50 protein-coding genes and 11 pseudogenes (1 of these 61 cut by a window edge) are annotated in these 57,671 nt (G+C 56.8%); 32 read left to right on the top strand and 29 right to left on the bottom strand.

Annotated elements, in window-relative coordinates; all coding sequences use genetic code 11:
- The 3 genes from mdeB to J5289_RS19035 all read right to left on the bottom strand — a co-directional run.
- Positions 1–1,662 carry the 5' portion of an alpha-ketoglutarate dehydrogenase gene (gene mdeB, locus J5289_RS19045; protein ID WP_209207678.1) on the bottom strand. It extends 1,026 nt beyond the left edge of the window, so only the first 1,662 of its 2,688 coding nucleotides appear in the window; the start codon lies at positions 1,660–1,662; its stop codon lies off the left edge, out of view.
- A 128-nt stretch (positions 1,663–1,790) separates the two neighbouring features.
- Entirely contained in the window at positions 1,791–2,816 is a 1,026-nt protein-coding gene (dmpG, locus tag J5289_RS19040; RefSeq protein WP_209207677.1) for a 4-hydroxy-2-oxovalerate aldolase, read from the bottom strand.
- 5 nt (positions 2,817–2,821) lie between these two features.
- Entirely contained in the window at positions 2,822–3,757 is a 936-nt protein-coding gene (locus tag J5289_RS19035; RefSeq protein ID WP_209207676.1) for an acetaldehyde dehydrogenase (acetylating), read from the bottom strand.
- A 296-nt stretch (positions 3,758–4,053) separates the two neighbouring features.
- On the opposite strand from J5289_RS19035, the gene J5289_RS19030 reads away from it, so the two are divergent.
- From J5289_RS19030 to J5289_RS18970, 13 genes and pseudogenes are all read left to right on the top strand, one after another.
- Positions 4,054–5,106 (top strand): restriction endonuclease, encoded by a 1,053-nt coding sequence (locus J5289_RS19030; RefSeq protein ID WP_209207675.1) that lies wholly within the window; start codon positions 4,054–4,056, stop codon positions 5,104–5,106.
- 172 nt (positions 5,107–5,278) lie between these two features.
- On the top strand, positions 5,279–6,178 hold the full coding sequence (locus J5289_RS19025; RefSeq protein ID WP_209207674.1) for an AraC family transcriptional regulator: 900 nt from the start codon (positions 5,279–5,281) through the stop codon (positions 6,176–6,178).
- Positions 6,179–6,387: 209 nt separating this feature from the next.
- The gene (locus J5289_RS19020; RefSeq protein ID WP_209207673.1) at positions 6,388–6,549 is read left to right on the top strand and encodes a hypothetical protein; all 162 of its coding nucleotides are present in this window, start codon (positions 6,388–6,390) and stop codon (positions 6,547–6,549) included.
- Positions 6,550–6,569: 20 nt separating this feature from the next.
- Positions 6,570–7,340 (top strand): ABC transporter ATP-binding protein, encoded by a 771-nt coding sequence (locus J5289_RS19015; RefSeq protein WP_209207672.1) that lies wholly within the window; start codon positions 6,570–6,572, stop codon positions 7,338–7,340.
- A complete protein-coding gene (locus J5289_RS19010) occupies positions 7,337–8,044 on the top strand; it encodes an ABC transporter ATP-binding protein (RefSeq protein WP_219276599.1) in 708 nt (235 codons plus the stop codon). Before J5289_RS19015 ends, J5289_RS19010 begins: the two co-directional genes overlap by 4 nt.
- 12 nt (positions 8,045–8,056) lie before the next feature.
- Positions 8,057–8,929: a branched-chain amino acid ABC transporter permease gene (locus J5289_RS19005; RefSeq protein ID WP_209207671.1), complete on the top strand. Its 873-nt coding sequence runs from the start codon at positions 8,057–8,059 to the stop codon at positions 8,927–8,929.
- Positions 8,930–8,940: 11 nt separating this feature from the next.
- Positions 8,941–9,894 carry a branched-chain amino acid ABC transporter permease gene (locus J5289_RS19000; RefSeq protein WP_209207670.1) on the top strand — a complete coding sequence of 318 codons (954 nt, stop codon included), beginning with the start codon at positions 8,941–8,943 and terminating at the stop codon, positions 9,892–9,894.
- Between the two features lie 69 nt (positions 9,895–9,963).
- On the top strand, positions 9,964–11,160 hold the full coding sequence (locus J5289_RS18995; protein WP_209207669.1) for an ABC transporter substrate-binding protein: 1,197 nt from the start codon (positions 9,964–9,966) through the stop codon (positions 11,158–11,160).
- Positions 11,161–11,248: 88 nt separating this feature from the next.
- Positions 11,249–12,217 (top strand): alpha/beta hydrolase, encoded by a 969-nt coding sequence (locus tag J5289_RS18990; RefSeq protein ID WP_209207668.1) that lies wholly within the window; start codon positions 11,249–11,251, stop codon positions 12,215–12,217.
- A 145-nt stretch (positions 12,218–12,362) separates the two neighbouring features.
- Positions 12,363–13,568: a PLP-dependent aminotransferase family protein gene (locus J5289_RS18985; RefSeq protein WP_209207667.1), complete on the top strand. Its 1,206-nt coding sequence runs from the start codon at positions 12,363–12,365 to the stop codon at positions 13,566–13,568.
- A gap of 30 nt (positions 13,569–13,598) precedes the next feature.
- A pseudogene (locus tag J5289_RS18980) lies at positions 13,599–14,222 on the top strand (lipoyl synthase); the annotation flags it as partial.
- A 479-nt stretch (positions 14,223–14,701) separates the two neighbouring features.
- Positions 14,702–16,648 carry a HAMP domain-containing methyl-accepting chemotaxis protein gene (locus tag J5289_RS18975; protein ID WP_209207666.1) on the top strand — a complete coding sequence of 649 codons (1,947 nt, stop codon included), beginning with the start codon at positions 14,702–14,704 and terminating at the stop codon, positions 16,646–16,648.
- Positions 16,649–17,164: 516 nt separating this feature from the next.
- A complete protein-coding gene (locus J5289_RS18970) occupies positions 17,165–18,340 on the top strand; it encodes an IS3 family transposase (RefSeq protein ID WP_209207665.1) in 1,176 nt (391 codons plus the stop codon).
- Positions 18,341–18,674: 334 nt separating this feature from the next.
- On the opposite strand, the gene J5289_RS18965 is transcribed toward J5289_RS18970, so the two are convergent.
- From J5289_RS18965 to J5289_RS18940, 7 genes and pseudogenes are all read right to left on the bottom strand, one after another.
- Positions 18,675–19,799, bottom strand: coding sequence for an IS5 family transposase (locus J5289_RS18965; RefSeq protein ID WP_209207664.1), 1,125 nt, complete (start codon positions 19,797–19,799; stop codon positions 18,675–18,677).
- 91 nt (positions 19,800–19,890) lie between these two features.
- Positions 19,891–20,295, bottom strand: a pseudogene (locus J5289_RS18960) (transposase); the annotation flags it as partial.
- Between the two features lie 97 nt (positions 20,296–20,392).
- The gene (gene ltrA / locus J5289_RS18955; protein ID WP_209207663.1) at positions 20,393–21,715 is read right to left on the bottom strand and encodes a group II intron reverse transcriptase/maturase; all 1,323 of its coding nucleotides are present in this window, start codon (positions 21,713–21,715) and stop codon (positions 20,393–20,395) included.
- Between the two features lie 729 nt (positions 21,716–22,444).
- Positions 22,445–22,936 (bottom strand): annotated as a pseudogene (locus tag J5289_RS18950) (transposase); the annotation flags it as partial.
- 40 nt (positions 22,937–22,976) lie between these two features.
- Positions 22,977–23,030, bottom strand: a pseudogene (locus J5289_RS29325) (hypothetical protein); the annotation flags it as partial.
- Positions 23,031–23,437: 407 nt separating this feature from the next.
- On the bottom strand, positions 23,438–25,213 hold the full coding sequence (locus tag J5289_RS18945; RefSeq protein ID WP_209187835.1) for an ABC transporter ATP-binding protein: 1,776 nt from the start codon (positions 25,211–25,213) through the stop codon (positions 23,438–23,440).
- Between the two features lie 92 nt (positions 25,214–25,305).
- Positions 25,306–25,959, bottom strand: coding sequence for a TetR/AcrR family transcriptional regulator (locus J5289_RS18940; RefSeq protein WP_209186528.1), 654 nt, complete (start codon positions 25,957–25,959; stop codon positions 25,306–25,308).
- Positions 25,960–27,549: 1,590 nt separating this feature from the next.
- On the opposite strand from J5289_RS18940, the gene def reads away from it, so the two are divergent.
- The 5 genes and pseudogenes from def to J5289_RS18920 all read left to right on the top strand — a co-directional run bounded on the left by def (position 27,550) and on the right by J5289_RS18920 (position 30,409).
- On the top strand, positions 27,550–28,038 hold the full coding sequence (def, locus tag J5289_RS18935; RefSeq protein ID WP_209186529.1) for a peptide deformylase: 489 nt from the start codon (positions 27,550–27,552) through the stop codon (positions 28,036–28,038).
- Positions 28,039–28,187: 149 nt separating this feature from the next.
- A pseudogene (dnaE2, locus tag J5289_RS18930) lies at positions 28,188–28,600 on the top strand (error-prone DNA polymerase); the annotation flags it as partial.
- Positions 28,601–28,707: 107 nt separating this feature from the next.
- A pseudogene (locus J5289_RS29320) lies at positions 28,708–29,048 on the top strand (LysR substrate-binding domain-containing protein); the annotation flags it as partial.
- A 180-nt stretch (positions 29,049–29,228) separates the two neighbouring features.
- A complete protein-coding gene (locus J5289_RS18925; protein ID WP_209186530.1) occupies positions 29,229–29,441 on the top strand; it encodes a DUF982 domain-containing protein in 213 nt (70 codons plus the stop codon).
- Between the two features lie 737 nt (positions 29,442–30,178).
- Positions 30,179–30,409, top strand: coding sequence for a hypothetical protein (locus tag J5289_RS18920; protein ID WP_209186532.1), 231 nt, complete (start codon positions 30,179–30,181; stop codon positions 30,407–30,409).
- Between the two features lie 5 nt (positions 30,410–30,414).
- Here J5289_RS18920 and J5289_RS29315 read toward each other — a convergent pair whose 3' ends face one another.
- Positions 30,415–30,549 carry a hypothetical protein gene (locus J5289_RS29315; RefSeq protein ID WP_257623452.1) on the bottom strand — a complete coding sequence of 45 codons (135 nt, stop codon included), beginning with the start codon at positions 30,547–30,549 and terminating at the stop codon, positions 30,415–30,417.
- 306 nt (positions 30,550–30,855) lie between these two features.
- On the opposite strand from J5289_RS29315, the gene J5289_RS18915 reads away from it, so the two are divergent.
- The 3 genes and pseudogenes from J5289_RS18915 to J5289_RS18905 all read left to right on the top strand — a co-directional run.
- A complete protein-coding gene (locus J5289_RS18915) occupies positions 30,856–31,488 on the top strand; it encodes a TetR/AcrR family transcriptional regulator (RefSeq protein WP_209186533.1) in 633 nt (210 codons plus the stop codon).
- Between the two features lie 57 nt (positions 31,489–31,545).
- On the top strand, positions 31,546–32,160 hold the full coding sequence (locus tag J5289_RS18910; RefSeq protein WP_209186534.1) for an O-methyltransferase: 615 nt from the start codon (positions 31,546–31,548) through the stop codon (positions 32,158–32,160).
- A gap of 372 nt (positions 32,161–32,532) precedes the next feature.
- Positions 32,533–32,946 (top strand): annotated as a pseudogene (locus J5289_RS18905) (alpha/beta fold hydrolase); the annotation flags it as partial.
- A 71-nt stretch (positions 32,947–33,017) separates the two neighbouring features.
- Here the strand turns inward: J5289_RS18905 and J5289_RS18900 are convergent.
- Positions 33,018–33,233 (bottom strand): annotated as a pseudogene (locus J5289_RS18900) (transposase); the annotation flags it as partial.
- A 262-nt stretch (positions 33,234–33,495) separates the two neighbouring features.
- Here J5289_RS18900 and J5289_RS18895 point away from each other — a divergent pair.
- Entirely contained in the window at positions 33,496–34,716 is a 1,221-nt protein-coding gene (locus tag J5289_RS18895; protein ID WP_209207699.1) for an IS110 family transposase, read from the top strand.
- A 78-nt stretch (positions 34,717–34,794) separates the two neighbouring features.
- Here the strand turns inward: J5289_RS18895 and J5289_RS18890 are convergent.
- The 3 genes and pseudogenes from J5289_RS18890 to J5289_RS18880 form a co-directional block, all read right to left on the bottom strand.
- Positions 34,795–35,322, bottom strand: a pseudogene (locus J5289_RS18890) (transposase); the annotation flags it as partial.
- Positions 35,323–35,406: 84 nt separating this feature from the next.
- Positions 35,407–36,918, bottom strand: coding sequence for a group II intron reverse transcriptase/maturase (ltrA, locus tag J5289_RS18885; protein ID WP_247750787.1), 1,512 nt, complete (start codon positions 36,916–36,918; stop codon positions 35,407–35,409).
- A 620-nt stretch (positions 36,919–37,538) separates the two neighbouring features.
- Positions 37,539–38,021, bottom strand: a pseudogene (locus J5289_RS18880) (transposase); the annotation flags it as partial.
- A gap of 54 nt (positions 38,022–38,075) precedes the next feature.
- Between J5289_RS18880 and J5289_RS18875 the strand changes: the two are divergent.
- A complete protein-coding gene (locus J5289_RS18875) occupies positions 38,076–38,432 on the top strand; it encodes an alpha/beta fold hydrolase (RefSeq protein WP_209207660.1) in 357 nt (118 codons plus the stop codon).
- 126 nt (positions 38,433–38,558) lie between these two features.
- Here the strand turns inward: J5289_RS18875 and J5289_RS18870 are convergent, their stop codons facing one another.
- From J5289_RS18870 to J5289_RS18840, 7 genes are all read right to left on the bottom strand, one after another.
- On the bottom strand, positions 38,559–39,143 hold the full coding sequence (locus tag J5289_RS18870; RefSeq protein ID WP_219276597.1) for a plasmid pRiA4b ORF-3 family protein: 585 nt from the start codon (positions 39,141–39,143) through the stop codon (positions 38,559–38,561).
- Positions 39,143–40,801, bottom strand: coding sequence for an IS66 family transposase (locus J5289_RS18865; RefSeq protein ID WP_209207472.1), 1,659 nt, complete (start codon positions 40,799–40,801; stop codon positions 39,143–39,145). The genes J5289_RS18870 and J5289_RS18865 overlap by 1 nt, the downstream gene beginning before the upstream one ends.
- A gap of 77 nt (positions 40,802–40,878) precedes the next feature.
- Positions 40,879–41,226, bottom strand: coding sequence for an IS66 family insertion sequence element accessory protein TnpB (gene tnpB, locus J5289_RS18860; protein WP_209207471.1), 348 nt, complete (start codon positions 41,224–41,226; stop codon positions 40,879–40,881).
- Entirely contained in the window at positions 41,223–41,570 is a 348-nt protein-coding gene (locus tag J5289_RS18855) for a transposase (protein WP_209187428.1), read from the bottom strand. The genes tnpB and J5289_RS18855 overlap by 4 nt, the downstream gene beginning before the upstream one ends.
- A 640-nt stretch (positions 41,571–42,210) precedes the next feature.
- Positions 42,211–42,852, bottom strand: a complete 642-nt coding sequence (locus J5289_RS18850; RefSeq protein ID WP_247749522.1) for an NrsF family protein — start codon at positions 42,850–42,852, stop codon at positions 42,211–42,213.
- Entirely contained in the window at positions 42,849–43,433 is a 585-nt protein-coding gene (locus J5289_RS18845) for a sigma-70 family RNA polymerase sigma factor (RefSeq protein WP_209186535.1), read from the bottom strand. The genes J5289_RS18850 and J5289_RS18845 overlap by 4 nt, the downstream gene beginning before the upstream one ends.
- 293 nt (positions 43,434–43,726) lie before the next feature.
- Positions 43,727–43,990 (bottom strand): inositol monophosphatase family protein, encoded by a 264-nt coding sequence (locus J5289_RS18840; protein WP_257623454.1) that lies wholly within the window; start codon positions 43,988–43,990, stop codon positions 43,727–43,729.
- Positions 43,991–44,389: 399 nt separating this feature from the next.
- On the opposite strand from J5289_RS18840, the gene J5289_RS18835 reads away from it, so the two are divergent.
- A protein-coding gene (locus J5289_RS18835) for an IS5 family transposase (RefSeq protein WP_374108320.1) occupies positions 44,390–45,168 on the top strand; the annotation gives its coding sequence in 2 pieces (ribosomal slippage) (positions 44,390–44,732 and positions 44,732–45,168; 780 coding nt in all).
- Positions 45,169–45,299: 131 nt separating this feature from the next.
- On the opposite strand, the pseudogene J5289_RS18830 reads toward J5289_RS18835, so the two are convergent.
- The 6 genes and pseudogenes from J5289_RS18830 to J5289_RS18810 form a co-directional block, all read right to left on the bottom strand.
- Positions 45,300–45,548: pseudogene (locus J5289_RS18830) on the bottom strand (DUF1330 domain-containing protein); the annotation flags it as partial.
- 361 nt (positions 45,549–45,909) lie between these two features.
- Complete coding sequence (locus tag J5289_RS29310) at positions 45,910–46,032, bottom strand: hypothetical protein (protein ID WP_257625492.1); 123 nt, start codon at positions 46,030–46,032, stop codon at positions 45,910–45,912.
- 9 nt (positions 46,033–46,041) lie between these two features.
- Positions 46,042–46,920, bottom strand: a complete 879-nt coding sequence (locus J5289_RS18825; RefSeq protein ID WP_209208065.1) for a nucleotidyl transferase AbiEii/AbiGii toxin family protein — start codon at positions 46,918–46,920, stop codon at positions 46,042–46,044.
- Positions 46,913–47,533, bottom strand: a complete 621-nt coding sequence (locus J5289_RS18820; RefSeq protein WP_209186736.1) for an AbiEi antitoxin N-terminal domain-containing protein — start codon at positions 47,531–47,533, stop codon at positions 46,913–46,915. The genes J5289_RS18825 and J5289_RS18820 overlap by 8 nt, the downstream gene beginning before the upstream one ends.
- Positions 47,534–48,296: 763 nt before the next feature.
- Positions 48,297–49,178: an NAD(P)-dependent oxidoreductase gene (locus tag J5289_RS18815; protein WP_209185876.1), complete on the bottom strand. Its 882-nt coding sequence runs from the start codon at positions 49,176–49,178 to the stop codon at positions 48,297–48,299.
- Positions 49,179–50,111: a LysR substrate-binding domain-containing protein gene (locus J5289_RS18810; RefSeq protein WP_209185875.1), complete on the bottom strand. Its 933-nt coding sequence runs from the start codon at positions 50,109–50,111 to the stop codon at positions 49,179–49,181.
- A 115-nt stretch (positions 50,112–50,226) separates the two neighbouring features.
- Here J5289_RS18810 and J5289_RS18805 point away from each other — a divergent pair, with 115 nt between their 5' ends.
- The 4 genes from J5289_RS18805 to J5289_RS18790 are packed head-to-tail and all read left to right on the top strand — an operon-like array spanning position 50,227 to position 53,172.
- Positions 50,227–51,273: a Gfo/Idh/MocA family protein gene (locus tag J5289_RS18805; RefSeq protein ID WP_209185874.1), complete on the top strand. Its 1,047-nt coding sequence runs from the start codon at positions 50,227–50,229 to the stop codon at positions 51,271–51,273.
- Complete coding sequence (locus tag J5289_RS18800) at positions 51,258–52,331, top strand: inositol-3-phosphate synthase (RefSeq protein WP_209185873.1); 1,074 nt, start codon at positions 51,258–51,260, stop codon at positions 52,329–52,331. The genes J5289_RS18805 and J5289_RS18800 overlap by 16 nt, the downstream gene beginning before the upstream one ends.
- A gap of 2 nt (positions 52,332–52,333) precedes the next feature.
- Positions 52,334–52,942: a DJ-1/PfpI family protein gene (locus J5289_RS18795; RefSeq protein WP_209185872.1), complete on the top strand. Its 609-nt coding sequence runs from the start codon at positions 52,334–52,336 to the stop codon at positions 52,940–52,942.
- Entirely contained in the window at positions 52,942–53,172 is a 231-nt protein-coding gene (locus tag J5289_RS18790; protein ID WP_307877430.1) for an SDR family NAD(P)-dependent oxidoreductase, read from the top strand. The genes J5289_RS18795 and J5289_RS18790 overlap by 1 nt, the downstream gene beginning before the upstream one ends.
- Here J5289_RS18790 and J5289_RS18785 read toward each other — a convergent pair.
- The gene (locus J5289_RS18785) at positions 53,135–54,214 is read right to left on the bottom strand and encodes an IS630 family transposase (protein ID WP_111223089.1); all 1,080 of its coding nucleotides are present in this window, start codon (positions 54,212–54,214) and stop codon (positions 53,135–53,137) included. The two genes, J5289_RS18790 and J5289_RS18785, sit on opposite strands and share 38 nt — an antisense overlap.
- Between J5289_RS18785 and J5289_RS18780 the strand changes: the two genes are divergently transcribed.
- Genes J5289_RS18780 through J5289_RS18765 form a run of 4 tightly spaced genes read left to right on the top strand, consistent with a single transcriptional unit; the run spans position 54,192 to position 57,664 of the window.
- A complete protein-coding gene (locus tag J5289_RS18780; RefSeq protein ID WP_219276595.1) occupies positions 54,192–54,863 on the top strand; it encodes an SDR family oxidoreductase in 672 nt (223 codons plus the stop codon). The two genes, J5289_RS18785 and J5289_RS18780, sit on opposite strands and share 23 nt — an antisense overlap.
- A complete protein-coding gene (locus tag J5289_RS18775; protein ID WP_209186989.1) occupies positions 54,853–55,257 on the top strand; it encodes a RidA family protein in 405 nt (134 codons plus the stop codon). The genes J5289_RS18780 and J5289_RS18775 overlap by 11 nt, the downstream gene beginning before the upstream one ends.
- Positions 55,254–56,213, top strand: coding sequence for a carbohydrate kinase family protein (locus J5289_RS18770; RefSeq protein ID WP_209208086.1), 960 nt, complete (start codon positions 55,254–55,256; stop codon positions 56,211–56,213). The genes J5289_RS18775 and J5289_RS18770 overlap by 4 nt, the downstream gene beginning before the upstream one ends.
- Entirely contained in the window at positions 56,210–57,664 is a 1,455-nt protein-coding gene (locus tag J5289_RS18765) for a hypothetical protein (protein WP_209208087.1), read from the top strand. The genes J5289_RS18770 and J5289_RS18765 overlap by 4 nt, the downstream gene beginning before the upstream one ends.
- Positions 57,665–57,671 lie beyond the last annotated feature (7 nt).

The raw sequence follows: 57,671 nt of genomic DNA, 5'->3' as shown, positions 1-57,671 counted from the left end.
CTCGTAGAGCTGCCCGACCGGGGAATAGATGCCAACTTGCCGGAAAAGGTTCGCCATGCCGAAGGTGCGGGCCTCGTCGGCCACGATGGGAACGATACGCGGGCCGAGTTCCTTGTCCTTCAGCAGATTGCCGAACATGCGGACGACGGCCATAGTCGTGGACATCTCCTTGCCGTCGGAGTTGAGCGCGAAGTCCGCGTAGCTCGGTGTCGAAGGGACCTTGACCGTTTCCGCCTTTCGGCTTCGGGCGGGCAGGTAGCCGCCGAGTTCGGTGCGGCGATTGCGCAGATACGTCAGTTCAGCGCTGTCCTCGGCTGGCCTGAAGAACTCGAGCTTTTCGACCTGCTCGTTCGTCAGCGGCAGGGCGAAGCGGTCGCGGAAGGCCAGCAAGGCGTCGATATCGAGCTTCTTGGCCTGATGCGAGGTCATGCGGGATTCTCCCGCACCGCCCATGCCATAGCCCTTCTTCGTCTTCGTCAGGATGACGGTCGGACGTGCCTTGGTCGCCTTGGCCGCTTCGAAGGCTGCAAAGAGCTTGCGGAAATCGTGGCCGCCGCGCTTGAGCGAATCCACGTCATGATCCGACATGTGGGAGACCAGCGCCCTGACCTCCGGGTCTTCCTCGAAGAAGTTCTTCAGATTGTAGGCCCCGTCCTTGGCACCAAGGGTCTGGTACTTGCCGTCGACGGTGGCCGCGAACCGGCGCAGCAGCGCGTGGTTCGTGTCGCGGGCGAAGATGTTGTCCCACTCGGAGCCCCAGAGGACCTTGATGACGTTCCATCCGGCTCCCTTGAAGATCATCTCCAGTTCCTGGATGATCTGGCCATTGCCGCGGACGGGGCCGTCCAGGCGCTGCAGGTTGCAGTTGATGATGAAGGTCAGGTTGTCGAGGTTCTCGCGGGCCGCGATCGACAATCCGGCGATGGACTCCGGCTCGTCCATTTCGCCGTCGCCGAAGACGCCCCAGACATGGCGGCCGTCGGTGTCGGCGATCGAGCGATCACGCAGGTAACGCATGAACCTCGCCTGGTAGACGGCACTGATCGGACCGATGCCCATCGAACCGGTCGGGACCTGCCAGAAATCGGGCATGAGCCAAGGGTGCGGATAGGAGCACAGGCCCGGGCCTCCGAGTTCCTGACGGTAGTTCTTCAGGTTTTCCTCGGACAGGCGGCCTTCGAGGAACGCTCGTGCATAGACGCCGGGTGCCGAGTGCGGCTGGAAGAAGACGACGTCGCCACCGTTCGGGGCGTCGGCGGCCTGGAAGAAATGATTGAAACCGACTTCGAAGATTTCGGCCGCCGAGGCGTAGCTCGCGACGTGTCCGCCCAGTTCGCCGTAGGCCTTGTTGGCGCGCACAACCATCGCCAGGGCGTTCCACCTCATGATCGCGGTGATGCGTGTCTCCATGTCGATGTCGCCCGGGTAAGGCGTCTGCGCTTCCAGCGGGATCGTGTTGCGATATGGAGAGAACGGCAGCGAATCCGGCACAACGCCGAGCTCCTTGGCTTTCCGTTCGAGCGCGCTGAGAATGAACTGGGCCCGCGGATTGCCGCCCTGACGCAGCAGCGAGTCAAGCGCCGCCAGCCAGTCGGCTGTTTCCTGCGGATCGTCGTCGACCATGGATTTCTTAGAGCCGTTGTATTCGGAACTTCCGTGCATTTTCATCTCCCATGTCCACTTTCGAAGCAGAAATCCCAGCCCGCGTCGGACATCCGGATTCGAAGGTACGCCCCTCGCCCGTCACGACCGACGGGCGCTTCCCAGTGGCAAAGACTTCAGTTGTATGTTCAGTGCGCGTTCGCCGAGCCCGCCTTGCGGACGATATCGAGCGCCACGTCGACGATCATGTCCTCCTGTCCGCCGATAAGTCGCCGACGTCCGATCTCCACGAGGATTTGGCGGGAGTCGATCTTGTACTCGGCGGCGACCCGCTCGGCATGGCGCAGGAAGCTCGAGTAGACGCCAGCGTAGCCAAGCGTCAGGGTTTCGCGGTCCACGCGCACAGGGCGGTCCTGAATTGGTCGGACGAGATTGTCGGCGGCGTCCTGGAGCTTGAAAAGATCACAGCCGTGCTCCCAACCGTAGAGGTTCGCCACGGCGACAAAGGCTTCGATCGGAGTGTTTCCTGCACCCGCGCCCATTCCGGCCAGCGAGGCGTCGACACGTCGGGCACCGTTCTGCACGGCCGTCACCGTGTTCGCGACCGACAGGGAGAGATTCTCGTGGGCATGGATCGCCCGCTGCGTCCCGGCGTTCAGGCTGGCGTCCAGGGCCTTGAAGCGCTCCTCGATGGACTTCATTGTCAGATTTCCTGCCGAGTCGGCGACGTAGACACAGTCAGCGCCGTAGCTCTCCATCTTCTTGGCCTGCACGGCCAATTCCTCGGGCGTACAGGCTGACGACATCATCAGGAAGCCGGAGACGTCGAGGCCCATTTTCTTGGCCGCATCGATATGCTGCGCCGAAACGTCGGCTTCGGTGCTGTGCGTTGCGATCCGGATCGACTGGATGCCGGCGTCGGCCGCATGCTTGAGGTCCTCGATCGTTCCGATACCGGGCAGCAGGACCGTCGTCAGGCGGGCCTTCTTTACCACCTTCGCGGCTTCCCGGATGTATTCGACGTCGGTGTGCTTACTGAAGCCGTAGGAGAGGCTCGATCCGTGGAGACCATCGCCGTGGCCGACCTCGATACCGTCGACCCCCGCATCATCCAGCGCGGCGGCGATTTCGCGGACCTGGCCCAGATCGTATTTATGGCCGATGGCGTGCATGCCGTCGCGCAGGGTGACGTCAAGAATATAGAGCTTTGTCATGTGAACTATTCCGTCCAGTTGCGCAGTTCGGCCAAGCGTTCGGCGGTTCGCAACGCTGCTGATGTCATGATGTCGAGATTTCCGGCGTAGGCCGGAAGATAGTGGGCCGCACCCTCGACCTCGAGGAACACGGTGACGCGCAGCCCGGTGAACGGCTCATCGCCTCCGGGGATGACGATCGGGGCGTTGTCGCCGATCCTCTGAATCTGGATGTCCTGCTTGAGACGGTAGCCGGGAACGAAGGATTGAACCGACGCCACCATGTCGTTGATCGAATTCCTGATCGCGTCCTCGTCGGCGAAATCGCAGAGGCACTGGACCGTGTCGCGCATCATCAACGGCGGCTCGGCCGGATTCAGAATGATGATCGCCTTGCCCTTGGCAGCGCCGCCGACCGTCTCGAGGGCCCTGGACGTGGTTTCCGTGAACTCGTCCACGTTGGCGCGCGTGCCGGGACCTGCCGACTTGGATGCGATCGAAGCCACGATCTCGGCGTAGTGGACCTTCGCGACCTGGCTGACGGCGGCGACGATCGGAATTGTCGCCTGGCCGCCGCACGTCACCATGTTGACGTTCTGGGTCGACAGGTGGCTGTCCAGGTTGACCGTGGGGACAATGTAAGGCCCGATGGCGGCCGGGGTGAGGTCTACCACCTGCTTGCCGTGCTGCTGCAAAATCTCGTTGTGTCGCTTGTGCGCCCCTGCAGAGGTGGCGTCGAACACGATCTGGATGTCCTTGAATTCCGGCATCTTCACGAGGCCGTCGATGCCCTCGTGGGTCGTCGCGATCTTAAGTCGCGACGCGCGGGCCAGCCCCTCGGACGCGGGATCGACGCCCACGAGCGCCGCCATCTCCAATCTATCGGAGTTACGCATTATCTTGATCATCAGGTCGGTACCGATGTTGCCCGATCCGATGATTGCGGTTTTTACCTTAGGCATTGGGATTCTCTCAATCAGGATGCACCGCGGACCGCCCACGTTACGAGCGGTCCATTCGGCAAGATGTTCAGCCTGGTCGAATGCTACTCAGGTCGCCGCCTACCTGCTTCCTCAGGAAAGCCAAGAATACCAGCAAACAGCCATAGTGCATTTGCGGTTGCAAAAGCGTCCCTGGACGCGGACGAGGGACCTTTTCGAACTCGGGACGGGATCAACGAGCCGCCTGTGGAAGCGGCGCTTGACGGTGGCGCGCAAGGTCTGGAGGGTGGAAGCTTTCTATCGCAGAAGGGCGCTCCGTGACCGACATCTCTGAGCTGGTAAAGGATTGGGGTGGCTTCGAAAAGCTCGTGGCCAGCCTCCATGAGACAGGCGACGTGACCGTCGAGCACAACGTCATCCTTAAGGGCCGTTCGTGCGCGGAGAGACAGTTCGACGTCCTCGTCCGTCATAGAAAGGGCTTTTACGAGCATCTGATCGTCGTTGAGTGCAAATACTGGAACAAGAACGTCGCGCGGCTGCACGTCGATGCGCTGGCGACCACTATCCGGGAAGTCGGTGCCACCAAAGGTGTGATCTTCTCGACCAAAGGGTTCCAGTCCGGCGCGATCGAGCAGGCGGCGCACGAGCAAATCTCGCTGTTCCAGGTCCGTGACCTGACGGATGAGGAATGGGGCCTTCCGGGCCGGGATTTTCATCTTTTCCTGCAGGTGATCCAGCCAGGCATAAAAAGCCTGGCCGCGCGAGTGGCACAGGTAGCCATGCCGTCCGACGAGGACCCGTCAAAGCCGGTGCACATCAATATCGCTTTGGGAAACCCGGAAACGGACAGCAGGACGCCGACGCTCGCCGACGGCGTCCTGCGGGAAAAGACACTGGAAGATATCCTGTATAAGGCGATTGCCGATGGTCAGGCGAAGGCTCTCGGCCAAGGCTTCACGATTAACAGCGGCGCTAACTCGGAGATGTTCGTCCAATTCAACCTCAACATCAACTTCGAGCCTCAAGTCATCGCCATAATTGAGCGATCCTTGTTCTGGCTGGACGGAATCGACGTCGACATGAGGATGAAGATCAGCCAGTCTCGGATCGACATTGACCGCGCAGAACCCTACCTGTTCGCGGTCGAGGACAAAATCAGCAACACGATCCAGACCGCAGCCCGGACGAAGACGGACGGCGTAACAACGATCGCTCCGCTACCACCTAAAGACCATGAGCGCGCTGGAGAAGCGACAGTTAGCGGTTCCGTTCTGACGGTCTTCACGAAGGCGTTTTTCGATGTGGGCGAGATGGACGGTCGACCGACCGTGCCGATTGAGTCGGTGACGCGCCAGCGCACGACCCTGTAACGGGCCGGGATTGCTCTCCACAATCAAAAAGGCCCCATATTCTCGGCTAAAGATAGGTGTTGCGAAACCTTCACAATTCGAAGTACGATCCCCTCCCATCTACCTTTACGGCCGTAGTTACGCATGCGTTCGCTGTCATGAGCTTGAAAAAGCTTTATCGAAGGTTCCTTGGATGTTGGAAACGTGGAGAGACTATTCGGATTTCTACAAGGGGTCTGGCTACGCCAGCTTTCCCCAGGAGCATCGCCGATCGCTCGGCAAGCTCGGCTTCCGGATGATTCTCGTCGAACAGGGTCCCCATAATTTCTGCGATCCCATGTTTCCGGAAACGATCGTCGCTCTCCCGCTTGCCGTCGAAACGCAATGCAACTGGAGTTGGTCGATGGGTGACATGCGCCATCGTCAGAAAGCCGAGGTCGGCCAGATGCTCGTTGTTCCCTCGGACGTTGAAAGTCGATGGGAAGTTGACGGAAGGCGAAAGCTTCTGGCACTCATGATGCCAAACGACACGATACGCTCTATTCTGGGTCCCTCCTGTCCCCCGAACATCAGCAGCGCTTTCTTGCGCCTCACGCAGGAAACCTGGGCCGACGCCTTCATCGAAACGATGATGACACGCCTGTGGGACAGTGCGGCTGGAACGGAAGCGGCTGACAGCTTTCTGACGGACGGCATTTTAGTGTCGATCCTTTCCCAGCTCCTGATCCGGGCCGGGACCAACCTCGACACGAATACCTCGGTGGCCCTTCCGCAATGGCGGCTGAAACGGGTCAAGGCGTTTGTCGACTCGCATCTGGGCCGCGACCTCAACCTCGACGAACTCGCCGAGGCCGCTGGTCTTAGCAGACGGCATTTCGCGCGAAGCTTCCACGAGCAGATCGGCGAGACGCCGCACCGCTGGCTTATGCAACGTCGTCTTGACCGCGCGAAAGAACTGCTCGCCAGCACGGATGGATCGCTTTGCGAAATCGCCGACATCTGCGGCTTCTCCAGCCAGAGCCATCTGACCACGTCGCTCAAGCAGGCGACGGGGATGACACCACATAGATGGCGTCAGCACTTCCGCCAGTAGACGGGCCACACCGACACTCAGCGACGTTCTGCGGAAACGCCCGACGGGCGGGGCGAGCGCTCGTCTGCGTACCAGCGCCGAGCGACCACCGCCGCGGCCTTCAAATGATATTTTAGGCCTGCTCCCAAAAGCTCCCGGATTTCAATTCATCTAGGTTCACCGCCAACAAAGAGCGGTCGAGGGGCCGTCGGACAAAGGCCACGAATACAATGAGCACAGTCATGTTGCCATGTGGCGGCATGCGCTGGAATGCCAATCCAATCCCCTTCCTGTTCCAGTTCGCGCCGTTCAACGGCGCGCTGAATCGTGGCCTCGGCCACGCAAAGAACCGCGGACCGGCTTACCCTCCCAAGCAGCCGGTCCGCCTCTGATCAAGAGGATTGGCAACTAAATGCTTCAATGCGAAGAAGTAACGATGGATTTCGGTGGCTTCCGTGCCGTCGATAGATGTTCGTTCAACGTCGATCGCGGATCGATTACGGGCCTGATCGGGCCGAACGGCGCTGGCAAGTCCACCATGTTCAACATGATCGCTGGCGCGTTCCGCAACAAGTCCGGCAGGATAGTCTTCGAAGGCGAGGACGTGACGGCGCTGTCGACGGACAAGCGGTTCCACAAGGGATTGGTCCGCACCTTCCAAATCCCGCACGAGTTCCAGCACCTGACAGTCATCGAGAACCTGATGATGGTGCCGCCGAACCAGCCCGGGGAAGGTCTTTTCCGGAATTGGCTGTCTCCGCGCAAAGTACGGGACATCGAGGAACAGACTTACGAACGGGCTCGGGCCGCGCTGGAATTCCTCGAATTGACGCACATGGCCTATGAGCGTGCCGGACGCCTGTCCGGCGGGCAGAAGAAGCTGCTCGAACTCGGCCGCACGATCATGACGGACGCCAAGCTGGTGTTGCTCGACGAACCAGCAGCGGGTGTCAACAGGACGCTCCTCCGCAAGCTCGAGGAAAAAATCCAGTTCCTGAACCGGGAGCGTGGCTACACTTTCATCCTCATCGAGCACGACATGGAAATGATCGAGAAGCTATGCGGGCAGATCATCTGCATGGCCGAAGGCAAGGTCCTGATCCGCGGTGATTTTCATACGGTCAGATCGGACCCGCGCGTTCTTGAAGCCTACCTCGGCGAGACACAGGAGGCACGGCATTGACCGCCCTCCTCACTATGACAGGCGTTCGCGGTGGATACGGCGACGCGGACATCCTCACCAACGTCTCGATGGAAGTCTCCGCAAGGGAGATCGTCGCGATCGTCGGTCCGAACGGAGCCGGAAAGTCGACGTCGATGAAGGCCATTATCGGGCTTCTGAAAGTCAGGGCGGGTTCTATCGTCGTTGACGGCACGGACATCACGGGATGGAGCCCGAACCGTATCGTCCAGGCGGGCGTAAGCTACGTTCCCCAGGTCGACAACATCTTCGGGGAAATGACCGTTCACGAAAACCTCGAGATGGGCGCGTTTCTCCGCAAAGGAGATTACAGCGCCGCCTGTGACCGGGTCTACGCCCTGTTCCCAGACCTCCGCGGAAAGCGCCGTGCGCTCGCGGGAAGCCTCTCCGGAGGACAGCGCCAGATGGTAGCCATGGGTCGCGCCTTGATGCTCGACCCGAAGGTTCTCCTTCTCGACGAACCGACCGCTGGTCTGTCTCCGAAGTACATGGAGCAAATCTTCCAGATCAGCCGGAACGTGCGGGACTCGGGCGTGGCGATCATGCTCGTGGAACAGCATGCGAAACAAGCCCTGGCCTTCTCCGACCGTGGCTACGTCCTTGCCGCCGGTGCGAACCGACATCACGGGACCGGTCAAGAGCTGCTCGCGGACCGCGCGGTGGCTGAAATGTTTCTGGGCGGATAGGCAGCAAGAAAAATGGATATTACCAGCATAGTTAACTTCTACCTCATCCCAGGTATCGTCATCGGTTCCGTCTACGCCCTTGGAGCGATCGGCATCACGCTCGTCTTCGCGATCATGCGCCACGCGCATCTGGCTCACGGAGACATGGCTGCGCTCGGAGCCTACATCGCCTTTGCGGTAGTGGCGGCATTCGGAGTTTCTCCATACCTTGCCTTGCCAGTTGCCATAGTCGCGACCGGCATTCTGGCGGTCGCTGTCGACAAGCTCTTCTATGAGCATCTCCGCAATCGACCTAAGATACTAACCACCATATCCTCCCTGGGCATCGGCCTGATGCTCCGATCCGTCGTCCAGATCGTCTGGGGAGTCGGTACGACGACCTATGCGACGGGGATCACCCGACCGAACAACTGGTACGGGTTCCGCGTCAAGACAACCGAACTCATCACGCTCGGTTCGACGATCGCCATCGTCATCCTGCTGACGCTTTTCCTGACGCGGACGAAATGGGGCAAGGCCATGCGTGCGATGTCCGACAACCGGAACTTGGCACTTCTGTCCGGCATCGACAACGGCAAGGTGGTCGCGCTGACGTGGCTCATCGTCGGCGGGCTGTGCGCGGCGTCTGGCTTCTTCCTCGGGATCAACACCGAGCTGAAGTCGATGATGGGCTGGAACATCATCCTCCCTGTATTCGCGGCCGCCGTTGTCGGCGGCGTGGGACGGATCGAGGGCGCGATCGCCGGAGGCCTGATCATCGGCATCATCGAAGAGTTCTCCGTGATGGTCATCCCGACCGAATACAAGGCGGTCAGCTCCTTCGCCGTGCTCCTGCTCGTCCTGCTTGTCCGTCCCACCGGGATATTCCGCGGCAAAGTGCTGTAGGGGAAAGAAAAATGGATATTCTCGCCGCTCTGAACTACCCCATCTACCTCGCGATATTCGTCTGCATCTACGGGTGCCTCGCCATCGGCCTCAACGTCCAATGGGGCTACGCCGGACTTTTCAACGCGGGCATCGCTGGCTTCTTCGCAGTCGGGGCCTACACTACGGCGATCCTGACGTCGCCGTACCTGCCCGACCGCCTCGGCGGGTTCGACATGCCCATCCCTGTCGGCATTATTGGTGCGATGGTAATTTCTGCGGCCGTCGCTTGGCCCATCGGCAAAGTCTGCCTGCGCTTCCGCGGTGACTACTTGGCCATCGTGACCATCGGTGTCGCCGAAGTCATCCGCCTGGTCGCTCGGTCGAACTACTGGCTTACCGGGTCCACCACGGGCGTCAACGACGTCCCCAGGCCCTTCGGCAGCCTCCCCTACGCCCAGGCGCAGCTTGCCTATCTGGCTCTCGCGGCCGCCATCCTGCTGGCCGTGTACTTCCTCGTCGAGCGTCAGTCGAAGTCACCATGGGGCCGGATGATGCGCGCGATCCGAGACAACGAGAATGCCGCCGCCGCCATGGGCAAGGACGTACCCGCCCGTCGTTTGCAGGCCTTCATCCTCGGCGCGGCTCTCATGGGTCTCGGTGGCGCGCTCTACGCCCACCTGAACCGTGGCATCACCCCCGACGCCATCGACCCGATGGTCGCCTCCTTCCTTATCTGGATCATGGTCATCCTCGGAGGTTCCGGTAACAACCGCGGAGCTCTGCTGGGCGTGGTTGTTGTCTGGGTCATCTGGTCCGCTTCCGAGTTCGTTACCGACCTTCTGCCAACCGCAATGGCCCTCCAGGCCAAGTACGGCAGAATTTTCCTCATCGGACTGCTGCTGCAGCTCGTTCTCCGGTTCCGCCCCGAGGGCCTGCTTCCCGAGCCGCTTTCGAAGGTTCGCATCAAGAAGAAGGAGCCGTGAAGACAACGAACAAGCCCGCCTAAAACAGAGCATCGGCCATCCCCTGGGGAACATAAATTGGAGACTGGTATGAAAAAGTATCTCGCACTTGCAACTGCGCTTCTTAGCGCGACTGTCATGGCTTCTCCCGCGTTCGCGGACAAGACCATCGGCCTTCTCGGCGGCATCACGGGCGGCACCGCCGCCCTCGCCCCGGAAATCATCAAATCCTACGAATTCGCGGTCAAGCAGGTCAACGACCAGGGCGGCATACTCAAGGGAGAGAAGCTGGTCGGCGTGGTGAGCGACGACGGTTGCAACCCCCAGCTCGGCGCTGACGCCGCTGGCAAGGTCGTCAATGTCTCCGGCGCGATCGGCGTCGTCGGCCCCTGGTGCTCAGGAGCCGTCATCTCCGCGGCCAACTCGGTCACCATTCCCGCAGGCGTCGTTCTGATCACGCCGGCTGGCACGTCACCGGTGCTGACCACGCTGAAGGACAACGACACCGTCTTCCGCACCGTGCCCTCGGATGAGTACCAGGGCCAGGTTTTGGCGCGCACCCTTATCGAGCGCGGCACGAAGTCCATCGCCATCTCGTTCATCAACAACGACTACGGCAAGGGTCTCGCCCAGGCATTCAATAAGGAATTCGAAGCCAAGGGCGGCAAGGTCGCTGGCTACGCCGCCCACGAAGAAGGCAAGCCTTCCTATCGCTCAGACCTCGCCGAGCTCGCCAAGAGCGGAGCGGATACCCTCCTGATCCTCGATTACGGCGACACCTCCGGCCTGACGGTCATGCGCGAAGCGATCGAAAACGACTTCTTCAAGAACTTCGTCGGTGGCGAAGGGATGAAGTCGGCCGCCCTGATCAAGGGACTGGGTGCCGACAACCTGAAGACCTTCCTCGTGTCTTCTCCCGTTGGCCTGGAATCCGACTCTCTCAAGCTCTTCAACGAAGAGTTCAAGAAGTCGGGCGGCGACCCGAACGCGGTTTTCGCAACGACCGCTTATGACGCCGTGTTCATGATGGCGCTCGCCGTCGAGAAGGCCGGCGGCGACAAGGCCAAGCTTTCCGCTTCTCTGCGTGCCATCTCCAGCGGCAAGGGCGAGAAAATCCAGGTCGGCGAATGGCAGAAGGCCAAGGCGCTCATCGATGCGGGCAAGGACATCCACTATCAGGGTGCTTCCGGCGAGCTGAGCTTCGACGCCAACGGCGATGTGCCCGGCAGCTACTCGCTGTTCAAGGTATCGGGCAACGACTTCGAAGTCGTCACTCCGATGAAGTGATCCGATCGACGCGCTCCGACAGTCACGCTCGGAGCGCGTCGAGGCCGTCGTACCAGGCAATGTCACCCAGCGCCCCGATGAGACAACCATGCCACTACACCCAATGATCGCTTCGGCACTGGCCGTGGCCAAGCATGCTCCCGCCTACGAGACCCTTCCCCTTCCGGAGGTCCGACGCCGTGCGAAGCAGGGATATGTCTACGCGGAGAACACGAAGGTCTTGGACGTCGAAGAACTCGCGGTCCCAGGTCCCGACGGCGATATCAACGTGCGGATATACAGGCCCTTCGATCAAGGCGTCCTCCCCGCCCTTGTCTTCTTTCACGGCAGCGGCTTTTGCATTCTCGATCTCGACACCCACGATGAAATCTGTCGGTCGCTTTGTTTCAACGCCAACTGCGTCGTCCTTTCAGTCGACTACGCGCTCGCACCCGAAGCAAGATACCCGAGAGGCATCGACGACAGCTTCAATGCGACCGCATGGATCATGGAGAACGCGGCGTCTCTCGGGATAGACGAAGGCAAGGTCGTCCTGTCTGGTGACAGCGCCGGGGGCAACATGGCAACCGTGACTGCGATGAGGATGCGGGACGAAGGCCGCGTCCTCCCGGCGGGCCTGCTGCTCTTCTATCCAGTGACGGAGCATTATGACGCCCAGCATCGCAGCTATGAATCCTTCGGGACAGGGTTCGGCTTGTCGGCGAACACGATGCGGTGGTTCTGGGGCCTCTATCTGGGCGAATACCCCGATACCAACTGCTGGTCGATTTCCCCCGCCAGAGGCAGCCTGCGAAACCTTCCCCCCACCTATGTACAGACCGCGGAATTCGACGTCCTGCGCGACGAGGGCGAGCAGTTCGTTCGTAGGCTCCAGCAAGACCTCGTTCCGGTAAAATGGAAACGCGCCGACGGACTGAACCACGGGTACCTACGATGGATGGGGGCCATCGACGAAGCCACCATCAAGATGCTTGAGGCATGCGAGTGGCTTAGCCGCCTCTGGTCGAGAGATCAGGGAAACCCGACAGCCGAAACTACCGGGAAGGCCGCCTCCTGAAAGTTCGGGCCGACCTATCGAAGACCCCGCGACAGCCGATGATATTGTCAGAATGACGTTCGCGCGGCTGTCCATCTCGAAATACAGCCGTCGAAACGGCTCAGCCGCGAGGTTGTCCGATGACGCGAAACACAGGAAGAAAGTCATGACAGTTCGGTTTGCAGAACGGATGATCAACGTTAAGCCATCGGCCATCCGCGAGCTTCTGCAGCTCGGGGCGGACCCGTCGATCATCTCCTTCGGCGGGGGATACCCGGACGCTTCTCTTTTCCCGCTGCCGGAGCTCAACGAAGTCTTCAAGGTGGCCATCATCGACCAGGGTCGGGAATCCCTCCAGTACACGGTTTCAAACGGAACTCCGAAGCTCCGGGCCCAGGTCGCCGGACGGTTGGCGGCTGATGGGATCATCTGCGGCGCGGACAACGTACTCATTCTGCAGGGCGGCCAGCAGGGCCTCGATCTCGTTGCCAAGATGCTTATCAACAAAGGCGACCTCATCATCGTCGAAGACCCCACGTTCCTCGGAGCGCTGGCGGCTTTCAACCCGTACGAGCCCCGCTACGCGACCGTCCCGATGGATCAGGACGGCATGGACATGAACGCGCTTGAAGAGACGCTGAAGGCGAACCCCGACGCGAAGTTCATCTACACGATCCCGGAATTTCAGAATCCGACAGGCGTCACTATGAGCCTCGACCGGAGGAAGGTCCTCATCGAACTCGCGAACCGGTATGACGTCATCATCCTCGAAGACACGCCATATCGTGAAATCCGTTTCGAAGGCGAGCCGATCGCGGCGATCAAGAGCCTCGATACTGAAGACCGTGTCATCTACCTTGGCAGCTTCTCTAAAATCCTCGCCCCGGGCCTACGCCTCGGATGGGCGGTCGCCTCAGAGGACCTCGTCCAGCGTCTGACGTTGTTGAAGCTTGGTGCCGACACGCAGTGCAGCACCTTGAACATGGCCGCCGTGTCCCTCTTTCTGGAAAACTATGATATCGACCAACATATCGTCTCGATCCGGAAGACCTACCTGCGGAAGAAGAACCTCATCCTCGACACCATCAGGGCCACCTTCCCTCAGGAAGTCTCCTTTACGGAGCCAAGCGGCGGAATGTTCACCTGGCTGACGTTCGCAGAAGGCTTCGACGCCGGCCGTTTCATGAAAGAACGCGCACTGCCCGAGGCGAAGGTCGCCTATGTTCCCGGCGCGCCATTCTTCGCGGTGAGGCCCGAACCGAACCATGCCCGTGTCAGCTATTCCACCCAGACGGACGAAGCTATCGTCGAGGGCATGACCAGATTGGGCAAACTCCTCAAGGCCGCCGCTGCGAACACCCGTACGGCCTGAGCCTCTCTTTCTTCCAGCGGAGCAATCGACATGGTGACAATGTTCGACGCCATCCGGCCACAGTCGGGCCGACCGAGACATCCGGAAAAAGCGAATCGCCCCGACACCGAGGTGATGCGCAAACCCGACTGGATCAGAGTGAGAGCTTCGACCTCGAAGGGCTACGCTGAAACCCGCTCGATCGTCAAGGAACACAAGCTCGTCGCCGTCTGCGAGGAGCCAGGCTTCCCCAATATCGGCGAGTGCTGGGACAAGAAGCACGCGACCTTCATGATCATGGGGGAAATCTGCACCCGCGCCTGTGCCTTCTGCAACGTGACCACAGGCAAGCCGAACGCGCTTGATATGGCCGAGCCCGAAAACGTCGCCAAGGCGGTTCGCGAAATGGGCCTCAGCCATGTCGTCATAACCTCGGTCGACCGCGACGATCTGGCCGACGGGGGTGCCGAACACTTCGATAAGGCGATTTGGGCGATCCGCGCCGCCTCGCCGACCACGACCCGAAATCCTGACACACGACTTTCTGAAGAAGCCCGGTGCACTGGAACGCGTAGTCGCCGCTAAACCGGCGTCTTCAATCACAACATGGAAACGGTGCCTGGCAACTATCTTACCGTTCGCCCCGGTGCCCGCTATTTCCACTCCGTACGCTTGCAGAATCATTGATACGCTCCACAACATCTGGAGCGGGAATTTCTCCTCCGACGGTCAACATACCGTTAAGCGCAAAAATTTGCGACAGGGCCCGTTTTTCGCTAAATCCAATCCAATCGTGCTAACCTTCATTTTCGGACGCTCCTTTGTTGTAGTGGCTAAACACCCACCGCTATGGCACATCGATGCCGTCGAGGGCGTCCACCCTATCACGTATCCTGCTTCTACCCTTACAGCATCGGCTCGTAATCAAAGCGCATCCGGAATAATTAATAATCGCTTAGACAGTATGCGCTACTTTATTGAAAGCTGAAGTCCAGACGTAACGAGTCGCCGATCAGCTGTGATTGACGGCGGTGGAGAATGCAGCAAACCGGTGGGGTCGGTAGGCTGCTTCCAGCCGAGGCCATATGACCGTTCGCTGGGTAAATGATTTGCTAGCGGCACCCTTTGCAACCATTAATACGCCGGAGCTGCAAGTGAAACACATATCTATCATTGGAAAATTCCTAATCATCATGGCTGGCTTCGGGCTGTTTGCGCTCGGCGTGTCGCTCTATTCTGGCCGACAGCTCAGCATGATCGATGCCAGCTATAGCTCCCTGCTCGATCGCGAGTCTGCCGCTGCGCTTGCGACGGCGCGAGCCAACCGAAGCCTTCAGGCCGCACGAGCCTCGGTCGGCGACCTCCTGATGGCGAACACCGATGAGCTCAATGCCGCTGCGGAGAAAGCGATTAAGGAAAACCAGGACGGCTTTGTCAAAAACATCGACGAGGTCATCGCTGCCTTGCCTGACAGGGCCGAAGGACCTGCGTTGAAGGCAGAAGGCCTTCAACTTCTAACAACCACGTGCGCTCCGACGCTTGCGGCCGCTAGGGTTGCCACTAGCGCCGCAGCAATCACTGCGTCGCAACACATGTTCCTAAGCCAGTGTCAGCCGGGTTTTGCTGTAATTTCGCCAAAGGTCACTGCATTGGGGAGCAGTATTGCCGATGCAGCGTCAAAGGAAAGCGATAGGCTGACCAGCGTGACCAACACCACGATCGCTACGACGCTTACGATCGTGGCAGTTGGACTTGTCGCGGTCCTAGTGCTCGGCTTCCTCGCCATTCGCTCCTGGCTTGTTACGCCGATCCAGCAGTTGGCGAAAACGATGAACGTGCTTGCCAGTGGCGATCTGACGGCAGCGGTCGACGATGCTAACCGACGCGACGAGGTTGGCAACATGGCCAAGGCCGTCCAAGTATTCAAGGACAACGGACTTCGTGCGAAAGAACTCGAACGGGATGCCGAATCGACTCGTACCGCCAGTGAATCAGAACGCAGCCGCGTCGCCCAGGCGGACCGCCAGCGCGCCGAGGAGATGGCCCAGGCAACATCCGGCCTCGCAGACGGGCTCAAGCACCTTTCAAGCGGAGATCTGACGTTCCGCCTTGGGGAGGCATTCGCAAGCGACTTCGAGAGCCTGCGAGCCGATTTCAATGCTGCCGTCGACCAGTTGGCCTCGAGCATGCGTTCGGTTTCCGTGGCAACGGGATCCATCGACAGCGGTGCACGTGAAATCAGCCGCAGCGCCGACGACCTTTCCAAGCGTACGGAACAGCAGGCGGCCTCGCTGGAGGAAACCGCAGCGGCGCTTGACCAGATCACCATTAACGTCTCGAACTCTTCGAAGCGGACTGAAGAAGCCCGTCACGTCGCCATCGAAGCCAACAAGTCAGCGCGGCGCTCGGGGGAGGTCGTTTCCAATACGGTCATCGCTATGCAACGTATCGAGGAATCCTCCAACCAGATTTCCAGCATCATCGGCGTCATCGACGAGATTGCCTTCCAGACCAACCTGCTGGCGCTGAACGCCGGCGTGGAAGCAGCCCGTGCCGGCGAAGCTGGCAAGGGCTTTGCGGTCGTAGCGCAGGAAGTTCGCGAACTCGCCCAGCGGTCTGCGAAAGCCGCCAAGGAAATCAAGGATCTGATCCGCAACTCCGGCGAGGAGGTCAGCAATGGCGTCAAGCTGGTGCAGGAGACCGGACAGGCCCTGAAGGTCATCGAGGAGCAAGTCATTTCGATTAACACGCAGCTGGACTCGATCGCAACATCCGCCAAGGAGCAGTCGGTGGGTCTTGCCGAAGTCAACACCGCTGTCAACCAAATGGACCAGGTAACCCAGCAGAACGCTGCTATGGTCGAGGAATCGACTGCGGCGAGCGCCGCACTTGCCGGCGAGGTCGATCGCCTGCGGGAGATCATCGCTGAATTCAACGTTGGTGGTGCCCGTGAACCAACTGCGTCGCGCAGGCCGGAGGTTGCCCATAGTCACCATAAGACGGTGGCTTCTCCCGCACGACGCATGCTTGCAAAAGTGGCCGGTGCTGTCGGCATGGGGGGTGGCAGTGCCGCCGCAGCGGAAAGCTGGGAAGAGTTTTGATTGCAGCTAAGCGAAGGACGAGCGGTATGTTTTAAATAGGACTGTGTGCCAATGGCGGCGGCGCTTTCAATACCATCCGCGGCTTCGCGGATGGTAGACACAGAGGCTCCGACAGATGGCGCCCGGCTTTCTAACGTTATAGAAAGGGCATCAACATGGACAACAATGTTATACTCGAAATGAGGGTTTTTAGGGCGGCACATCCCGCCCATCCCCCGGAGTTAGATTTGACTAATCAGCTCAAGAAGCTGAGGAATTGTATGGAGAGAATGCATGGGGTCGTTCGTCATATGATCCATGATGTAGAATCTGTTGCCGAGAGCCAGACGACCCAAGAGGTTGGCGTGGCGCCGAACCCATCTGATGAGAACCATCGATCACTCTCAGTCCTCCAAGGAAGTGAACTGCCAGAAACACCACTGTTGCAATCGTAAGTTAGAAATTTTGCATATTTGACCTGCCACTGAGAATTTCCTCCATAATGGATTAGAGTCCGGCCTATTAAGGGACGGACGAATGAAGAAGCAGAGATTTACGGAAGAGCAGATTATCGGTGTGCTGAAGGAGCAGGAGGCTGGCGCGAAGGCTGCCGATCTCTGCCGCAAGCACGGGATTTCAGAAGCAACATTTGATAACTGGAAGGCCAAATACGGCGGCATGGAAGTCTCCGAGGCGAAGCGGCTGAAGGCGCTTGAGGACGAGAATGCCAGGCTAAAGAAGTTGCTGGCCGAGCAGATGCTGGATGCGGCCGCACTCCGCGAGCTTCTCGCAAAAATGGTAGGGCCCGCCGCCCAGCGTGACGCCGTTACGCATCTGAAGACCGTCATGGGTCTTTCGGAACGACGGGCCTGCCAGATCATATCCGCCGACCGCAAGACGATCCGCTATCAGTCGAACCGACCGCCGGAAACCGAGTTGCGAGCGAAGCTGCGCGACCTCGCCAATGAGCGTCGACGTTTCGGATACCGGCGACTGTTCGTCCTGCTTCGGCGGGAGGGAGAGTCCTCCGGGATCAACCGCATCTATCGCCTTTATCGCGAGGAAGGGCTTTCCGTTCGCAAGCGCAAAGCCCGGCGGCGTGCGGTCGGCACGCGTGCACCGATCCTGGTCGAAGCGAAAGCCAATGCCCGATGGTCGCTGGATTTCGTCCACGACCAGTTCGCCTGCGGAAGGAGGTTCCGCGTGCTCAGCATCTTCGATGACGTGACGCGCGAATGCCTGGCGGCGATCCCGGACACCTCGATCTCCGGTCGTCGCGTCGCTCGCGAACTGACGACCCTCATCGAACGACGAGGCAAGCCAGGAATGATCGTCTCCGACAACGGCACCGAACTCACCTCGAATGCCATCCTTGCCTGGTCGAAGGATCACAAGGTCGAATGGCACTACATCGCGCCGGGAAGGCAAATGCAGAATGGATATGTCGAGAGCTTCAACGGACGCATGCGCGACGAGAGCCTTTTCTTCGGCCTCGATCATGCCCGCAGCGCCATCGCCGAATGGGCGGAGGATTATAACCATTTCCGGCCGCACTCATCGCTCGGATATCAGACGCCGGCAGACTATGCCGGGCTCATCGCCGCAACCGGCTCCAACGCTACGCAATGTGGAAGCTTCGCGTTTCCGCCGGTTGCTCACACCGCGCCATTTGGCGTATTCAAAGCCGCCGAGGCTCTAACCGCCGCTGGATGAAAGTTCAGTGGCAGGTCAACCAATTATGTTAATCTTTTCCATGGAAGCTCTCCCTTCTAGTGGTTCCAACAGAACTATTCTGGCACAAAGATGCCGGTGAGTGGGAGCGTCCACCCCATCGCTCACGGGTAAACCGTCCAATATCAGTAAGCGGAAGGTGTATGAAGCTTATCTGCAGGTGCTATTATCTCCCTCTAACAGGTCGCGGAAATAGCGCCAATTTTTCACCGATCCTGTTTAGACGGCTGGAAGACGGGCCGTGATGAGGCGCTTTCAGCGACCTTGTCGGCCCATTTTGTTGTAATCCGCCTGGTTCGGCGGATTCCGGGCGCGATTATGCCGTCGTCAGCAGCTTCGGCAGCCTCAGCAGATTATAAGCGGTGGCTGTCAGGGTGAACATCCAGCCGACGCGATCCTTTCCACGATGGCGGGTCTTACGCATTCCGCCGCTGGTCTTTGCCCAGCCGAACACTTCTTCGATACGCTTGCGGATACGCTGACTGACACCGTAGCCGGGATGATGGGTGGTCCGACCATCAATTGCCGAGCGTCGGTTCGTCGTGTTCTGGGCGACGTGTGGCGTCACCTTTGCGTCCCGCAAGGCAGCAACGAAATCGGCAGTATCGTAGGCTTTGTCTGCAGCCAATGTGATGCGGTGACGACCATCCATGCGACCCGCCATATCCAGAGCTGCCTCGCGCTCTGCGGTTCCACTCGCATGGGTCAGCGTGGCGTCGACAACCAGGCCGTTGCGGTTTTCCATTATGACGTGACCCATGTGGCAAAGCTTGGCCGCCTGGCCACGGGCCTTCTTGTAAAGCCTGGCATCCGGGTCAGTGGTCGACGCATGGGTTGCGTTGCTGCGCTCCTCACCGTGGAAATCACGCTCAGAGTTGCGGCCTGCGGCCTTTGGCGGCTGGTTCCCTTCAGCGCCAGAGCCGCTGTCGTCAGTGTCGCTACCATCTGCGCCGTCCCTGGCTTTGAAGCTCTTCATGCTGGCCCAGGCTTCGATCAAGGTGCCGTCCACCGAGAAGTGGTCGTCTGACAGCAATGCCTTAACCCGCGGCTGGCTCAGCAAGGCAGCTAGAAACTTGGCGGCGATGTCGCCAGCCAAGAGCCGCTCATGGTTCTTGGTGAACACGGTGACGTCCCAGATCGGCGCGTCCATCGACAAGCCTACGAACCAGCGGAACAGCAGATTGTAGTCCATCTGCTCCATGAGCTGACGCTCAGAGCGGATCGTGTAGAAGGCCTGCAACAACAGAGCGCGCAGCAGCTTCTCCGGCGGGATCGACGGCCGGCCGATCGCTGAATACATCCCCTCGAAATCCGGGGACAGAACTTCCAGCGCCTCGTCTACGATGGCACGGATCGGCCGCAGCGGATGGTTTGCCGGAACGCGGGCTTCGCAGCTCACATAAGAAAACAAACCCGCCGTCTGGATATCATTACCGCGCATGTCCTGCTCCTGCCGACCAATCACTCAGGCATGGAATCATGGCAGTCCGTTCACAGCAAGGGCCTTTTTCCGCATCCTGCTAAGAGTCCATTCAAGAAAGCGGGTAGCGAGCGAGCCTTCTGGTCATGAGCTTTATCATTGCGGTTTGGATGAAGGCGAGGCTTGTCGCTGAGAGACGTTCAAAATCCTTTGCCATTCTGCGGTTTATGCCGAGCCACGCCAGCGTTCGCTCGACGATCCATCGCTTTGGGAGCACCTGGGAACCGACCTGGTTACGTTTGACGATTTCCATCGGGCGCGGACTTGCCTCTTCGACCTTGGGGCCCTGATAGCCGCCATCGCCGCAGATTTTCTCGATGAATGGAAAGCGGTTGGCGAGCTTGTCGAAAACAAGTGCCGCTCCATCACGATCCTGAATTCCTGCCGAGTGGACCTCGGCTTTCAGAAGCATGCCAAGAGTATCGACCAGAATGTGCCGCTTGCGGCCCTTGATCTGTAGAGTCGAGGACGGGCGCGGTGGCGAAGCCCCGTTTCCCGTCCCCGCTCATCAAACCGGACGTGCGGATTTCCCGCATCCGGCTTTCCGACTGGCTTCATCGTAAGGCCCACGGCGACGACCGCCCGCGCTCGCGTCGAAGGCTCAGAACGGCCAGTTCCCCGTAGACATGCTCACGGGAGAACCGGTCCGTCCCACGCCCTTGCACTTTGTGTCGCTGTCGGAGGAAGTGCCGCGTCCGATCATAGACATGCTGATCGACGGCCTCGTATGCGGACGCCAGAGCGCCGTAGGAAAAGTATGCCGACCATCCGCGCAAGACGCGGTTCAATCGTGCCCTGACCTCATCCCATGCACCCTTGTTACCCGGCACCAAAAGTTCGCCAACCTTCAGCTTGACCCTCTGCACACTCTTCTTGGACGGACTTGCTCCCAGATACCAGCGCCCTCCGTTGGGCAGGTGGCGCGGTCCCAGGGTGTACCCAAGGAAGTCAAAGCTTTCGCGCCGGGCATCCTTCACCGAGGTCTTTGCCTCGTTGAGCGTTAGCCCCAGCTTCGTCATCACCGCCTTCGTCCACGCCAGAGCCTCATCCGCGCGACCGCGGCTGAGGATGACGAAGTCGTCGGCATAAGAGACGATATGTGCGCGAAATGCCTCGCCCCGTCCCGTCTGGCGCCAATGCTTCAGGAACCGGTTCATGTAGATGTTGGCCAGCAATGGGCTGGCGACGCCACCTTGGGGCGTGCCGCACTTATGACCTTTGCTGCCACTCATCCGCCGGTTCCCGTCGCCATCCCGTTCCTCGACCGGAGCCCGTAACCACAGCTTGACCAGCCACAGCACGTGCCGATCGACGATGCGGCGAGCCACCGATAGAAGGAGGTCCGCATGCGGGATCGTGTCGATATACTTCGACAAGTCGGCGTCGACGATGTCGGTATGTCCCCGGCACAACAGCCGGTGCGCTTCCTTGACGGCATCGATCGCGCTGCGACGCGGCCGATAGCCGTAAGCACTGTCTTCGAAGTCCGCCTCGAACACCGGTTCCAGCACGATCTTCGCTGCGGTCTGAACCACCCGGTCCCGGATCGTCGGGATGCCGAGCGGCCGTTCACCGCCGCCGGGCTTTGGGATTATCACCCGCCGCACCGGATCAGGCCGGTAGGTCTTCGAGACGAGGTCCTCACGCAAGCCCGCCAACCAAGCTTCCACGCCCGACGCTTCGATCTGCTTGAATGTCACTCCATCCACGCCCGGCGCACCCGCATTGGCGCGGGCCAGCGCGTAGGCGTGGCGCAGGATATCCTCGCGACAGACCTTGTCGTAGAGAACGTAGAAGCGGAAGGCAGGCTCATCCTTCGCCTTACGATACAGCTTTCTCTGAAGGCTCCTGATCTTATCGGGCGTTTGAAGGCTCATCGCCAATCGCCCCACCTTGCCAACGTCGAAAGCACACCAGAAGTCAGGGTCCTTTCCTCAGCCGGCATTACCCGGCTTCGTTGGTCATACGACCCTGTCCGACACCCACCCGGTCCACCGCCTTGAAGCGGTGTTGAAGCCGCGACCTCCGACCCGGATGGGTCTCCCTCGATTACCCGCATCACCATTCCAACGTGCTGTGTCCAATACCCCGGCAGATCAGACAGGTGCACGTGTCGATTGCTTCCCTGTCCACGCGGCCTTCCCCGAGCAAAAGACGGGTCGGCATCTGCATCGACTCTTTCGAGGCCTGCTCGAACTTCACTCGCGTTACGGCCCGTTGGATCGCTCGGCCACCCAAGGTGGCCTTTGTCACGAGGCTTCGACCCGGTCGATTGCCCAACCAAGCCGCTCGTCAGCTTCCGGATCAAATCGACAACTTTCCGGATGGAACCTTCCTCCATAGATGATACGCGCCTTCGAGGCGCACTTTTGCCTGCGTCATAACCGATATCAAAACGGGCGTCCGGGCCAGTCTTCACCGAATGGATGTCGATGATCGCAAATGATGGTTGCTCGTCGCGCCCCTCAAGCTGCCGCGTTCGGCAATAAAGCGCATCATGGATACGACGCCAGGTTCCGTCCCGGCAGAACCGTTTGAAATAGTGATAGACCGTGCTCTTCGTAAGCGTCCGGCGAACGCATTTTCGACTGAAGTCGGCGCGTGGTTTAGGCTTGGTTGATGGCGACGCGCGGGATTTCTACCGGGGTCCAGTTCCATGGTAGCAGTTCCTCAAGGCGATCCTTGGCGTGATCTTGGATCCGGCTCAGAACGTCGGTCAGGTAGATCTCTGGATTGTGGCCATGGAGATTGACTGTTTCGATGATGGTGGGGATATTGGCGATACGCTCGCCGCCCTTATCCGAGCCAGCGAATAACCAATTTTTTCTGCCAATTCCAAGCGGACGCATGGCGCGCTCGGCTATATTGTTGTCTATCTCATCGCGACCGTCATCGATGTAGACGCTCAATGCAGCCCACCGCGACAGCGCGTATCGCATTGCTTCGGCGAGCTTCTGTTTCTGCGGTATCGTCGCAAGCTCAGCCTCGATCCAGACCTTCAGGTCGTTTAGGATGGGATTGGCATGTTCCTGGCGCAGTGCGCGTCGCTCGTCGGCTGGCATGCCGCGGATACGATCCTCGATATCGTAGCAATGCCCACTGGCAGCCTGACTGCAGCAGATAGAAGATAGCGTCCACTACCGAGCGGAGACAGGTTTTGCGCCTACGGCCAAGACGAGGCTGCCTTGGCATGAACGGCTCTAACACACTCCATTCGCGATCAGTCAGATCGCATAGCGCATGCGGCTTCTGTCATGGTGACGCCGGGTGAAGGGTGTCTAGGCCATTCGATCTCTCCGTATTTGTCGCAAAATACAAAGAATCTGATTGCCGCCCTTCACTTAACCCCGAGCACGCACGCCATTCTTGAACAGACACTAACAATTGGGAAGTGAAAGGGCCTCTTCGAAGAGGAGCTCTCCAATGCCTCCTTACGAGGTGCCAATACATTCGGCATGAACACGCTGGACAACCACGGCATGGAAATGCGAGGAAGAGTCCCAAGGATCCTGACGTCCTCCACTATTCGGACACAACAATCCTCCGCCATCAAGCCTCAATGCTGGGGCGGATTATCGCAAGCAGTGAGCACCGGCGACCTATATTGGATTCTTCTGTCGGTCAAATAACCGGTGATAAATTCCTTGATCGAGCCGCATGAGCTCATTGTGATCGCCTTCTTCGACAATACGGCCTTTGTCGAAAACTAATAGCCGGTCCAGCATCCGCACCGTAGATAATCGATGCGCGATCACCAATGTGGTGCGGCCGACCATCAGTCGCTCCATAGCCTGTTGGATTTGTATCTCACTCTCGCTGTCGAGGTTCGAGGTCGCCTCATCGAAGATGAGAACCGGCGCATTTGCAAGAAAGGCACGAGCGATTGCGATCCGCTGGCGCTCTCCGCCCGATAATTTTATTCCTCGTTCTCCCACTGTGGTTTCATATCTCTTGGGCAGCGTCATTATAAGGTCATGGATGCTAGCTTGCTGTGCTGCCCGCTCAACTTCGTGACGCGTGGCTCCAGGTCGACCATAGGCGATGTTCTCCGCTATGGTGCGGTGGAACAGGACCGTTTCCTGCTGCACAATGGCGATCTGACTCCTTAAACTGGCTTGCGTTACTAAGGCAATATCCTGACCGTCAATAAGTATTTTCCCTGAATTCACGTCGTAAAGGCGTTGGATAAGTTTGACAAAGGTTGTCTTCCCGGAACCGGACGGGCCCACCAGGCCCACTCGCTCACCGGGGCTGATAGCAACCGAAAGCTCTTTATAAAGCGGGTCGGGTTTGGCGCCATATCGGAAGGTGACGCGATCAAAAACGATTTTCCCAGAGCAAATTCTTGCAACCGAGGCGTTGGGTAGGTCTTCGACACCAAGGGGCATTTTTTCGAGGAGAACAAGCTCTTCCATGTCGTTTACAGCACGTTGCAAATTGCGAATATCCTGGCCGACATTTCGCAAGTATCCCTGGAGGACAAAATACATGGCCAGTACAAACGCAACGTCACCCGGTGTTGCGCTGCCGCGTCGCCACATAATAAGGCCAGTTCCCAAAATGCCTGCTTGCAAGCTGACCATCATGAAGCCCTGGGCTGCATTGCCCAAGACGCCGCGTTTCCAAGTCCGATGCGTGCGGTGTTTCCATCGGTCAAGGATTTGGCTCAGGCGCGCCTCTTCTCTGCGCTCGGCGCCGAATGCTTTAACGACCGCGTTGCAACCGATAGCATCTGCTAGCGCTCCGCCAAGCTTAGTATCCCAGACATTGGAAAGTCTCGCCGCCGGCGACACCAACCCAACTGAAAGCGCTACGGTGACGCCAATGTAGATAGCCGAGCCCGCGCCTGCGAGTATTCCCATGATCGGCCAATAGCTGGCAAGGACGATACTGGCGCCTATCAGCATCACCATGGAAGGCAGGAGGGCTATCAACAGCAGGTCGTTGAGTGCGTCAAGCGCCCACATTCCGCGAGTAACTTGGCGGACAGTCGAACCTGCGAAACTATTGGCATGCCATTCGGCGGAGAACCGCTGCACTTTATAGAAACCATCGTTGGTAAGTTTTACCATGGTGCGCAGGGTGAGCTTGACGATGCTGCTGGATATGAAATAGCGAAGTACTACGGTGGTCAGCCCTAACGCCACAACGATTACAAACGCGCGCAAGGGTCCCTCTCTCGATTTGCTCTCGGCGATGGCATCAATAATTTGACCGGAAAACACCGGAATCATTACTTCAGCAACGGTGCTCGAAATCACCAACGCTATAATCAGGAACACCAAACCAGGCAGATGGCTCCAGTGCTTAAAAACAAAACTTAACACGTTGCGGTAAGCATCGGCACGAAAATCGATTTTTTTCCAAGTCGTCAACAAAGATACCCTTTTTTGAACAGCCCGTTACGTTAAACTAGCGCTGCAAAGGCGGAGCGATAAGCAATCCCATCAGAGAAAGCCTTGCCGCACTACGTGCGCTTAGAGCCGTAGGCTGCAAGGAATGTCTTCACGGCGCCCGTGATGACTCGCTCGATCTCGACATCATTAGGCGGCGCATTCATGTTGCCGAACAAACGAAGTTTAAAGAAGCTCCCACTACAGAGATCAAGATACTGACCAGCAGCAAGATCTAGATCGTCGATTTCGAGACCACCCCCATTGGAATGCCGTAAGAGAAAATCCTGCAGAACGCTGCGTAGGTTCTCAGGTCCTTTAAATAAACGCGTGCAAAGAGATGGCATTCGATCTCGCACGCCAAGCACGGTTCGCAAAGCTGTTATCACTGTCTCATCCGTTATGTGTTTCACGAAGGTTACACCGAAATCATAGAGGCTGCTTTCCAATTGGCCATGTTCGGCGAGAGTCATCCTCATGGTCGCAATGAAGGTGGCTCGCTGCCTTTCAATAGTTGCAGAAAATAATTCTTCCTTGTTATCAAAATACACATACACCGTACCCTTGGAGACACCTGCTTGGCGCCTTACGTCGTCCATGCTCGCCGCGTCGAAGCCAAGGCGCATGAAGACTTGATCGGCTCCGTCCAGAATTTTCTTACGCTTAATAGGGTCTTCGCCTGCCGGCCAGCGCCCGGGGACTGGAACCGTAGTCTTTTCTTGTTTCAATTTATGTCGTCCGCTAAATTTTCTAATGTTTATGATTTAATTTCGCCCTTGAAACCGCGCCATTCGGCTCAGACGGGATCATTGTCATCCTAAACCTTTCATGTCAAAATACCGACAGACACATTGCCTAAACAAGCCAATTAAGGAGCGCTACGTTGGCCAGATAGACCGTAGTCATCACAGATATATGAAAACCCTCGCCCGTGAGATCGCTCTTCAACAATCCGAAAGAAAAATTCGCGTCGCTTCAATTTGAACTGGCAGAGCACGCTTCAGTTGAGAAGTCCGACTGATCGGAAGACTCGTTAGAAGATATTAAAAATTCCGCATTTACGAGGCGGCGTTCTTTCGTCCTGCGGAATGACAACACCCTTTGCTTTAGCGACTGTTGTTTGTGGAATGAATGATGTCATTAGACCCTAACTCCGAACGATGTGCACTGTCGCAGAATTCCAATTCGAGCATAAGTGGCGCGCGCTGACCGTAGCCACTCTTGGTTTCGGCAGGACCCCGTGCCCCATCCCGATAGTGGTTCAACCTGACGTAAGCCACACCATGACTCACTACATTCTCCTGGCACAAAGCGCCCTCTCGGCTTCAGTTCGCGGAAATATTCTAGTCTGCGATGGGTGCCCGCTGAATCCAGTGGCCAGATAAACATTTCGCAACAAAACAACACCCACCGCAACATGGAGATCAGGCATGTATCTTGTGCCCGACACGGCGTCTTTTCAGGTTGCAATGAAACGAAACTTGCGTGCTCATTAGAAGGAGTTGGCCAATGACACCTATGTTTCAAGTGCCGCTTGCGGCCAAGCTATCCACACTTCGGAAACGACGGATTGGCGCTCACAAACGCCAATGACACGCCGACAGTATGGGCTCGCTCGGACTGGCCAAAGGCCAGGTAGCTGACTGCGCGCAAAAAATTTGAGACAAGACATTGCAGTCTACCGTGAGGCAATTCATCCTCGTAAAAAATTATCCAAAGAAACCAATCATATAAAGCTTCATAAAATCTTCATTTGCCAATTCACGAATTCGTGATCACGGTTGAGAGGTTGCAGCGCAACATAATGGCGGATGAAATATGCGACAAAATTGGGGTTTATTAGCCAGTGGCGTAAGACGACTGATGACTGGCTCGGGGTTCCAAAAAAGTACGAAGATCAAGTGCAGCAAGTTGCATCCTGATCAGCTCACCAATGAACGAAAGCGAGATCTCGGCTTTCTTGATGGACAACCCTGTAAAGGCAGCGCTGAAGAAGGGCTAGCGAGCGGAAATAGATCATTCGATCATGAATGTGCCTTCCATCTCAAGTGGTGAGGTTATCCTCGTACTACATGGTCAAAAAATCATTTTGTAAAAGAGCCGAATCCCCGCCGCTTTGTCTAATACTTCCGGCGCTGGTTTGAACATTGTGACCTAAAATATGGCGCACGCAGTGCCTAAAACGAACGGATGCCGGGTCAGTCTGTCGTGTGACAACCAAACCGGGACAAGGAGCATATCTTAGACCCACAAGAAATTTACCCTCTCCATCTCCTAATTTTAACACACACTTTGATCGATGACGATTGGAGATTCAAATGACTTTAAGAACAATAATCACAATACCTGACCCAGCACTACGTCAGATTTCTGATGCGGTTGCCCCCCAGGCCGCAGAGACGGCCGTTTTAATCGATGACATGCTGGAAACCATGTACAACGCATTTGGTGTGGGGCTGGCGGCTGTGCAGATCGGCATTCTGAAACGCGTTGTAGTCGTCGACGTCGGGGTCGTCCAGGAGGCGCGTCGGGATGCCCGGGTTCTCATCAATCCAGTGATTGTCGATACGTCCACGGAATGTTCGACTTTCAGGGAAGGCTGCCTTTCGCTTCCTGGCACCATGGTCGACGTCGTCAGGCCAGCGAGGATCACCGTCGAATACGACACGCTGGGTGGCGGCAAGGAGACTCTCGAAGCCGAAGGCCTCCTTGCCACATGTCTTCAGCACGAGATCGATCATCTCAATGGGACCTTGATAACGGACCATGGTGAGCCAGTACCCCGCGAACCGCAGGAATCTGCGTGACGCAGAAGGCCTGCTTGCGCGTGTCAAGATCCGCCCCCTATCTCTGACGGTATGTTCGGCGCAGTCTCCCTATGGTCAGGAGAGGCGCCTGACATGTATCGTCGGCCGTGAGTGGACCCGCACAGAGCCAATTTTACAGCCTTGCACGCTCAGCGCTCTGCTCTACCGTCACCCGCTATCGCGCCAAGGGCGCGTTGCGTGATGTTGGCAAGGTGTTGGGGCTGCCTGAGATCTGATCACCCAGCTTTCCTCGGGAGCCTGGGGCTGGTCGGAAGGCATCGGTGAAAAACAGCTCAAAGAAAACAACATGAACGCCGCCGACCATCGCCTGAAGCGGGCATTGGATCTTAGCGCCCAGCTGATGGGCGCGCGCCGCCATCTTGGCCAGCATCCGGGCGGCTTCGTTCTGCCGCAGGACAGGCTGGATGATCTGGTGCCGATCGAGCCGGCATCGACGAAGGACCGTCATATGGTGGAATGGGACAAGAATGACATCGAGGCCCTCAAATTCATGAGGTTCGATGTTCTGGCGCTCGGGATGCTGACTTGCATGGCGAAATCGGAGACAGCAAAGCACTTCAGAAAAACTAAAGAGGAAGCCGTCCGCACCAGCCTTGTTGGCCGACTATACCGCCGGTACTCATGGTGACTGTGAGTGGAGGGCTGACGCCACCCGACCTGATCGGACACAACTGCATCAACCTACGCCTGCCGACCTGCGGCGGGCTCTATGCCTCGGAATTCGAGAAAGACGGCTAGGCGCTCAACGTGCGCCTCGACGGTCAGCTGACCTTCAATACCGGGAGTCAATCGCTGAAAGCCGCCATCTCAGGGCTTGGACTTGCCTTCGTCACTGCGGATATGGCGGTACCGGCGATTAGCGAAGGCAGTCTCATTCGCGTCCTTGAAGAGTGCCCCCCTTCCCCGGTTACCATCTCTACTACCCCAGCCGGCGCTTGCCCTCACCCGCCATTGCCGTCCCGCTGGAGGCGTTGCGTTACCGAGGGTGAGCTGCGTGCACCTTGCCCGCCTTGAATGGATCAGGACCGTCAACTCCGATCTCGTAGAGAGTCGGCAGGGGCGGTTGCGAACTAGATCACCACCAAAGCTTAGAATTTCAACCGATCCTTATGTCTGTATCGAACGCTTCTTTAGGTGGTGACGGAACAATATTCGCTTGGAATAGCTGTATGGGCATGGAAAATTCCAAATGGAACGTGCCTGTTGTTCTCTTACCCAGTGCTCAAATCGCAAAAGAGCGTATGATATTTGATGCACGTGATGCTGCTCAAGTTCTCATTTCCGAATGGCCATGGATGCGCGGCCGGCATTACGACAACGCGTTGCGAGCTTGCGCGCTGGTTTTGGGCGGCTTCATCGAGCCTGATGCGGCGAGAACCTGACTTGTGCGAGCGGCGCGTGAAGCATCAGTAGAAATTGCAAGAGTTGATGACGTTGTTCGCATTCACATCAGCCGCGAATAAAGTTGTCTTTCTCGCGTCGAGGATAGACGTTCCAGAAAGCTAGGTCATCCTACGCTCTTCCCGGCTAAAGGTGATGACAATAGGCCCGACAATCCGAGGATTCGCCGCGCATAACCATAGTCGCGCTTAAAGATATACGAAGGACACCCCCGGTCGTTACGCTACGCCAAGGTATTGAGTAAGAGCGACATCGGGCATCTCGACTGGGCTATCACACCGAATCTGCACCGGTCGCCGGGGATGTCGAAGGCGCGAACGGCTAGTTGCAGACTGGCGAAAGGCCAGATACCTCGAAGGTAGACAAGGTTCAAGTACTCCCTCAATTCGCTGGGGAACAGAAGGTGTGGGTGGTTGCACCACCAGCAAAAGTTGGCCAGGATCAAGGCTCTTTAATCGAGAGATATATAATGCGTTTCCCTGCCCCCGCAATTTCCCGAGCTCGCCTTGAGCAGTTGATTTCTCTCAACGCTCAATCCAAGCCGATTTCGCCAGAAGTCGAGCTGAGAAGCCCCGAGCCAGAACAGACAAGCCCCACATTCCAGATTTTTCCAACCCGCATCGCTTTTTATTTTTTTGGTACTTGAAGCGTATCATTATTGTTTGCTATCGTCCGGTGATCGTTTTCTAATTCCTTTGGCAGAAAAAGGACCGTACTCATGGCGAACGTATCCAGGCTAGAGTTTCTGGCTGTTGAGGCGGCAGTTGCGGGCGTTTTGAGTTCGGTGGTTCTGTATGCGGAGGAAATTAGTGCTGTGGAGACGAAAAATACGGCTTTGACAGCGTCCCCGGTCACGCTGGAAACCTGCATCGGCTCAGGTGGGCGGAAAGCAAAAGTGCGAGGAATTCAGGGCATCTTCGCGGTTTGCGAAGTCACCCGTGGTGGCTAGAAGGTTTATGGAATTGCTGCGGATACGACGCTGATATCGATGCCGGCAGCCTTGGCAAACGATATCTGCTCCACCAGCGTATTTCCCGCTGCCCGAGGTTTCTTCCCGGGAATGGCAAACGCGCCCGACAAAAACGTCACTACGGAACCCCCCGAACAAAAGGCCGTGGTGGCTATCTATACGAATGCCGAGCCGGAGCTCCGCTTCGACAGTACAGGCGTCCCCGGATCACATGGGGTCGGCGTGAAAGTTCTTTTACATCAAAGCAGCAAGGGATTGGCTGTTGACGCATGCGAAGGGCTAGGCATGCTTGCGCGATCAGCTTCATGCGATCGTCTCGGGAACAGCGATACCGAGCCGTCCGAATTGAAATAAATCGTCGTTCTTCAAAGGTCGAACGAAAAGTCGGGAACATCGGATTGTCAATCGAGGAAACAGACAATGGTATGGCCGGCCCGCCGCGTGGACGACGGGGGCGCCCCAGGGTATTTTCCGAAAACGAGCGGCGCAAAGCCATCCTGGGTGCAGCCCAGGAAGCTTTCGTTGAACTCGGCTTCTCCCGAACGACTACACAGGTGGTTGCGGCCAAAGCAAAGGTCTCGAAGCGATCGATCTATGAAGTCTTCACCGACAAGACGGCAATGTTTGCGGAGGTCATTCGGAACGAGGGCGCGATCTTTCTTGACCTGCCAAGACCCTCGCGGGAGCAGTTGCCCCTGCTCGACACCCTGGTGCGAATATTCCGGCTCGATATCGATGAAGCCGCAGAGCTTCGTCGAGAGGCGCTGCTGCACCTGATCATGCGTGAATCGCTGCAATTCCCCGAGCTTTCCGATTACCTGTACGACAACGGCATCATCCGCGCCCGCGAGGATCTGATCGAGTGGCTAAGGTCCCAGAATGAAGCCGACCGTTTGACAATCGAGGATCCAGCAGTCTGTTCGGGAATGCTGATGGACATCGTTTTCGGTGCATTGTTGCCACGCCGGCGCCTGAAAGCGGCGGCGGACCGGGAGCTTCGAAAACTGCATATCAAAAAGCGATTGGAAATTTTCCTGAATGGAGTGAGGCGAGCATGAAGATGTTCGAAGTGCTGCGGCGCTGCTTGAGGTACCGATATTTACGGAGAAAAAGATATGGATGACAAAGTCCGGGCTGTCCTCGACCACTATCACGAAGTGATCCGCAAACAGCAGAACGAGCCGCGCGAAATGCCTCCGGGCGGGCGCGATGGTGGGCTGGACCAGCGCATGCGCGCTGTCGGGCCTGCAACCGGTCAACTGCTGAACGTCCTTGCGAAAAGCATCAAGGCACCGACCATTCTCGAAATCGGCACGTCCTTTGGTTATTCCGGCATCTGGCTCGCAGAAGCAGCGAGGGCTTCCGGCGGCCGGCTTATCACCATGGAACTGCACGCGTACAAGACCGACTATGCGCGCAAGATGGCCGAAAGGGCAGGACTTGATAGCTTCATCGACTTCAAAGTCGGCGATGCCATCGAGATGATTTCGCAGCTGCCTGACGGGATCGATTTGATACTGCTGGATCTTTGGAAGGATCTTTATGTGCCCTGCCTGGAAGTGTTCTATCCAAAGCTGAATCGCGGCGCGATCATTGTCGCCGACAATATGGTACGCGGTGGCGACGGCAATGTGAAGGAATATGCAGCCCGCATCCGTGCCATGCCGGGCATCAGTAGCGTGATGCTGCCGGTCGGCAGCGGCCTCGAAGTCAGTCGCTACGACCCGTGAAGCACATGACGCTCTTTATCAAGTCGTGACGCGGTGCTGGTGCTGAAGCCAGCCATGCTGCTGCCGGCTCGTTGCGATGCGTTTTGGTCAATCCCATGTACAATCCTGCTTGCTGGTTAGTGATCGTTTGCCGGGCATCCAGGGTCCTCTGCTGGCGTTTTCTCGCCGGTACGACCAGTGCTTATGCCTGTCTCATGATTTGATATGCGGGTTACGGATATTATCACGTTCGCGTGACGGAGTAACGAACAGCAGGTGCGCCCCGAATACCATTATTGGAGTATCCCACTCCATGTGACTATAAGGATCAGTTCATTGAAATCTTGGATCAAAATAAACCGCTTCGTCGCTTCGACAGCCTTTGTCGCGCTCATGGCGGTCCCGGCCATGGCCGAAACAAAGGCTCCTATTAAGGCTCACAACGTCGTTCTTGTGCATGGACTCTATGCCGACGGCTCAAGCTGGTCCGAGGTGATCCCGCTTTTACAGAAAGCAGGCCTGCACGTTACTGCGGTGCAGAACCCCCTCACCTCGTTCAAGGACGACGTGGACGCAACTGATCGCATTCTAGCACAACAGGATGGCCCTACGGTACTCGTTGGACATTCCTATGGCGGTGCTGTGATCAGCGAAACTGGCGATGATCCGAAGGTCAGCGCGCTTGTCTATATCGCTGCTAGAGCACCGGAAGCTGGCGAGGACTTCGCTGCATTAGGTAAGACTTTTCCGGCCACTCCAGCGAGCCAGGGTACGATCCATGAAGGTGGGTTCGCGCAGTTGAGTGAAAAGATCGTGTCCCGTAGCGTGGTGTAGCTTTTGACATCCACGGCATATCCCGGTCTTGGCCGGAGGGAATATCAACGAGCCACTGCTGGCATGCTGATGAGGGGATCATCGCTCATTTGGGCGATTGTTTCCAGCGTCATATAGCGGGACCGCTGGACGGCCCATTCATCGTTCTGCTCGAGGAGCAGAGCGCCGACGAGCCGAATGATGGCATCCTCGTTTGGAAAGATGCCAACCACCTCGGTGCGGCGCTTGATCTCACCGTTTAGGCGTTCGATGGGATTTGTAACCGGTATAAGACCTTCGGTGCCGATGTCCTGCTGCAGTTTTGAGGATTGCGGCGTATGCTGCGAGCATCCGGGACAGAGGCACCGGGAGCACGAAGGTGCGGGCAGGCCGATGCATACGATGAGCTGCGAGCTCGTGTTAGTAGCTGGCCGCCTCTGCGACTCGCCCGGTTGCGCCGAGAGCGCGAATCCGTAGTTGTCGTGTCGCCCGCAGCTCCCGTTGTTCAATCGACAGGAGGCGCTTATGCGACGGGTTATCGGAATTGATATCCACCGAACGTTTGGCGAGGTGGTTTTCTGGGAAGACGGCCGGCTCCGCCATGGTGGCCGCGTCGACATGACACGAACAGCTCTTGAGGGGTTCGGCAAGACATTAACGTCAACAGACGAAGTTGTCATTGAAGCGACAGGAAACTGCATGGCTGTATCTCGCGTCCTTTCGCCATTCGTGCGACGGGTCGTGATAGCTAATCCCCTGCAGGTCAAAGCGATCGCACAGGCGCACGTAAAGACCGACAAGATCGATGCCGGCACACTGGCCAACCTTTATGCTGCTGGGTATCTGCCGGAAATCTGGACACCAGACGCCGCCACAGAACGCATGAGAAGGCTGGTGGCCCGTCGCTATCAGGTCGTGCGTCATCGGACGCGGATTAAGAACGAGGTTCATTCAATCTTGAATGCTCACCTGATCCCGAAGTGCCCACATGCCGACCTGTTTAACGGCCGCGGGCGTGAATGGCTTAAACGCCAGCCTCTACCTGATGATGAGCAACTTGCGATACAGCGGCATGTACGCGAACTCGACAGGCTCGGGGAAGATCTTGCGGTGCTCGATCGGCAAATTGCTGAAGGCACGATGGATGATCCCGCTGTCAAGCGGCTGCTCACAATCACAGGCGTCGATCTCACCGTGGCGACGGGCTTAATGGCCGCTATCGGTAATATCAGTCGCTTTGAAAGCCCGCAGAAGCTGGTCAGCTACTTCGGGCTCAATCCGCGGGTTCGCCAGTCTGGACTTGGCGCTGCTCATCACGGACGCATCAGCAAGATCGGCCGCAGCCATGCGCGGGCCATGCTGGTAGAGGCCGCATGGGCGGCAGCCAAAGCGCCGGGGCCGCTGCATGCATTCTTTGTCCGGATCAGAGCCAAACGCGGTCACCAGGTCGCTGCTGTTGCAGTAGCGCGCAAGCTTACGGTTCTGGTCTGGCACATGTTGACCAAGCAGGCCGACTATCTCTGGGCTCGTCCTAGTCTCGTCGCACACAAAATGCGGGCAATGGAATTGCAGGCTGGGAAACCACAGAAGAAGGGCAACAAACCTGGACCTGCCTATGCCTACAACGTCAAAAAGCTCCGCGATCAAGAGATGCGAGTCGCTGAGCAAGCACAAAAGGGCTACGAACGCTTTGTCGACACCTGGCGTCCGCGCCCGCCTGATGACAAGGCGCGCGAACGCCTCAATCCGGCAAGGCTTGAATGAGGTGGCCTTACGGTGCTTTCAGCCCATGCACCGCGCCTCGCCTCGAGGTCATCAGCGCACCAGAAAAGTACCATATTTTTGACCAAAGCGCTTGTCGATCTCATCCGTCGAGTGCAGCTTTGCCCGGTGCTGCTTGGGAAAGGTCATATAGGCCAGCACATCGTTCTCTGCCTCATCCATCAGATTGGCAAGTTTTGGCACCTTCGGCCTGATTTGGTCGGCGACATTGCGCCATTGCGTGCTGGCAGCCTCCGGCGTCTCCTGGGCAAACGCTGTGGCGACGAAGGCGGAGACGACGCGCCGCCCGCTCTTTCCTGCATGCGCCAGGGCATTGCGCATGAAGTGAACGCGGCAACGCTGCCAGGTCGCATTAAGCACCTTGCTGACGGCCGTTTTGATGCTCTCATGGGCGTCGGAGACGACGAGCTTCACACCCCTCAAGCCCCGGCGCGTCAGCTTGCGCAGGAATTCCGTCCAGATTGGCTCAGCCTCGGACGTCCCGATCTCCAGCCCAAGCACCTCCCGGCGTCCATCTGTGTTGGCACCGACGGCGATGATGGCCGCCACCGACACGATGCGTCCACCACGCCTCACCTTGAGATAGGTGGGATGAGTAGGCGATGCGCGCCTTACCGCATTACGACGGCAGGTTTCGCATCGCCTCTCGCCGAACCGGACGTGCGCCTTTCGTTACGCATCCAGCTCTCCAGAAGACATGGCAAAGTCAGGCATGTCCATCCACGCGAGACGGTATCGCTCGACAGGTGTCCAGCCGAGCACTTGTTGCTCAATGGACCCTTCTCGCCAAACCCGTCTCGTCGCCCGGCGCCTGCTTGGCTGTTTTGAGCCCCACAGTTCGCTGGGTGTTGCCTTTGGACGTTTCTTACGTAGCCAGCAGTAAAGACGCAGGCCAATATACCAGTCGAGATCGACAAATACGCGGCCAGCGCCGACACAGTAGCGATAATAATTCGCCCATCCGCTGGTGATGGAATTCACCTTCCGGAGCTTTTCGCCAAGACTGACGGATATGCTGTCACGCTGCGTCAGTTGCTTGACCTTGTGACGCAGGTTGGCGGCCTTCGCCTTGGGTATTTCAACGCGCGGGCCATAGCCGTAGCGTTTATCCCAATGCGCGCTGAAGCGGAATCCGAGAAACTCGAAGCCCTCTGTCATGGCCGTTACCTTTGTCTTTTCCGGCGACAACGTTAGCCCGGTCGTCTCGATCAGGTAGTCGGCCAGAGCGGATTTCTCTGCCATAGCCTCCTCCAGCGATCCAGACACCAAAACTACGAAGTCGTCGGCGTAGCGCACCGGCAGAAACACACAGCGTCCTGCTATGCGATCACTGTCGCGGGCGCTCGCCGCTGCCGCCACCCCGTTGCTTTTGCGACGGGCTTGGGTCTTTCGGCGGTGATAGGCCCACCTTTCATACCGCTCCTCGATCGCACTAAGGGCGATGTTCGCAAGCAATGGTGAGATGATCCCGCCTTGAGGGGTACCGGCGTCCGTCCGTAAGAACTGATCCTCCGTCAAAACACCGGCCTTCAGGAAGGATCCGACCAATCGCACCACTCGTCGATCGCCAATACGCTTGCGCATCCGCTCGAGCAGGTGATGATGATTGATATTGTCGAAGCACCCTTTGATGTCCCCCTCGATCACCCAAGGGTACGGCAGCCGGTTTCGCCGGGTGTCCTTGTCCCGTTTCTGGGGCAAGGCTGCCCGACGAATGTACTCCAAGGCACCGTGCGTGTTTCTACCGGGTCGGAACCCATAAGAGACATGCCAGAATTGCGCCTCGAAGATAGGCTCCAGAAGAATCTTGACCGCGCCTTGTACGACGCGATCTCTGATGGTGGGGATGCCCAAGGGCCGGAATTGCCCTGGTTTCCCAGCCTTTGGAATCAGTTTGCGTCTGGCCGGACTTGGCTGATATGCACCACTGCGCAGATCAGCTTGAAGATCGACAAGGAAGCGATACTCACTCCGGTTCCGGATGCGTCCCACCGTCATCCCGTCGACCCCGGCAGTGCGCCCTCCTTTGTTGGAGGCAACACGATGCCAGGCATAGCGGAGCACTCTGAGGTCGGTCAACCAACCCCACATGTCGCGCCACTGGTCGTCGGGATTTGCCTTACTCCACTGATAGAGTTTGCTTTGAATGCCGAGTACCCAGACTTTGTCTGCCCGATGATCCATGTCCACAGATCACTCCTCCGTCTTTGCAATCCTATCGTCTTCCTGCTTTCCTTCGCCCTGTATGCGGCTTTCCCGCACTCCGACTACTACGAAAGCTCCGCCCTTGGTGTCGTCCATATCTGGCCGTCGCAGCGAGCCCGGCTTCCGACCGGGCAAACGATCCAAGTTCCCGTGTTCCGATTTCCAACCTTTGTGCCGTTAGGCGGTGAGCTCTACCCCGTGCAATGCGGGAGATGGGGCATAGGAGCCAGTCCCATCTCGGGTCTCTTCGAGAACCCGGCAGTAAGGATAGACGAGCCTTACCGCCTCTGATCGCTCTTTCGTGCCTCCACGCCATCACGCTAATGGAAGCGATTTCTGTGTTTCGAGGCTTCTGACGCTCACTTCGTTGTCTCGCCATGGGCACTGCGGTAGCCCGGCCCGCGGTTGATGGCCCGCATCCGGTACAGTTAAGGCCAATCTGCTTATGCAACCCAATCGGCGACGCCCGATTAGGCTTCTTGGCCCCCTTCGATCTACTGCTCCTGCAAATCGGACGGCATCGCAGCCGTCGGTCAAAAATCGGCAAGCTTGAGAGGTTACACTAAATCATACGCACCTCCCGCGCCGCACGGCGCACCGTCGATCCAGATGTATGGCCATTCACCCTCGATGGGGCGGTCAAGAAAGGCTTTGACCTTAACGTCAATCTCTTCGCAGAGCCGTGAAACCTGGCTCTTCGAAATGCCCGACATGCCCATGGCCTTTACGAGGTCATCGACGGATCGCGTCGAGATGCCCTGGATATAGGCCTCTTGTATAACGGCCGTCAGAGCCTTCTCGGCCATGCGGCGTGGTTCCAGGAAACTCGGGAAATAGCTACCTGTTCGCAGCTTGGGAATGCGCAGCTCCACTGTTCCGGCTCGCGTTTCCCAGTCGCGATCGCGGTAGCCATTGCGCTGGGCGAGACGAAGCGCTGTCTTCTCGCCATAGCCAGCACCCGTCGCGGCCCCAACTTCCAGTGCCATCAGCTTCTCGGCGGCAAAGCCAATCATCTCGCGCAGCAAATCCGCATCGGCGCTCTTCTCAACAAGCGAGCGCAGGTTCATCATGTCGTCGGTCATCGGTGGTGTCCTTCAGGTTGGTCATAAGCAACCCGACCCTACCGGAAAACACCGATGGCTATGAAACCCAGATACACCACGCGCTGGGACACGATCAGTGAAAAAGCGTTTATAGAAGACTTCGTCGGTGATTTACCCGTTTTGCAGGCAAGAGCTCTTTACGCAGTACAGGGACCAGCTTCGGATTCTCTTTATACGGTTAAGACGACAAAGGCTGCTTGGCACAGTAAGCCTAGTTGGTATGCCGTTTCTCAAAATGATAAGACGAGTTCGCCAGACCTCGAACGCTTTCTTGCTAAGCGTATGGGCGCAACAACGGTTGAATTAGCCTCCAGCCATGTCTCAATGCTGTCACATGCCCAGAGTGTCGCAAACCTCATTTTGGAAGCGGCGGGCTATCGGACGAAATAGCGGCTTCCCCGCCCTTGTGGTATGCGAATGATTGACAGCGGTTTGTTTGCCTGTCGAAAGGGCCGTCGATCAGTCACTCAAGCGAGGACTACGATTTGCCGTATGCATTCGCCGAGGACCGCAGGTTCAGCTTTTCTTTCGCGATCGGCGCTTCCATTTTGCAGCTAAGGCCTCGACGTTTTTGCGGAGATTGCCGGCGTCGACATCGCCAGGATCGTAGTGCGCATCGCCCCACCATTCCACAAGTTCGTGGTGACGCTCATGGTTGATGTCCGCAATGGCCTCGCGGAACTCTTCATAACCCCACGGACCGCCGACATCCTCCGGTGGACATCGTCCGACAACGTCAAGCAGGAAGGGATCGTCGAAGCCGGCGGTCGCCGGTAAAACCTTTTCGATTTTCACGGTGTGCGTCCAGCCGTCGCCGAAGTCATAGAGATACTTGAATGATTTCGCGCCGATATCTTCTATGGCAGCAAGAAGCGTTTCTTTGCGTGCATCGATGGGACCATCAAAGCCGCCATCAGGCACGCCGAACCCGATGTCACGGATCCTGAACTCATACAGATGGCTGTTCGTCCAGCCGAAAGCCTCCTGAAGAACCTCATGAAGCCGGTCAAGCCGAATGCGGAATGGGACGACAACGCGCCGCATCACCAAGGGATCAACGTCATCGAGCATGATCTTTAAGCGAACGAGAGGACCTGCCATCAGGCCGCCTGCCTCAGTGGCGATGTTGTGGTTTCCCGCCAATTCCAGGGGAGAAGCTCATCAAGACGGCTGACTGGATGGTCGGCGATGCGGGCAAGGACATCGGCAAGCCAGGCCTGTGGGTCAATGCGATTCATTTTCGCGGTGACTATCAGGCTGTACATGGCCGCCGCCCGCTGGCCCCCTCGATCGGAACCGGCAAATAGCCAGGCTTTCCGTCCGAGTGCCACACCGCGCAGAGATCGCTCCGCACAATTGTTCGACAGGCAAATGCGCCCGTCGTCGAGGAAACGGGTGAACGATTCCCAGCGGTTCAGCATGTAGTCAAACGCCTTTGCCAAGTCATTGTCGCGCGACAACCTGGCGCGGTGTTCGCGTATCCATATCTCCATGTCGTCGATCAGCGGTTTTGACAACTGCTGGCGGATTGCTTTTCTCTCATCGGCCGTACGGCCATTGATATGGCGCTCGATTTCGAACAGTGCGTCGATCCGCTGCACCATGTTCAAGGCGACCGGCGAGATGACGGCGGCATTTTTACCCTGCGCTTTTCGGCGCGCGTTGGCCTCCAAATCGGCTTGCGCAAAGAATGGTCGCCTGGCATGCGCCCAACACGCCGCCTCATGAATCGGGCCCGGACTTCGATCAGGAAGATAGAGCTGGCCATAGCCCGTATAGGCATCCGCCTGAAGGATGCCGCTATAATTGGCCAGATGCGCCTGTGGATGTTCGCCGGCCCGGTCCCGGGAATAATAGAACATCGCCGACGGAGGCGCCGTTCCGCCAAACGGAGCATCGTCCTTGACGTAGCTCCATATCCGACCGGTGACGGTCTTGCCGAGAGCGAGAACCGGCACGGTCGTATCATCACCGTGGATCCGTTCAGACGCGAACGTATGGCTTTCAATCCGCCTCACAAGCGGGGCAAGGACCTGGCAGCACGCGCCAATCGCGTCTGCTGCTGTCGACAGACTGACTGGCACACCTTCCAGGGCAAAACGTTCGACCTGGCGATTGAGGGGAATGTGCTGGCCGAACTTGTCGCAGAGCATCATCGCCAAAAGGCTCGGACCCGCCCATCCTCTCGGTATGACATGGAAGGGTGCAGGTGCCTGACTGATCTTCTCGCAGTCACGGCAGGTGAACTTTTCCCGCACCGTCTGAATGACCTTCCAGCTACGCGGTACGCTCTCCATCGTTTCGGTGATGTCTTCGCCGAGCTTGCGAAGCCGTTCACCGCCACAGCAGCTGCAGGCAACCGGACCAGGCACCACGACACGCTCACGCGGAAGATGTTCCGGGAAAGGCTTCTTGACGGGCCGCTTGCGCGTAAAGCCGGTGACCGCAATCGCAGCAGCTGCAGCAACGGCCATTTCGGCGGCAAGCTCATCTTCAGTCGCCGCCGCTTCGGCGTCCTCAAGCATCAGCTCCATCTGCGCGATCAGCCGCGCTGTCCGTTCCGACTTCTGACCGCGCAGTTCCCGTTGCAGCTTTTCGATATAGACTTTCTGGCGAAGAATGATGGCCTGATCGTCGGCCTCCTTGGCCTTGGCAACAGCCAATTCGGCCAAAGCAGTAGCCCGTTCCGACCGCGCAATCGCTAGCTCTGCTTCCAGGGCTGCAGCATGATCACGGTGATTTCCCGAGCCGGTTTCCATACTCGAAGTGAATCACAAAACCACTGATTTGTATAGCTTTTCTTGGTGCTGCCGCACGCAATCCCGCCAAAAAAACGCTATCCCGCGCTCGTCGGGCGCCATGTCTGCTGCGGGTTTCGCCAGTCAATTCCCTCAAGCAGATAGGACATCTGGCCAGCCGTCAGCGCAATCGCTCCATCCTCCGTCGCCGGCCAGATAAAGCGGCCGCGCTCGAGCCGCTTTGCGTATAGCGAAAGTCCAATTCCGTCATGCCAAAGAGCCTTGATCAGCCGGCCACTTTTCCCCCGGAAGACAAAAACGTCCCCCTTGAACGGATCACGGCCCAGACCTTCCTGCACGATCAGAGCAAGACCCTGCATCCCTTTGCGCATATCGCAATGGCCGCTCGCAATCCAAACACGCACGCTCGAACTGATCGGGATCATTTGAGCGCTCGCATTACTGCTGCGGCAAGATCACAAGGTGCCCCGGACGCAATCCTCACCTTGGTACCGTTCGCAAAGTCCACAGCGATCGTCGCCGCAACGACATCGCCACCGCCCGCGGCACCCACGACCGTCGCGGGCACGAAGGCAGGACCATCCGTCACCTCAACCGACAGCGCCTGGCGGCGCCACGTGTAGAGCAGCCCCGTCGAAACATCAAAACGACGCGCTACCTCCGACACATTTGCACCGGGAGCGAATGCTGCCTCCAGAATTTCCTGTCGATCATCCGGTGACCAACGACGACGCCGTTCTTGACCCGTCAGCAAAATGGCCTGTGCCATAGTTCCTCATTGCGCTCTTAATTCCACTCTCAAGAGCGCAAAATCACGATATCGCAAAAAACTCGCAAGGCGGTCCACGCCGTAGGGATACGATTTGCCGGAACATGTGGTGATTTTGAAGCCACATGCGATCGAACATTCACGGGAGAACTGGCTGCCAATCTGGCATGTCCCGGCAAATCGCTCTACGTTACATCAACAGATCCGTTATCTATTTCGCCAGCATTTTTGCCGCTTCAACGTCCGGCTGATCTGTAAATTTCTTTGAGAGGACAAGTAGTAGATGAACTTGCCGGCCACCCAGTATCCGTGAGTCAAGGATCTGCTACGATATCCACCACGGCGTAGTTGCGTCTACCTTTATATCGGTTGGCTCCGGCGTCTTCGCCCACCCAATTTGCATCCTTTGACGCACCCTCGACGCTTCTTCAGTTGATGCCGCGGTCCAGTTCGGCGCATGCTGAGCTAACTGTTGCCCACAGTAAGATGCCTCATTTTTGTCCGAGTAGAGCCGGCCACAGCACCTTTGGGACCAAAATCGGAGTTGTGTGAGCCAGAAGAAATTTATGCTCGTCTGACCAACCAGATTCGATTTGACAACGAGGTTTTATAACTTGAGATTGGCAGGCGGGATATGTTTTTACCAGGCAAGCCACCTGCGTCCAACAAGCGCGCCGATGAAAGTGACCGCCGTGACTGCAGTACTATACCAAATGGCAACAAACAGGCCGCCATCGTTTTTGCAGGCGAGCGCGTAGGCCGCTGCACCAAGGGCGCCGGCCAGAAGACCAGCTGTCGCTCCGGCAAGGGAGGGTCGCGTGGTGACCCCGCACGATCGTAGCGCGCCAATGTTCACCGCCAGCGCAGGGACTGATAATATAACAATCACAATCACGCACCCCGGAGCAGAGATGCCCGAACGGCCTAGAACTGGAAGTCCTGATTGATCGGCAATGGTGCCATAGGCCAGCAGGCTTAAACCTGGCAGCAGACCGGCGATCCAGAGGGGACTTCCGTCGGGCCGTCCAGCGGCAATGACAAGAAATATACTTCCACAGGCAAGCAGCAGCATGCTGGCAACCTTATGGAGGAAAGGCCCACTCGCAATCGTCGCCTCTACATCGGGTTGAATACCATATATGAGTAGGACTAGTGCCACTGACATAACGAGCGAGGCTACGGCCGCGAGTACCATCGCCGTTACCAGTCGCATTGGGGCACGCCCAGTGCCGGCCTCGCGGGCCATGGTTTTGATGACTGTGTCGGTTTCTAAGCTATTCATAATTTTTTCTTACCTGGAACGGGTTTTTCAAGGTTGGCTAGCACCGTCAGTCGCTGGAAAGCACGATGCAGGGTTACTCGGACCGCGCCTTCGCTGGTCCTGAGTTTCTGCGCTGTCTCACGGACGGAGGCGCCATCAATCGCTAGCGCTCGTACGACATCACGTTGACCAGCGGAAAGTTGACGGATTTGGCGGTCGATATCGACGCGCGATGAGTTGCGATCATCGTCTTTACTGTCGGCGATGGTCAGCCAGTCCTCAAATTTCAGGTCGCAACGGAAGCGCGCTTCGCGTCTACGCTTGCGCATGGCATCGGACAGCTTGTACCGAACAATTGCATGCAGCCAGGGCATAAACGGGCGAGTGGTATCCCAGCGATGACGCATTGTGTGCAGTCCGATTAGTACCTCCTGGACGATATCTTCAGTTTCATGGCCTTGCATTCCGAGCCGTGAAAGGCGGCCTCGAATCATAGAACGTAGCGTCTTTGCAATATCGGCAAGCAGTCGCTCATAAGCTACCACATCACCGCGCCGTTCGGCGCACATCGCATCTGCCCATAGTTTTTCGCGCGGGTTCATATGATACCGTTTCGTTCAAACGCTACAGTTCGTTACTGCATCGCAGAAATATTTTTTCAATTGGCAGAATTTGAGTTCACGATGGTGTAATTGTATCGGGCGGTCGAACAGCAAATCGGTTCGTTGTGCGCCTTGATCCGTCGACCACTAGAGCATCAAAACCGGTCCCAACGAAATCAACAGATGGATAGGTGACGCTTATTTATCAAACTTCGTTGAGGGTGGTGAAGCCACTTCACCGCATCGCCCTTGCGATTCTACACTCCGCCAAAATCGAAATGTCAGTGCGAATTCTACACTCCGTCAGCGCGGATGAAACTGTATAGCCTCGCTTTATGCGGCATGATTGGGGGGACGCCGCGCAGACGCTCGATCAGATAGACCTGTGTCGCAGCATTGGCCACAATCAGCGTGTAGGTCCGTTCATAGATTTCAGGTCCCCGCCCCAACCAGTCGATGACGAAGCCGCCGGCCTCCTGGACAATCAAAATGCCGCTCGCCATATCGATGAAGCCTGTTTCCTCGAAATACCCGAGGCCCATCCTGCCCAATCCCACTTGCTCAGGTTTCCTGGCTCTGCGGCAGGATGCCGATATCCCTTACCATGACTTGGCGCGGGCGTGTGAGCATGAAGACGACGGACTCGACAATGTGTTCCGTTGGCAACCCGCCGTTGCTCTCAGCCAGCTTTTTGAGATTTCGGTGGCCAATCGTTGAGCAGCGGTGTGATGGCAATACCGGGCACGTCGGTGGTTGTCCTATGCCAGCTGAAATGGTCGCCATCCCCTCGCTGACAATACACAAGCCGCTCTTCAAGGCTGAGGCGGTCCAGACCCGACCGCCTGTTTAACCGAAATCGGCCATCCACCCTCAGGATGTCGAGAGCCCCTAGGCAGTGTCCCCATAAACGGGGTTCATTTTATTGACGGTGTATGATTCAATTTCCTTGAAAGGAGATTGCTATGCGCCGTCACGAATTGAGCGACGAAGAATGGGCTATCATTGCACCTCTTTTGCCGAACAATAGCCGTGGAATTGAACGTGTCGATGACCGCCGGGTGATCAACGGCATCCTCTGGCGTTTCAGGACTGGTTCGTCTTGGCGAGATGTGCCGGAGCGTTATGGCCCGCGCACGACGCTTTACAATCGGTTCTCCCGATGGCGCAAGGCGGGCGTCTGGGATCGTCTTCTGGACGCCGTTTCAAAGCGTTACGATGGAGACATCGTGATGATCGACAGTTCTTGTGTTCGCGTTCACCAGCATGGTGCCAACGCTAAAAAGGGGGATCTGCCGATCCTTGCATGGGACGTTCGCGCGGCGGCCTGACGACAAAGATCCACGCTCTTGTCGATGCAGATGGCAGACCGGTTCGGCTCGAACTCACCGCCGGCCAAGCCGGCGATGCACCGATGGCTGAAAAGCTGTTGAGCGACCTGAGGCCCGGCGCGACGATCCTCGCCGACAAGGCATATGATACCGATGCAATTCGTAACTTTGCCAAGCAACGCAAGTGTTGGGCGAATATCCCTGCAAAGGCCAATCGAAAGCAGACATTCAGCTTCAACCGCTGGGTCTACCGTCAACGCAATCTCGTGGAACGGTTCTTCAACCGTATCAAGCAGATGCGAGGCCTCGCGACGCGATACGACCGGCGCGCTGATAACTACATGGCCGCCCTCAAGCTCGTCGCGACGAGGATATGGATCGCCTCAACTAATGAGTCCGTGGCCTAGTAGCGACAGGTTCAAGCGGGCGATCACGACCTCCCATAGTTAATCTGCGACGGAACGTTTGACATCCTGCGCCGCGTTGGTCCACGTGGAAGCGACGATAGACCCAGCAGCGTGGTCGCCCTGCGCTTCTATCACACAAGACCGCCGATGGAATTCAACGGTTGCAGCACGATATCGGAGATCGCCGACACGCCGATCTTGAAGGCCGCCTGGTTTTCAGGATCGGAAACCATCGCCCGGAAGGCGGACCGGCTTGGGTACCGTACCAGCGCCACGGCATCCCATCCTGCTTCTTGTCCTGCTGTGAGAACGCGTAAGCCGTCGCCGCCGAACAGGACTTCCGCGCCGAAGCGAGCCAGGATCGGCCTGGCGATCCGATGGTATTCGAGGTACCGCTACCTGCCGCCGTTGGGTTCGAAACGAATGAGGTTCAACATCACGACGGCGGTATCGATTTCCTCGGCTAAGAAGGCGTCGAGAGCGGCGGGTGCAAGTGAGACTATCAGTTTTTCCTTGGATTAGGTACTGTATTTGAGTGCGGCCGCAGATAGGTAGCGCACCTACGTGTCAAAAACTGTCAGCAGCCAGCGATCGTTGCGATGGAGTTCCCCGATCATTTACTACGTCGCTGGAAGGCCGCGGTGCTCCATTTCTAGGTTCGCGATATAAAGGCCGCGTCGTGAAATAGCGAACGCTCGCGGTTGATCCGACAACTACGGACTTGAATTCGATAAATTGGCCTTACGCTCCCGCCGCTTGTAGCGCGAGGCGCATGTAATTGTGGATGACATCGGCGTGGGCGTCGAGGTTGCCGCGCAACTCGCTGTCGAAAGTTTCGAGATCGCAGACGTCAATGACGCCCAATACGCTCGGTCATGTCTTATTGTCGTTTCTTGCTACGATCCTCGCGCATGACGGGCCGATCAACTCCCAAACCCGTTCAATGATCGATTCCAGCGAAACAGCTTCTAGTTCGAGCGATGCAGCATAAGCACGCCATTGCCGCTGCTTCCCTTCGTCGCTAAACATCTCGACCGAGAGGCCTGGTGGACGTTCTCTAGGGATTGGGGTCCGACGGCGTTCGAACGTCACGCGGATGGCGGCATCCAAATCATCAGCGGGAATGTCGATCGCGCGCGGTATCGCCCACAGGTCATAATAGTCCTTCATGCGCCCGTTAAGGACGCCAAGCGCCACCATCGCCTGGAATTTCTCGGCGATCACCGTAGCGGGCGGATAGGAACGAACCTGCGGAGCGGGAAAATCCAGCAGGGCTGGATAGTCGAGCCGTTGCGTCGCATCGGCCATAGCGTCTCCGAAGCCAATGTCGATTGTAACGGAGATGCGGGTCCTTTCGAGATATGCTGCAGTCCTGAGACGAACGCCGCCATATTCCATTTCTTCTCGAATGGTTGTCGCAGCGAGCGCATCAATGTCGAAGGCGAGTCCGTCGTCGCTCTCAATCGCCATGATCTCACCGAAGTCGGCGATCAGGCGGGCAGGATCTGCGTCTCCATGTCCGAGAAAGTCCGCATCCCGCGTCACCCGATTATCGTCGGCCACCCAGACCGTTACCAACATACCGCCTTTCAGGACGAAGCGGTCCCGATGTGCTGAGATTGACAGGCGATACAGCAGCCGTTCGAGCGCGAACCGCACCAGCAAGACGTCGAAGGCGCGACTTTCTTTGCGGGCTATATTGAGAAGCCGGTCCTTGACCGACTTCGCCATGTTCGCTGGTGTTTTAGCCATTGGAGGTGAGCGCCTCAAGATAGGGTTGCATGACTTTCCAGGCGCCGCCGGCCTTCGCGGCCTGGGCGATTGCGCTTGGAGTTGCCTTGCGTTGCTGAAGAGCAGCGCGCAGGCCTTCGACGGCGACCGATCGATCGACCAGTTTGGGGTTTCGGAACATGTCAGCAAGGGTTTTCGGGATCGAATAGACCGGAACGTCAATGCCTGCGATTACTTGATGTTCGATGCCCTGACGCAGATATGGTTCCGTGAAGCGGACCATACGCAGCGGGGGATAGGACTGTACGGGCGCCCAATCGGTCGTCCCGATCGCTATCCAAACGCGCCGCGGCATTTGGTCGGTTAGTCCGTGGAAGGCAAGCGCCGAGACCAGAGCGATGACGCCTTTGGGCGCACGCATGATGGCTTCAGCAAGGATCTGGTTCTCTTCGACTTCTGCGCCACGCTTCTGATAAACGCCGCGCGAGATACGATCGATTTCACCGCCTTCGACGGCGCGCGCGATTGTTTGCGCGCTAATACCAGCCTCGCGCAGTTCATGCGCATGCATCATGCTGCGCTCATTGAGCAGGCTTCTGAGCTTCAATTTTTGCGAATCTTGCGCCGATGGCATGTTACAAAACCTCTAATAGATCGCGATGTTATCAGAGGTTTTGTAACGCGTCATCCCTGTATGGCTGGCTGGCTTGCCGCGAGTTCAGATTCTGCCGGAATGTCTTCGGCCCTCGACCGGTGTTATGGGAGCGTCCATCCTGTCGCCCACGATTACAAAGCGCTAGCAGTACTAGGATATTGAACACCAAAATCGATAGAAACGGTGGGCGTCCCCTTTCGTGATCCGTCGCACCGCTTCAGGCCGTTGCCAAATATTTCTCACATGCCCTATGTAATGGGGCTGTCACTATCTCTCTAAATATATAACGAAAACAGGCGTTTAGAAAACATCCGTAATAGTATTTATGGAACTCTGGGAAGTTTCTGGGGGGCATAGTTCAGGCTGAGCAGTCGCAGAACATCGAACATCGTCGGTTTGTAAAGACGAGGAAAACTCCTATTTCTCAGAAGAACCCCTTACATCAATTACCAGCGCGCGACCTCCGTCTCAACAACGCCGACCCAAGGCTTGGCTCGCTTATGTGTCGCCCGCATCCCTGATCGGATTCCAATAAAGCTCTTCTTGTGAAGCGGATCCGACTGTGGCCAGCGAGACCCTTCCAGGCACAACAGCCGTTATGCAGCGTCACCCCAACGTCGCCAAAAGGGCGTCGTCGATCTTGTCTTCATCGATCTCCATGGACCGACTATCACGCACGGCGCCCCAAAGCCTGTGGCTCTGGTTGAATGAATACTTACGACCAACCGTTTTCGGGATCTCTTCAACCTCGTGGGAGCCCATCCGTAATTTCATCGTCAAGCATCGAGAGTACGGCCTCGTAGCCAAATTGCGGTTTCCATTTGAGTGACAGGCGAGCGTCAGAATTGTCATAGACTCGATCTATGGTCCTTGGAAGTGTCCAACCTCGTTCTCGGAAAGCTTGCACGATGCCCGGACAACGCTTTTGAATTACGGATAACGCATTGTTTCCGAGCGTTTCGCAATCTTTAAGCAAGAATGGGGTTGTCGCGCTAACAATGTGCGTCGAAAGCTGTGCCCCTTCGATTTGGAGAGCACGCAAATGTGCCGAGGCGACATCTCGGATATCGATACCGCGATGTAACCTATAAAGCGCCATTAATTGCGGACTTTCAGGAAAGCATCGGGCAATACGTAAAATTGTCACGTGCAGAGATCTACAAGCCACCTCCGCAAGACATTCCTCAGCTTTAATTTTGGTGAAATGATATATTGTTCGCGGCTTCGGTTTCGCGCTGGCATTGATCCACTCAGCGGCACCGTTTGCTTCAGTTTTTGCTCCATATAGGGCCGTTGTGCTCGTAAAGATAATCCGAGCCGTTCCGGCAGCTATAGCAGCTTTAGCAACGGTAAGTGTCCCAACCACATTCACCTTCTGAAATTCGCAATCGGGAACCGTGTTAACATGGGGGGCATGAAGCCCTGCACTATGTATAACCGCTTGTGCGCCAGCGAAAGCCCGGGCAAGATCGTCATAATTTGTAACATCACCGATAACGGATGTTGTAGGCCCGGGAAGCCGGTCGATACCGATTACATCAAACGTGCTCGCCGCAGCCGCACATATCGCTTGGCCAACACGGCCGCTGCTTCCAGTCACAATAAGGCGGGATTTTTTTACCATCTAAACTTCGCTATGCAAGTTTGTGGGGGGTGGAATAATGTCAAATAAGCCACGGCAAATCACCATCTCATCTTCCAGCCACTCCTTAAATGCCTGCACCGAAGCAGAGAGCCGGGTGCCCGACGGGGTCAACAGCCAATAAGAAAATCCTGTGGGCACACTGGAAGCAAATGGGACGACAAGTTGCCCGGACCGGAGCGAATCGATTGCCTGTGTCTGCCAGGACAGTGCTACACCAAGCCCATTTACTGCAGCGCTTAAGCATAGATCTTCATCGGAAAAAGAAAGTTTTCTCTGTAACTGTAGTCCCTCTGCGCCGTTAGCCTCCAACCATATTTGCCAATTCATCCCAATGCTCTCACTTGTGATTATGTTCACGTTTAGCAGGTCCTCTAGTGACCTGAGAAGTGGGACAAAGTGAGGGTTGCAAACCGGAAATAATAGCTGGTCCATGATCCTGGTCCGCTCAGTTCCCCGCCAATTCCCTTTCCCAAAACGGATGGCGCAGTCATAGCCGTGATGAGAAATATCGATGATGTCCCGGGAGGCATCAAGGCTAATGACAATTTCTGGATGGCGACGATAGAAGTTTGTTAACCGAGGTATCAACCAGCTTTTCGCAAACGCAGGAGCAACTGAAAGACGAATTTGCTTGGGGGCGTGTTCCTTAAGTTGCTCAAGCGAATTGGATAAAAATCTAAACCCTCGCGTGAGCTCGATGAGGAACTCTTCTACATTCTCTACTGCCTTAAATCCTGAAGCCGTTCGACTGAAGAGCTTCTTACCGATTTTTTGCTCTACACCAAGAACGTGCTTACTGATCGCTCCGGGTGAAATGCAAAGTTCGTTGGCTGCTGCTGCGAGCGTGCCGTGGCGCGCTAGGGCGTCGACGGCTCTCAAGCCATTCAAATGATATTTTGATAAATTTTCCATGACTCGCCTATTAGTAGAACCGCATGTAAAAAACTTCGATTGTCGCTCGAATTAAAATCAACGATGCTTCTCGACATTGGCACAACTAAGGCGGCGGTAGGCAGCAATGAAGTGCATGTTAATAGGCACGGGATTTGGCGCACAGCATGCGCTCTGGTTGTCACAGTTTCAAGGCATCGAACTTTGCGGACTAGCCTATTTTAGTGATCGGGATCAGGCGTTGGCCGTGCAGAGTAGGTACGGCATCGTCGAATTGAGCGATGACGCCGGCTCGATGATATTGAGTGGGCGGTACGATCTAATCGTAATTACCTCGCCGCCCAGCACTCATCTACACCTGATGCGCGTCGCCGCCAAAGCAAGCGTTGCGGTGGTATTGGAGAAGCCTGTCGCTGAGAGCGTGGAAGTAGCCGAAGAGATCGGTATGATTGCACGCGCTACCGGGAAGCCTGCATATATTTTTTTCCAATGGCGCTTACATCCCGCAGTTCAAAAGTTGCGAGAGTTTGTTATCTCAGGAGAATTCGGAGTGGTCACGCATTTTGACGCGGACTTCTGCCACGACTTTCTCGGTGGAAATCACACACTTTGGCCTTGGCGACATACCGCAGGCAGCGCTGGGGCTGGAGCACTTGCAGATATGGGAGTCCACTTATTTGATCTCTTGCGTTTCATAAGCGCCGAAGAATGGTCAATCAAAAGCGCCGACCTCGGTGTCGCTCATCCCATGAGATCGGCCGAAGGCAAAGATATAGAATGCGATGCCGACGATTTTGCCAACGTCTATCTAGTTAACGCAGCGGAAGCTAGGACGGCGCGAGTTTCAGTATCGAGGGTCGCCGTTGGCACCACTCAATTGTCATTCCGAATGTATGGCCCGAACGGAACTGCGGCGCTCCTTATAAATGTTGCAAACGGTAACGGATGCCTCCAGTTCGAAATACGGGGAAGCAGCAAAATCGAAGAGACTTATACCGGCGGACTCAACCCTTACGATTATATTATTCCCGCAATTCAGGCAAACCAAAAGGTTGGATCAGTCGTGCCAGCTTCGATAGCAGATGGAATTGCGGCACAGAAACTTATGTGTGCGTCAGTTCATGCAGGAAAGAAAATCAGTACTTCCTTGTCAACGGAGATTCTATCATGTCAAGTGCAGTAAAGCTTGCGGTCGCAGGAGTAGGGAACAATATTTCTGCCTTATACCAAGGCGTGTCCTATTATAGACAGATGTGCGCCAGTGGTCGGACAGAGGAAGCCTCTTACGGCATTCGGAAAACTGTTATTGGCGATATCAATGTGTTTGATGTTGAGTTTGTTGCAGCTTACGACGTGAGCCAAACGAAAGTCGATAAGCCATTTACCGAAGCAGTTCTCGCGGCCCCCAATAACTATCCCATCCTTGACGTCGATCTGGCTCAATATAGCTTTAAGGTGGAGCATGGCTTCACTTCGCATACTGCCGATTCAGATTTGGCGATGGCCCATGTAGTCAAAAGCTTGAGGGATTCTGGGGCTGAAGTTCTTCTTTACTCTCTCCCAACGGGCCTTCAATGGGCCGCAGAGCTTTATGCCAAGGCTGCGCTTATGGCCGGCGTCGCGTTCGTAAATTGTACCCCCGAAAGTATCGCGAGAATGCCCGAACTCTTAGCGCAGTTCGAGGGTGCCGGAATTCCATGTGTAGGCGACGATCTTGCGAGCCATCTTGGAGCCTCCATCGTCCACCGTTCTCTGCTGCAGCTGTTTGGTGAGCGAGGCATTACACTAGACAGTTCCTATCAATTGAACTTCGGCGGCAATGAAGACTTCCGAAATCTGCGCGACCACGGTGCAAGCAAAGGAGAATCGAAAATAAATGCACTTCGGCAGGAGGGACTTGACACTTCGAAGGTCCATATCATTCCATCCGCCGGATATGTTAGTCACCTGAACGATAACAAGATTGCGATGATTAATGTCGAAGGTCTCGGCTGGGCTGGTCGCCCCGTCTCTATCGACTTGAAACTGAAAGTTCAAGATTCAAGCAACGCTGCGGGTGTGATTATTGATCTAATTCGGATCGCTGCGTTAGCAAAGCGGCAGAAACTTGGTGGCTTTCCACTTGCCGCTGCAAGCTGCTTAAAGTCCCCGGCCGTAGGGCACGAGCGCTATTCGAAAGCTCAGCTCGAAGAGTCATTCGACCGGCTTTGCTACGGCGCCAATGTTGCGGCGGCCCAGTAACAATGGAACCGGCGACTATTAAGAAACATACGTTTAGTGGTCCGCCGCACATCGTTATTTTGGCTTATGACGGCGTGGACGAACTTGATCTGTTCGGGCTGTATTCCATCCTCGCTAAGGCGCAGGATTCGATCGCGTCTTTGCAAATGATGGCGCTTAAAGAAGTGGTAACCAGCTCGGGAGGTGTGCAGTTCGCTGCCCAGCTCCTGAGCTCGGACATAACCGGGTTCGAAATCCTTGTTGTACCCGGTGGTAAAGGCGCAAGCGCTGTGGCGCACTCGAGCGAACTGGCGTCCACTATACGTTCAGCCCGAGATCGCGGCGTTTGGATTTGTTGCTGCTGTTCTGGTGCATTGATAGTGGCTGCCGCACTGAGACTATCGCATGGACGGCTTGCAATCCACCAGGGAAAGCGGAACGCACTCAGAGCTATATTCGATGGTGAAATCGCGGCTGAGCTTGTCGACTGCGACGGCATCGCTTCGATCGGTGGAACGACCTCGCCTTTGGTGAAGTCGGTCAACCTCGGATTTTACATATTGTCTCAGCTGAATCCTACCCTTCCATCCGAGGTGTCGCAGCGCACCGAAATAGAGTGGAGGCGCCGGTGATGCGTCGCATGGCAACACAGGATGAAAAACTACGTTGGGTCGTTGTTACTGGTGCAAGTCGAGGCATCGGAGAAGCAATAGCCCGAAGCCTCTGGTGCGCAGGTTTTGGGGTCATTCTTTGGGCCCGGGACGCTACACGCCTCGAGGCCATTGCGAATGACATTTCGCCGGACGGATCCAGGCTTCACTGGGCTAGTGGATGGAATCTAACGCTTGGTGCCCGCGTTTAACGGCGGCGATGATTTTGTCGGGATCGGCGGTCCAAGTGAAGGGCTTTGGCTTTTTGTTGTGCTCAACGAGGAAACGGTTGATGGCGGCCTGGAGATCGACGACGGAATGGAAAACGCCGCGTTTCAGACGCCGCTTCGACAGCCTGGCGAAGAAACCCTCCACCGCGTTGAGCCATGAGCTTGAAGTCGGAGTGAAGTGGAAGGTGAAACGCTCGTGACGGTCGAGCCAGGCTCTCACCTTGGGATGCTTGTGGGCAGCATAGTTGTCGAGGATGACGTGGACGGCCTTGTCGTCCGGCACCTGGGCGTTAATGGCGTTGAGGAAGCGGATGAACTCCTGATGACGATGACGCTGCATGTTGCGGCCGATGACGGTGCCGTCGAGCACGTTGAGGGCGGCAAACAGCGTGGTTGTGCCGTGCCGCTTGTAGTCGTGGGTCATGGTGCCGAGCCGACCCTTCTTCATCGGCAGGCCCGGCTGGGTGCGGTCGAGCGCCTGGATTTGGCTTTTCTCATCGACCGACAACACGACGGCGTGGGCTGGCGGATCAACATAGAGGCCGACAACGTCTCGCAGCTTGTCGACGAATTTCGGGTCGTTGGACAATTTGAACTGCCGCCACCGATGAGGTGCGAGGCCATGCGCTTTCCAGATACGCCTGACTGCGCTGGCGCTGATGCCGGCGGCCGTCGCCATCATGTCGGCCGTCCAGTGCGTCGTCTCGCCCGGCGGATCAGCCAGCGTCAGGGCCACCACACGCTCGGCGACATCGGGTCCGAGCCGCACAATACGCGACGGCCGCGTCTTGTCGCGCAGGAGACCCTCGACGCCTTCTGTGGCGAAGCGCTCTTGCCAGCGCCATACGCAGGTCTTCGATTTGCCGGTCTGGCGCATAATCTCGACAGTCCCGACGCCATCGGCACTCAGCAGGATGATCTCGGCCCGCCAGACGTGCTTTTGGGGCGCATTGCGATCCCTGGTCAAGGCCATTAGGCGTTGGTGATCTGTTGGCGAAACGGTGAACGATATTCCTGTGCGCATGCGCCAGACTCGCATGCCAACCCAGCAAATGGAATCCCATACGGGACTCTTATGTCAGGCGGTAACCACTAGTGCGGATGTTGGGGATCCTCAGCAAGTCGGGCTTGCTGTCGATCGTAGTATTCCGGAGGGTATTAGATTAGCGGGGCTCGTGTTGAATGCAGGGCACGGACGATGGCAATCTCTATCGCAGCTTGGTCACGAGGAATGGGTAAATACCCTTGAAGGAAATCTTACAGGTGCCTTCGTGACTATCAAAGCGCTATTGCCGCTTTTCGATTTTCCTCGCTTCCCAATTGTTATGGGCATCCTTTCCGACTCTGTATTGAGCGCATTTCCAGACCGTGCTGCCTATGCTAGCGCCAAATCTGGTCTTGAAATGCTGCTTAGCACGTTTCGTCGCGAATATAGGACGCGGGGAGCAAGGGTCTGCCAAGTCTATCCAAGTAGGGTTGATACATATTTTTCTGGCGGCCACCAGGCAGCACGACCGGGAACGCGGCCGAACGGGTTGTCTGCGACACAGATCGCGGAGGCTGCGAAATGGGTATTTGAGGCTCCGGATATGGTGGAGATCCGAGCACTATATCTCTCATCGATTAAGGCAACGTTTGGGTTGGACGAGGAGTGCTTTACTGATGGCCACTGAACGGGCTACTCTTTTACCAGCGGGTCATTCCAAGCCAATTGGGCGCTACTCCCCTGGTATGGCGGTAACGTTTTCAGCCGGATCGCGGCTTATATTTGTGACAGGTCAAATCGCAACTGACGGTGCCGGAAATGTGGTATGTGAGGGTGATCCCGCCGGACAAACGCGCGTTGTCTTTGAGAGAATTGAGGCAATCCTTTCAGAAGCCGGGGCCGACCTGTCTGATCTGGTTTCATTGACGATATATCTTTCAGACCTTGCAAACTTCGATGCAGTCTCACGTATCAGGAACGAAATTGTAGGTAGTCCCGCCCCGTCGAGTACATTGCTTGAGGTTTCCGCCCTCGCAGAAAAAGGTTGCCTCGTTGAAATCAGCGGGGTTGCCGCCAAATGACATTCGTTAATCAGCGCATTGATCGGCAATTGAATTTCAGCCGTCTTCTGGAAGTTGCTCCTAAGACAAAAGTACTTGTTATAGGTGCCCTTAACGTCGACGAAATTTTCTTTTTGCCCAGCGATTTTCGTGATGATAGTGCTACATACGTGGCTGGTAAGCAGGTTGTAGCCGGGGGGCATGCCGGTAACGCTGCGAGCGCATTTGCTCAACTCGGTATGCAGACAAGCATTCTTGGCGCTATAGGTGTCGATTCAGCAGGGTCATGGCTGTTGGACGATCTTTCCCAACGTGGGATAGAAACCAGCCTAGTCCGTGTGGTCAATGAACCTACTGGACGCGCAATTATCCCGGTATTCTCAAATTGTCATTTCATGATTCTGGAACGGGGTGCCAACGAACATCTGGGTGATATTCCAAATGAGGCCTTAGCGGACTTCGACGCCATTGCACTTTTCGACCCGCCCTTGAGCTTCCTCAAGCAACTGGTTTCGCTACTCGAAGCTAACGTTGAACTCCCCGATGTTTATTGGACACCCGGTGGACATTATGCCTCCCACGAAATTACCTCTCGGCTTCTTCCTTTAGTACACTGCATCTTTCTAAACAGCGCGGAAACGGAAAGCGTCAAAAAGCTGAAGCCCAATCCCCTCTCCTCCGCTCATCGAACAACTGTCGTTGAGACCCGGGGAGCGAAGGGAGCGGCAGGTTTTCTTAACGGCGAGTCGTATCTAATTCCAGGATTTGCAACCGAATGCGTTGATCCCACTGGGGCCGGGGACTTGTTCGCATCTTGCTTCATTTTAGCGGATAAAGCGGGGCTTACAATCAGTGACTGTTTAACGGTTGGGAACGCCGGCGGGATGATTGCAGTCGAGACCATAGGCGCTCGCTCCAGCAAGTTCGATTTGGACTACCTTCTTGACCGCCTTTATACGAGAAAGTCCTCGCCATGAGCAAAAACACCGAAGCCACAACGATCCAATCAAATCCGAAAAGTAGTGCAGATGGCTGGCGGGGCGTGATTGGAAAGGACTTCACCCGGGCCAGTGCTTTGAGGGTTGTGCAATCTATTTTGGACGCTTCGCCATCGGGTCCGGCTCGCCAGAAAATCCTTATCGCCTTCGACAGTCGTACGCTGAGCAGGGAGGTGGCCGAAGACGCGGCCATCGCTGTGCTGCGGTTGCGAAAGATTGTCCCGGTTTTGGTCCGGTTTTTGCCAACGGCCACAGCATCATTTCTCACTGCGAATGGGTTTGATTTCGCTATCCTAGTGACAGCAAGTCACAATCCTCCCAACTGGAATGGAATAAAGTTAAAGGTTGCCAACGGCTTGCCAGCCTCTCAAGAATTAGTGGCAGCAATTGACAAATGTTTGTCGTCCACCTGTAGAGGAGACTCGGAAGCTCCAGAGTCTGCGCGAGGCCATTCAATAAATATCGAAGAGGCTGACGAATATATTGATTTGCACATCAAAAATATTCTGACGCGAACGCGTGTTAAGCACCGACCCTTCAGGGTGGTGGTGGATGGACTGGGTGGTATTGGCGAATTTGCAATGGTGCGGCTAGGGGCCGAATTGGGCTGGTACGTAATACCTTGCGGTGGGAAGCCCTCCTTCACCTTCGGAGGCGCTTCGCCAGATCCGTCTAAACCCGAAGCGCGTCAAAGAACGCGCTTGCGCATTTTGCAAGAGGGTGCGGACTTCGGCATAGTACTGGATGGAGATGGCGACCGCATCTACATCTTGGATGAAGCAGGAAACACCATTCTGCCGCACGACTTAATGGCATTGATTCTTCGCCATGAAATCGACGCGGGATCCAGAATCTCAAGGGTCGCGATCACACAGTCGACAGGAATGTCTATTCGGCGCGCCGCCGCACACTTTGGGGTGGCTTTGTCCGAAACACAAATCGGGTTTAAATACCTGGCGCCGATGCTACTAAGCGGTGACGCCGATATCGCAGGTGGTGCAGTCGGCGATCTTGCCGTTCGCGGTTGGTCGACTGACCGTGATCCATTCGCAATCGCAACACTTGTTTCTGAAATGCTGTCCTCTGGATCGACTCCATTGTCTTGCCAAGTCAAGGAAATGCACGATCACTTTGGCACAGCTAGACTGGTTTGGTTAGAAAACTTCTTCGAAGTACCGGTTCTACCGACGCCCGCTCAATATGCGGGCATCCTCTCCAGACTTGGGACTGCGCTCGAGTTCACGGAATCAAGATTAACTGAACTTGTGGGAGGTACCGTTCGACTGACGAGTAACGACAAACAGTGGCTGATGTTTCGCTCATCAACCACAGAACATGGTGTTCGACTTTATGGCGAAGTCACTAATCTTGCAAAAATGTCGGTTCCGGCGATCGCCGTGAAAATCTTATCTGAACTGCAACCCCATTAAAACCATT

This window comes from Rhizobium sp. B230/85, assembly GCF_019355735.1.
Lineage (GTDB): Bacteria > Pseudomonadota > Alphaproteobacteria > Rhizobiales > Rhizobiaceae > Rhizobium > Rhizobium rhododendri.
Note: the sequence above shows the minus strand (reverse complement) of the source record. Positions and strands in the feature narration are given on the sequence as shown.

Bases quoted from the DNA above. Each gene is read 5' to 3' on its own strand.
- J5289_RS18990 (WP_209207668.1), top strand. From the start codon at position 11,249: ATGCCACTACACCCAATGATCGCTTCGGCACTGGCCGTGGCCAAGCAT.
- J5289_RS18820 (WP_209186736.1), bottom strand. From the start codon at position 47,533: ATGCCATCGGCGCAAGATTCGCAAAAATTGAAGCTCAGAAGCCTGCTC.
- J5289_RS19035 (WP_209207676.1), bottom strand. From the start codon at position 3,757: ATGCCTAAGGTAAAAACCGCAATCATCGGATCGGGCAACATCGGTACC.
- J5289_RS19025 (WP_209207674.1), top strand. From the start codon at position 5,279: ATGTTGGAAACGTGGAGAGACTATTCGGATTTCTACAAGGGGTCTGGC.
- J5289_RS18810 (WP_209185875.1), bottom strand. From the start codon at position 50,111: ATGGAAAATTTATCAAAATATCATTTGAATGGCTTGAGAGCCGTCGAC.
- J5289_RS18855 (WP_209187428.1), bottom strand. From the start codon at position 41,570: ATGGCACAGGCCATTTTGCTGACGGGTCAAGAACGGCGTCGTCGTTGG.
- J5289_RS19005 (WP_209207671.1), top strand. From the start codon at position 8,057: ATGGATATTACCAGCATAGTTAACTTCTACCTCATCCCAGGTATCGTC.
- J5289_RS18795 (WP_209185872.1), top strand. From the start codon at position 52,334: ATGGAACCGGCGACTATTAAGAAACATACGTTTAGTGGTCCGCCGCAC.
- J5289_RS18925 (WP_209186530.1), top strand. From the start codon at position 29,229: ATGGGCATGGAAAATTCCAAATGGAACGTGCCTGTTGTTCTCTTACCC.
- J5289_RS18790 (WP_307877430.1), top strand. From the start codon at position 52,942: ATGCGTCGCATGGCAACACAGGATGAAAAACTACGTTGGGTCGTTGTT.
- J5289_RS18995 (WP_209207669.1), top strand. From the start codon at position 9,964: ATGAAAAAGTATCTCGCACTTGCAACTGCGCTTCTTAGCGCGACTGTC.
- J5289_RS19015 (WP_209207672.1), top strand. From the start codon at position 6,570: ATGCTTCAATGCGAAGAAGTAACGATGGATTTCGGTGGCTTCCGTGCC.
- J5289_RS18985 (WP_209207667.1), top strand. From the start codon at position 12,363: ATGACAGTTCGGTTTGCAGAACGGATGATCAACGTTAAGCCATCGGCC.
- def (WP_209186529.1), top strand. From the start codon at position 27,550: ATGACTTTAAGAACAATAATCACAATACCTGACCCAGCACTACGTCAG.
- J5289_RS18965 (WP_209207664.1), bottom strand. From the start codon at position 19,799: ATGCGCGGTAATGATATCCAGACGGCGGGTTTGTTTTCTTATGTGAGC.
- J5289_RS19020 (WP_209207673.1), top strand. From the start codon at position 6,388: ATGAGCACAGTCATGTTGCCATGTGGCGGCATGCGCTGGAATGCCAAT.
- J5289_RS18970 (WP_209207665.1), top strand. From the start codon at position 17,165: ATGAAGAAGCAGAGATTTACGGAAGAGCAGATTATCGGTGTGCTGAAG.
- ltrA (WP_247750787.1), bottom strand. From the start codon at position 36,918: ATGGATCATCGGGCAGACAAAGTCTGGGTACTCGGCATTCAAAGCAAA.
- J5289_RS18920 (WP_209186532.1), top strand. From the start codon at position 30,179: ATGGCGAACGTATCCAGGCTAGAGTTTCTGGCTGTTGAGGCGGCAGTT.
- ltrA (WP_209207663.1), bottom strand. From the start codon at position 21,715: ATGAGCCTTCAAACGCCCGATAAGATCAGGAGCCTTCAGAGAAAGCTG.
- J5289_RS18825 (WP_209208065.1), bottom strand. From the start codon at position 46,920: ATGGCTAAAACACCAGCGAACATGGCGAAGTCGGTCAAGGACCGGCTT.
- J5289_RS18765 (WP_209208087.1), top strand. From the start codon at position 56,210: ATGAGCAAAAACACCGAAGCCACAACGATCCAATCAAATCCGAAAAGT.
- J5289_RS18775 (WP_209186989.1), top strand. From the start codon at position 54,853: ATGGCCACTGAACGGGCTACTCTTTTACCAGCGGGTCATTCCAAGCCA.
- J5289_RS18915 (WP_209186533.1), top strand. From the start codon at position 30,856: ATGGCCGGCCCGCCGCGTGGACGACGGGGGCGCCCCAGGGTATTTTCC.
- dmpG (WP_209207677.1), bottom strand. From the start codon at position 2,816: ATGACAAAGCTCTATATTCTTGACGTCACCCTGCGCGACGGCATGCAC.
- J5289_RS18865 (WP_209207472.1), bottom strand. From the start codon at position 40,801: ATGGAAACCGGCTCGGGAAATCACCGTGATCATGCTGCAGCCCTGGAA.
- J5289_RS18875 (WP_209207660.1), top strand. From the start codon at position 38,076: ATGGCTATGAAACCCAGATACACCACGCGCTGGGACACGATCAGTGAA.
- J5289_RS18845 (WP_209186535.1), bottom strand. From the start codon at position 43,433: ATGAACCCGCGCGAAAAACTATGGGCAGATGCGATGTGCGCCGAACGG.
- J5289_RS18785 (WP_111223089.1), bottom strand. From the start codon at position 54,214: ATGCGCACAGGAATATCGTTCACCGTTTCGCCAACAGATCACCAACGC.
- J5289_RS18850 (WP_247749522.1), bottom strand. From the start codon at position 42,852: ATGAATAGCTTAGAAACCGACACAGTCATCAAAACCATGGCCCGCGAG.
- J5289_RS18805 (WP_209185874.1), top strand. From the start codon at position 50,227: ATGTTAATAGGCACGGGATTTGGCGCACAGCATGCGCTCTGGTTGTCA.
- J5289_RS18870 (WP_219276597.1), bottom strand. From the start codon at position 39,143: ATGGCAGGTCCTCTCGTTCGCTTAAAGATCATGCTCGATGACGTTGAT.
- J5289_RS18800 (WP_209185873.1), top strand. From the start codon at position 51,258: ATGTCAAGTGCAGTAAAGCTTGCGGTCGCAGGAGTAGGGAACAATATT.
- J5289_RS18770 (WP_209208086.1), top strand. From the start codon at position 55,254: ATGACATTCGTTAATCAGCGCATTGATCGGCAATTGAATTTCAGCCGT.
- J5289_RS18815 (WP_209185876.1), bottom strand. From the start codon at position 49,178: ATGGTAAAAAAATCCCGCCTTATTGTGACTGGAAGCAGCGGCCGTGTT.
- J5289_RS18910 (WP_209186534.1), top strand. From the start codon at position 31,546: ATGGATGACAAAGTCCGGGCTGTCCTCGACCACTATCACGAAGTGATC.
- tnpB (WP_209207471.1), bottom strand. From the start codon at position 41,226: ATGATCCCGATCAGTTCGAGCGTGCGTGTTTGGATTGCGAGCGGCCAT.
- J5289_RS19000 (WP_209207670.1), top strand. From the start codon at position 8,941: ATGGATATTCTCGCCGCTCTGAACTACCCCATCTACCTCGCGATATTC.